The sequence below is a fragment of the Mesorhizobium sp. WSM3866 genome (assembly GCF_002294795.1).
Classification (GTDB): domain Bacteria; phylum Pseudomonadota; class Alphaproteobacteria; order Rhizobiales; family Rhizobiaceae; genus Mesorhizobium.
Genome location: NZ_NSGC01000020.1, coordinates 1 through 54,434, shown reverse-complemented (window position 1 = coordinate 54,434; position 54,434 = coordinate 1). Strand labels below are relative to the sequence as shown.

Sequence of the window (54,434 nt, the reverse complement as noted above, 5' to 3'; positions counted from 1 at the left end):
CATAGCCCAGCCGGTCCAGTTCCGCGAAGATGAACCGGTCGTTGAGCTCTTCCGAAGTCGGCTCATGGCGGGAGGGCACGCTTGCGATCTGGACATGGCCAATGATCGGCAGCAGCCGGCGCAACGCCATGACGACATCGCCGTGCAGGATCTGGCGGTGGTAGACATCGAACTGCAGCTTGAGATTGGGCAGGGCCAGTTCGCCGATGAGCTGCTCGGCAAAGTCGAAGTCATTGAGGAAATAGCCCGGCATGTCGCGGCCATTGATTGGTTCGATCACCAGGTCGATGCCGCGATCGGCAAGCTTGCCGGCGGTCCAGATGATCGCTTTGCGATAGGTATCCACGGCCGCCCTGTCCTCGCGAGCGGCGAGCCCCGACATCAAATGCAGACGCTTCACGCCCGTGGCCTCCGCGTAGGGAAGGGCAAATGCCACGGCGGCCTGGAGCTCGGCAAATCGATCGGGCAAGGCGGCCAATCCTCGCTCGCCGGCGGCCCAATCGCCAGGCGGCAAATTGAACAGAGCCTGGGTCAAACCGTATCTGCGAAGGCGCTCGCCGATCGCCTCGGGCGTGTGCTCGTAAGGAAACAGGAATTCGACCACACGGAAGCCGGCATCGGCGGCCGCCTGGAACCGATCCAGGAACGGCCACTCGCTGAACATCATTGTCAGGTTGGCGGCAAAGCGGGGCATGGGCGATCCAGTCTTCCTCAGGCCGATGTCAGGCCGATGTCAGGCCGGTTTGGCCAGGTTCGCGGGTGGCGGGCAGTTCGGTGCCGGTGATCTTTGCGTAGAGCCGGGCGACGGATGCGTCGTCGTCCCGGCCCATTCCAGCCGCCGAGGTCGCCAGGAACATCTGTAGCGCGGCCGCGGCCACCGGCACCGGGAATTTGGCGCTGCGGGCCATATCCTGAATGATGCCGAGGTCCTTGACGAAGATGTCGACCGCGCTGCGCGGTGTGTAGTCGCCGTCCAGCACGTGCGGCACCCGGTTCTCGAACATCCACGAATTGCCTGCGGAGGCAGTTATCACCTCGTAGACCTTGCGGATGTCCAGCCCTTGCCGGGCGGCAAATGCGATGGCTTCGCTGGCCGCCGCTATGTGCACGCCAGCAAGCAACTGGTTGATCATCTTGAAGGCTGCACCAACGCCCGGCTCGTCACCGAGTTCATAGACGTTGGTGGCTATTGCATCCAGTGCCGGCCGCGCTCTGGCGAAGGCGGCAGGGCTGCCGGAGGCCAGAATGGTGAGCGCACCCTCGGCGGCGCGCACCGACCCGCCGCTGATCGGCGCGTCGAGATAGAGCCGTCCCGTCGCTTCGAGCGGCGTGGCAAGGCGGCGCACCGCATCGGGATCGATCGTGGCCGAGGAGACGAAAACCGCGCCCTCGGCCATGGTTTCGGCGACGCCGTTCGTACCGAACAGGATGGCCTCCGTTTGCGCGGCGTTGACGACCACCGACACGACGACGTCGGCACCTTCAGCGGCCTCGGCGGGGCTTGCCGCGCCTCGGCCGCCCGCGTCGACGAGCCGGGCGATCGCCGCGGCGTCCACGTCGAAGCCAGCCACTTCAAACCCGGCCCGCCTGAGCGACATGGCCATGCCAAGTCCCATGGAACCGATGCCGATCAGGGCGGCCCGGTTCTTCCTTGCTCCGGCGGGGTTTTCCTTGCTTCGATCATAAACGGTCATCACGGAGATCCTTGTTCGAAACGCAATCCGGTTTAGCGATTGACCAGCTTGGGTGGCGTCGTCAGCACCAGGACCGCGCCGAGCACCAGGATTGCGGCGAGCGCATACATGCCGACCTGCGTTGCGCCGGTCAAATCCTTCAGGTAGCCGACGAGATACGGGCTAACAAAGCCGGCCAGGTTGCCGACCGAATTGATGAGCGCAATGCCTGCCGCGGCACCTGTCCCGGCGAGAAATGAGGTCGGCAGCGACCAGAACAGCGGCGCACAGGTGATCGCTCCGGCCGCTGCAACGGACAGGAAGGCGATGGCGATCGTCAGATTCGAGCTTGCGGCCGCGACGACGAAACCGACGGCGCCGAGCAGCGCCGGAACGACCAGGTGCCAACGGCGCTCGCGATGCCTGTCAGCGCTGCGGCCGAACAGATTCATGACCACGACGGCACAGATGAAGGGGATCGCGCTGATCAGTCCGATATTGAAGTTTCCGGTGATGCCGGTCGCCTTGACCAGGGTCGGCATCCAGAAGGTCAGCCCGTACTGGCCCATCACGAAGGTGAAGTAGATCAGGCACATCAGCCAAACTCGGCGATCGCGGAAGATACCGGCTACCGAATGCCCACTCTCCTTGTGACGCTCCTCGCGTGCGATCTCCTCTTCCAGGGCCTGCTTTTCCGTTTCGCTCAGCCACTTGGCCTGACGAATGCCGTTGTCGAGGAAGAACAAGACAGCGATGCCGAGAAGGACGGCTGGAACCGCCTCGATAAGAAACATCCATTGCCATCCGGCGAGGCCGTGGGCGCCATCGAACGAATCCATGATCCAGCCGGAAAGAGGATTGCCCAATATGCCTGAGACCGGGATCGCGGACATGAACACCGCGATGATCTTGGCCCGGCGATGCGAGGGATACCAGTAGGTGAGGAAAAGGATGATCCCCGGGTAGAACCCGGCTTCGGCGACGCCCAGCAGAAAGCGCAACAGGTAGAATGTCGGGGCGGACGTGACGAACATGAAGCCAGCTGAGATCAAACCCCAGGTGATCATGATGCGCGCGATCCACATGCGCGCGCCGACCTTGTGAAGAATGACGTTGCTTGGCACCTCGAACAGGAAATAGCCGATGAAGAAGATGCCGGCGCCGAGGCCGTAGACGGTCTCGCTGAAGCCGAGGTCGGCCGACATCTGCAGCTTGGCGAAGCCGATGTTGACGCGGTCGAGATAGGCAACGACGTAGCACAGCATCAGGAACGGCACGATGCGCCAGAAGACCTTGCTGTAGGCGGTTCTCCTCGTTTCGATTTCAGCTACGGCTTGCGCCGGTAGCGCAGGTGTAAGCACGGTCATTGGTTCCTCCCTTGACTGTGAATGGGGTGTCAGCGCGCCCTCCGATAGCGGCTTTGGCAGCGATTGCGTAACTGGGTAACATGGGTTGGCAGCGCTGCCAACGAAAAAGTGGCAGCGCTGCCAACAATCGTTTGAAAAGGTTGCCGCGACATGGCAAAAGAGGATGGACGGAGGCGAGGACGGTCCAGTGCGACGTCGCGCTCCATCAGGGAGATCGAAAGTGGCCGACGGCACGCCGACGGGGACGACGACGCTTACCGATGTCGCACGCGCGGCCGGCGTCGGCGAGAGCACCGCCTCGCGCGTGTTGCGCGGGCACGGTTCATTTTCGGCCAAGACACGCGAGAGCGTCCTCAATGCCGCGAGAAGCCTCGGCTATGTGCCGAACCGCATCGCCGGCACGCTGGCCTCGACCGGCTCCAAGCTGGTCGGGATCGTGATCCCGTCGCTCAGCAACATCGTCTTTCCGGACATGCTGCGCGGCGCCAACACGGTGCTGGTGGGCTCCGGATTCCAGCCTGTCGTCGCGGTGACGGACTACGAACAGGGCCGCGAGGAAACTCTCATCGAGTCGCTGCTTAGCTGGCGTCCGGCGGGTATGATGGTGGCCGGGCTCGAACACACCGAGCGTACCGTGGCCATGCTCAGGCACGCCCGCATCAGGGTCGCCGAACTGCTCGATTCCGATGGCGATGGCATCGACATCGTCGTCGGTTATTCCAACCGCGAGGCGGGAGGCGCGAGCGCGCGTCATCTGGTCTCGCGCGGCTATCGGCGCATCGGCTATGTGGGCCACGATCTCAGCCGCGATCTGCGCGCCGCCAAACGCTTGGCCGGATTTCGCTCGGCGCTCGCAGAGGCAGGCCTTGAAGTCGCCGCGGAAGAAATCATTCCCTCATCTTCGTCGATCGAGGCCGGGCGCGACGGTCTCGGCCGGCTGCTCGGGCGCGCCCCCGATCTCGATGCCGCCTATTTCTCTAACGACGACATGGCGATTGGCGGTTATTTCCATTGCCTTGCCCGCGGCATCGCCATTCCCGGCCGGTTGGCGATTTTCGGCTATAACGGCCTGGACGTCGCACGCGCGGCGCCGCAACCGCTTTCCACCATCCGGACGCCACGCGCCGCGGTCGGAGAGACCGGTGCTCGGCTGGTCTGCTCCGACGGGCCGCCGACGAAGATCGATCTCGGGTTCGAACTGATCGAGGGAGCCACAACATGAGCGAGGCCAAAGTTCGCGAAGAGATATGCCGCTTCGGCCGTTCCCTATTCGAGCGCGGGCTGACACCGGGATCATCGGGCAATATCAGTCTGCGGCTCGATGACGGCGGCTGGCTTGTGACGCCGACCAACGCATCGTTGGGCTTTCTCGATCCGGCTCGCCTTGCCAGGCTCGACGCGCAAGGGCAACTCGTCGCGGGCGATGCGCCGACCAAGGAAATCCCCCTGCATACCGCCCTCTACGAGACGCGGGCAGCAGCGCGTGCGATTGTGCACCTGCACTCCACCCATGCGGTGGCCGTCACCATGCTTCCCGAGATCGATCCCAAGTCGGTCCTGCCGCCAATGACGCCGTACTATCTCATGCGCGCCGGACAGACGGCTTTGGTGCCATATTTCCGTCCCGGAGACCCTGCGGTAGCTGATGCAATCAAAGGGCTCGCCGGACGCTACTCTTCGGTGCTGCTCGCCAACCATGGTCCCGTCGTCGCGGGCGAGACGCTCGAGGCAGCGGTATTCGCTACCGAAGAGCTGGAGGAAACGGCAAAGCTCTATCTGCTTCTGCGCGGCCTCAACCCCCGCTACCTGTCACCGGAGCAGGTCAGCGACCTGGTGCGGACTTTTGGGCTCTCGCTGCAGGAGCATGGTGCGCACGACCACTGAGACCCGATTTCGACCTTCGTGAGGCGCTCCTGGATTGCATAGGTTGGGGGGTATTACCTGAGCATGTTGCTAAGGGCGTGCGCTTGTTGAAGATGTCCTGACGGCCGGCAGCCTTACGAGATACAGGGCTGGCTGCTACCGAGTTGCGGTCGAGATTGCTTCTCTCTCGCGCTGTTCGGCACTAGACGTTCCGGCGGCGGGCGGACATTCGCCCCGGACCGTCGCTGTCTATCGGTCGCGTTGCGGTCAGGCCGGCTTCGATGGATCTGAGAAGCTCAAGCGCGGCATTGAGCTTGCGTGTGTCGCCGCCGGCGGCCTCGGATACGGCAGTTGCCCACTCCTTGCGCACCAGGGCGTAATTGTGGGCTCCCCGCCGGGTGCGATGGACGCTGACGCCCCGGCGATCTTGCGGGTCGACATGGCGCTCGATCAGCCCCTTGCCTTCCAGGTCGCGCAGCACGGTGGAAACATTGGTGCGCTGCAGCCCGGTCGCCGTCGCGATCTGGCTGGGCGTTGCGGAAGCGTGCGCAACCAGGTGGCGCATCACCATGCCCTCCGATTGCGACAGCGACAGCGCTTTCTCGTCCCTGTAACCGCGAAACTGAATCTCACGGGCAATGATGAGGATGAGGTCGGCCAGGTCCGCCCAGCGAACAGCCGGGGGAGCTTTGCGTGCGGACGAGTCCGGATCGGTTTCCATGGGGCGCAGTTTACAGACTTCCAGCGTCTATGTATATGAGCATAATCGTTATGATAACATAACTATGGCTTCATACGCATCTGGAGGTTCGGATGACCAACTCGACAATCGCCGCCGGGCAAGCTTGGCACACACCTCGTTCCATGGCCCGCGCCGGCGGGCTGCACGGGATTGGCGTGTACGTTCTGCTCGCCGGCGCCTTCCTGCCGATCGCCGACTTTTTCATCGTCAACGTGGCGCTGCCGACCATCGCCACCTCGCTGCAGGCGACGCCGGCCGCACTTGAGCTGGTGGTTTCAGTCTATGGTGTGGCTTACGCCGCCATGCTCGTTCTCGGCGGCAGGCTGGGCGATCGTTTTGGACGCCATAGCCTGTTCTTGGTCGGGCTCTCCGGGTTTATCCTCGCCTCTCTCGCCTGTGGTCTGGCACCCACCATCGATCTCCTTATCGCCGCGCGCCTGGTCCAGGGCGCAATGGCGGCGATGCTCGTGCCGCAGGTGCTTGCGACCTTCCAGGCCACCCTGGAAGGCGAACGCAAGACCCGGGCCATCGCGCTTTACGGCGCCACCTCGGGCATCGCCGCGGTTGTCGGCCAACTCGCCGGCGGACTGCTGGTCAGCGCCAATCTGTTCGGCACGTCCTGGCGGCCGATCTTCCTGATCAACATCCCGCTCGGCGTCATGGTGTTCTTCGCCTCGCGGGCGGTCGTGCCAGCCAACCGCTCGCCGCACCCCGCGGGCATCGACGTCGCCGGCACTATACTTTTCGCCGCCACGCTGACGGCTCTGCTGGTGCCGCTGACCGAAGGCCATTCGCTCGGCTGGCCGGCATGGACGTGGACAATGCTGGCTGCAGCCGTCTTACTTGCCGTCGCGACGGTCACCGTCGAAAGGGCCGCCGAAGCGCGCGGCGAGATGCCGTTGCTGCCGCCGTCGCTGCTCAAGCTGCCCTCGATGTCGCGCGGCCTGGCCATGATCACGCTGTTCAGCGTCGGCTTCGGCGCCTTCATGTTCGTCTTCGCGCTCACCGTCCAGAACGGACTCGGCGCCAACCCGCTCGAAAGCGGCCTCGCCATCCTGCCGATGGCGGCGATGTTCTTCATCGGTTCAGTGGTCAGCCCGCGCATCATCGGCCGCTTCGGCCGCGGGGCGCTCGCGGCCGGCGGTCTGCTGCAGGCGCTTGGACTGGTCACGTTGATCGCAATCACCGTGTCCAGTTGGCCAACGGTGAGCCTCATCGAATTTGCTGTGCCGCTGGTCGTGATCGGGGCCGGACAATCGATGTTGTTCTCGGGCTTGTTCCGGGCCGTGCTTGCCGATGTCCCCAAGCATCTGGCGGGCGTCGGCAGCGGCGTCCTCATCACCCTACAGCAGTCGGGTCTGGCGCTCGGGGTCGCAACCCTGGGCACGCTCTACCTGACACTGGAGCCGGCGAGCATTTCGCACGCCTTCGGCACGGTCATTGCATGTCAGTTCGTCATTGTCGTCATGCTGGTCCTGTGCACCGGGCTGCTGCCGCGGTTCAACAAGGATCAGGTCGACGCCCAGCCCGTGGAAATGTGATTTCTCAAACAGCGTGGGGACATCACGGCTCTGAGCCGCGAGGGCTGAAGGAAGAGGCCGATCGCGAGCTCTAAGTGGGTAATCATCATCAGTCGTTATTCAACCTGGTGATGATGCAGACGGCGAACTCTGAATTGGACGGCGTAGCCCATCTCGGGAACGCTATGCAAGCAAAACCGGCCTCGGCGCAAATGTTCTCCGCGACGAGAACGAGAGTACCGACGCCGGTCGTGGCCTCGACGAAAGCACATGGAGCTCTGGGATGACCGCCCCTCGCAAGATTCTCGATCACTTGTTCGACGCCACCGGAGGTGCGGAGCCCCGGCTGACCAGCGGCGACATCGTCAGTCCCAGCCGCCGCGCTTTTTTGGCCGCCGGCTGCTTTTGTCTGGCCTGCGGCCTGGCGACGCCGTTGTTCGCGGGCGCATCCATGGCCAAAAGCCAGGCACCTGGGTTCCATCGTTTGACGCTCGGCGATTTTGAGGTAACGGCGCTGTCCGATGGCAGCAATATGCTCGCCGCGACGAAGTTGCTGCAGGGCGACCCGGCGCGGATCGAGGAAGCACTCAAACGCAGCTATCTCGCCGATGTCGTCGAGACGTCGCACAATTCCTTTCTCGTCAATACCGGAGCCAGGCTGGTGCTGATCGATGCCGGTGCCGGCTCCCTGTTAGGCCCTGGCACCGGCCAGCTGCTGAGCAATCTCAGCGCATCAGGCTATCGGCCGGAGCAGATCGATGAGATCTACCTCACGCATCTGCATACAGACCACGTCGGCGGTCTCATGGTCGACGGCCAGAGAGCCTTCCCCAACGCGGTCGTGCGTGTCGAAAAGCGCGACACCGACTACTGGCTGAGCGAGGCAAACATGCACGCGGCTCCCGCTGAAGCGAAGCGGTTTTTTCAGGCCGCCATGGCATCGATCGGGCCATATCTGCAAGCCGGCAAGCTCGCCGTATTCGATGGCAACACCGATCTTGTGCCTGGCGTGCGCGCACAAACCGCCTATGGCCACACACCCGGACATACAATGTATGTGGTCGAGAGCAAGGGCGAGAAGATCGTCCTGTGGGGCGACGTCGTGCATGTCGCCGCGGTACAATTCAAGGACCCGTCCGTCACGATCCAATATGACGCCGACGCATCGGAAGCCGAGCGCGTGCACGAGCGCGCCTTCGCCGATGCGGCTGACAGCGGCTATATCGTTGGCGGCGCCCACATATCGTTTCCTGGGCTTGGCCGTGTCCGGCGCGACGCCGCGAACGTCTACTCATATGTGCCCCTGAACGGTTAGAACTGGTGCCCAAGGGGGGAAGCCAGGTCCATCTGCGCCCACGGCATCCCGGATGTCGCTTCCGCCGTAAGATCATGTCGTTCCCACGAGCGGCGCTTCTCCAACCAGTTGGCCATCGAAGGAGGAACCGCAGGCGTCTGTCACCAGGGCGCGAAACCATTGGTGGGCGGGGTGCTGCTGCAGTCGTTCGTGCCAGATCAGCTTGTAGAGCAGCTTCTCGGTTTCGAACGGCAACTCGCACACCACCAGGTCACGTCCATCCGCAATCGTTCGCCACGGTCCATTGAAGAAGCCTAGCGGCACGCAGGTGATGAGGTCGCTACGCGAGACAATCTTCAGCGCGTCGGCAAAGTGATTGACCACAACGGCGATCGTCCTTGTCCGTCCCGTCAGGCTGAGCCAGCCATCCACCAAGCCGCGTTCCAGACCGGACGGGGTCGCCAAGACGTGTGCCGCGGCCGTGAATCGATCGAGCGTCAGGCAATCGGCCAGGTCATGTCCGCCGCGCATGACGCAAACGTAGCGATCCGTCCACAGGCTCCGTACATGCATTTCTCTTGGCAGCGAGGCAAACATGCCCACGGCGCAGTCAAGGGTGCCGCGATCGATTCCTTCCAGCGAGCCTTCATGGGTATGCACCGCGAAGGAAACGCGGGCGCGCGGCGACGCGGCCTGCAATTTCAGCGTAATTTCGCTGACGCCTTCCATCGCGAGACTGTCGGTGACGGCAAGGCGAAAACTGGTCGCATCCGACGCGGGATCGAACTCGTCGGGCGCGAAAGAAGCGCGAATTGCCGTGAGCGAGCGATGAAGGTCGGGCCACATCGCGACCATGCGAGCGGTGGGCTGGACCCCCGTTGCCGTCTTGAGGAAAAGTTGATCTTTGGTGAGGCGGCGGGCTCGACGCAACGCATTGCTGACCGCCGGCTGGCTCATCGCCAGGCTCGAGGCCGCACGTGTCACATTCCTCTCCAGCATGATGGCCTCAAGGACCGCAATCAGGTTCAGATCAAGGCGCACGTTATTCACTCAGCAAATGATGCATTGGTCGATTCTAAATTGGACGCATTGATGGCGGCAAGCCATCCTGATGCCGCTGATCGGAGGATAAGGCATGAATGATATAGCTCTCGCAGATGTGCTGCCGAAGCTCACCGGCAAGATCAGTCGCGACCGCATTCGACTGATGCGGGTACCGCGCCCGCCGAAGGATCTGATCGACGGCTTCAAGCGGATCGGCGACGCCACCAGCGTCATCTCGGACATCATGGATGAGCTCGGTATCACCGGCGCGGTTGGCGCATCGGTTCTGAAGCCGACCTTGCCTTCGGTGTCGATCGTCGGTCCGGCGCTTACGGTGCGCAACATCCTGCAACGCGAGCATGTCTACGAAACGGCGAAAAACCACGTCAACCGGATGGCCGAGTTCGAGGCCCACAACCTGGCGCTGCCGGGCGACGTTGTGGTGATCGAGGGCGTTGCCGGCGTTTCGAACATGGGCGGAATTTCGGCCCAAACCGGAAAACGGCAGGGCGAGGCCGGAGCAATCGTGGACGGAGGCGTTCGCGACCTCGGGCATTCGCGGCGGGTCGGATATCCGCTTTGGGCCACCGAGATAACGCCTGTCACCGGCAAATGGCGCATCGAGACCGTGGAGATCAACGGCGAAATCCAAGTCGCCGGCGTGCGCGTTGCTCCAGGCGATATCGTCGTTGCGGACGAAACCGGCGTCTGCTTCATCCCGATTGCCCGGGCCGCCGAAGTTCTGGCAAAGGCGCTGAGGAAGTCGGCGCTTGAAGAGGCCAAGTGCGAAGCAATCGACGCCGGTACCTCCGTTGCGGATCTGCCGGGCAATGCATGAGGCGATAGGTCACCCCGTGAGAAAGCTTCGCGTCGCCATCATCAACGACTACCAGGACGTGGTCCGCACGCTGGACTGCTTCTCCAGGCTGGACGGCCACGACGTCACGATCTGGACCGATATCATCGAGGATGTCGACATTCTGGCAGGTCGCCTGGCGGAGGCGGACGTCCTGGTGCTGATGCGCGAGCGCACCAAGATCGACGAAGCTTTGCTGAGCCGCCTTCCCAAGCTGAAACTCATCAGCCAGAACGGCCACATTCCCCACATCGATCTGGCGGCCTGCGACAGGCACGGTGTCGTCGTTTCGTCCGCTCTGACGTCGCGTCCGTCCTATTCGACCGTCGAACTCACCTGGGGGCTGATTCTTGCGGCGATGCGAAACATTCCTTTCGAGAGCGCGTCGCTGCGGCAAGGCCGTTGGCAGACCACCATAGGCCTCGGCCTGCGCGGCCGCGTCCTCGGCATCTATGGTTTCGGCCGCTTAGGCTCGATGGTCGCGCGGATCGGCAAGGCCTTCGGCATGGAGGTGCTGATCTGGGGGCGCCAAGCCTCGTTGGATCGCGCTAAGGCCGAGGGTTTCAGCGTGGCACAGGACATGGCGTCCCTGTTCAGGCTGTCGGATGTTCTCAGCTTGCATCTGCGGCTGAATGCCGAGACCACCGGCGCGATTGGGCCTGACGACCTGGCCTTAATGAAGCCGACGGCTTTGCTTGTGAACACCAGCCGTGCCGAGTTGATCCAGCCGGGGGCTTTGGTGGCGGCGCTGAAGAGCGGTCGCCCCGGCAACGCGGCGGTCGACGTGTTCGAACGCGAGCCGCTCACCAATCCGGATGACGCCCTGCTCAGGCTTCCAAACGCCCTGTGCACGCCACATCTCGGCTATGTCGAGCGCGACAACTACGAGTTTGCGTACGGCAATGCGTTCGACCAGATCGTAGCCTTCGCGGGGGGAACCCCGATCAATATCCACACCGCTGGCGGCCAGAAACAGGATCACTGAAATGAACCTCGAGCTCGACGGGAAAATTGTCCTGATAACCGGGGGCAGCAAGGGAATAGGGCTGGCCTGCGCACGCGCCTTTGCCAGGGAAGGGGCCCGCGTGGTGATTGTGTCACGCAGCCAGGAGAACCTCGACAACGCCAAGAAAAAGCTGGCCGCCGAGGGGCTGTCGGCAACGAGTTTCGCCGCCGATCTGTCGGACGGGCTTGCGGCAAAGGAAATGGTCGCCGCGCTCGAGGAGCAGGTGGGGCCGATCGCGTCCCTGGTCAATTCGGCCGGCGGCGCCAGGAGAGTTGCCCCCGACGAACTGACGCCGGACAAATGGCGTGTCGCGATGGACGCGAAGTTCTTCACCTACATGAACGTCACCGACTACGTCCTGCCGCTGATGGTGGCGCGGGGCGCCGGCACGATCGTCAACATAGTCGGCACCGGCGGCAAGATCGCATCCCCCATGCATTTGCCGGGAGGCGCCGCCAACGCGGCGCTGATGCTCGCCTCGGCGGGGCTGGCAGCGGCGTGGGGGCATGCAGGCGTCAGGGTGAACGTGATCAACCCGGCCGCCACCATGACCGAGCGCTTGCAATTGTCGCTTGAAGTCGAATCCAGGGTGACTGGCAAGACGCCGGAAGAATTGCTGCGGCTGAACGAGCAGCGGATTCCGCTGCGGCGCTACGCAAATCCTGAAGAGGTGGCCGATGCCGCGCTTTTCCTCGCCAGCGCAAGATCCTCCTACGTGACGGGCGCTTCGCTGACCATGGATGGAGGACTTACGCCACTGGTTGTCTAGCCGGCGTCGCATCGAGAAAACGGGAGGAAAAGATGTTCACTTGGTACAGGGAGTTGACGACGCGCGAGCGGAACACCTTCTGGGGCTGTTTCGCCGGTTGGGCCGTCGATGCGATGGATGCGCAGCTCTTCAGCTTCGTGCTGCCGATCCTCATCGCGGCCTGGGGAATGACGACGGCGCAGGCCGGCTATCTGGCCACCGCGACGCTGCTCTCCGCGGCGATCGGAGGGTGGCTCTGCGGCTATCTCGCCGACCGTTTCGGCCGTGCCCGCATCATGCAGTTCACGATCCTTTGGTTCTGCGCCTTCACTTTCCTTGCCGGGTTCGCCCAGGACTTCCAGCAACTGATGGTCTTGCGCATCATGCAGGGGCTGGGCTTCGGCGGCGAGTGGGCGGCCGGTGCGGTCCTCATGGGCGAGATCATCCGCGCCGAACATCGCGGAAAGGCCGTAGGCACCGTCCAGAGCGGATTCGGCATCGGCTGGAGCGCCGCCGCGATACTGGCGGGCGTGGTCCTGGCGCATTTGCCACAGGATTACGGATGGCGCGTGCTGCTGATGATCGGTGTGCTCCCCGGCGTGCTGGTCCTCTATCTGCGCCGCAAGATCGAGGAGCCGGAGATCTTCGTCAAAACGCGCGAGCTCGTCGAGAAGAGCGGCGTTCGGCCCGGGCTGGGTGCGATATTTCAGCCTGACGCCCTGCGCGTGACGATCCTTTCTTCATTGCTGGCATTCGGCGTGATCGGAGTCGGCGGTGCGATCGTCAACTGGCTGCCGACCTTCATGAAGACGGTGCGCGAACTGTCGCCGAGCGCATCTGGATATTACCTGTTCGTGGTGACCGGCGGCTCGTTTTTCGGATTTCTGGCCAGCGCATACCTGGCCGATCGTCTCGGGCGGCGGCGGACGTTTCAGCTTTTTCTCGTATGTTCCTGGCTGATCACCATCGCCTATATGTTCTTGCCGCTCTCCGGCTGGTCGCTGATCATCCTGGGTGCGCCGTTCGGCTTCTTCACCATCGGAAACTATGCCGCGCTCGGCCCATTCTTCACCGAGCTTTTCCCCTCCGCCATCCGCGCCAGCGGTCAGAGCTTCGCCTACAATTTCGGCAAGGCGGCCGGTGCGGCCGCCGTGTCCAGCATCGGAATACTGGGGCAACATATCAGCCTGGCGGAGGCGATCGGCCTTGTCGCGCTGTTGGGCTACAGCATCGCTTTCGTCGCGACCCTGATGCTGCCCGAGACGCGGGGAATCCAGCTGACGTCCGGCTATGAACCTCCCGCGCCGCGTCCCGACACCGGCGTTTCCTCGCCACCCGCGCAAGCCTCGGTTTTGCGCGCGAGACGATAGGTCCCTCCAGCCGCACTCGCGCGCTGTCTCCACTCACTCAGACCAGCCGTTCACGAATTTCCCATGGAACAGATCGCGAAGGATCAGCAGAACCATGCGCAAGAGTATTTCGGTGAAAGGACTGAGCCACAGGCATCCAGTTCCCAATGCCTGCCGGATCGGCAACATGGTGTTCTCGGGGGCAATTCATGGCGTCAGCCCGACCACGCAGGAATTGCCGGCCGGAATGGCGGCTCAGTCGGCCAATGTGTTCGCCAACATGCGTGCCGTCATCGAGGCCGCCGGCGGCAGCGCGGAGGACATCATCAAGGTGGATATCTATCTGCGCGACAGCAGCGACAGGGGCCCCGTCAATGAAGAATGGCTGCGGATGTTTCCAGATTCCGAGTCGCGTCCGGCCAGGCACGTTAGGCCGTTGACACCGGACAGCGCTTCCCTGGTGCAATGCGAATTCGTCGCAGTTATCGAGATCTAGATCCGTCTGCTGTACCCAAACGTTTGCAATTCCTGCGTGAGGTCAGTTCAGGTCGATGCATGCCGGCGCCTGCGGTTGCGCGAGAGCGTGGGGCGCGCCGATATGCTGCAGGTCCGTGCGCCAGCCTTCCCAAGCAGATTGGTGATGTCCCCCCAGCCGGTGAAGTCGTCACCGATGACGCCGATCCGCACAGCTTTCAATCGTGCGTGCGCTGCTGCCAGAAGGTGACGGCAAGCTGCTCGAGATGCGTGCGCATGGCCTGCTCGGCGCGATCGGGATCACGGGCCGCGATGCCGTCATAGATTGCCTTGTGCGCCTCGAACGCCGTCTTTTCCTGCCCCTTTGCCGCAAGGGTCACCGTGCGCTGTTCCTTCAGCCACTCCGAGATCTGGTCGTGCAGCGCGATGAAGACTGGATTGCGCGCCATCTTCGCCAGTTCGAAGTGGAAGGCGATGTCGGTTGAGGTGAAGCGCTCGCGGTCGCCGATCGCTTTCCGGTTGGCTTCGAGCGCAGTCGCCAGCGCCTCGAGGTCCGTGGCCGTCGCGTGCCGGGCGGCCTCGCGCGCCAGCCCAACTTCGAAGAACAGGCGCGCGCCCTGGAAGTAGCGATGTCCCTCCTCGGTCGAAAGCATCTGGCGCACGGCCGGCGCCATGCCGGTGAAGATATGTGAAGCCGTCGCCATCAGCACCTTGGCCCGCGCGCCGTTGGTGAGTTCGACCAGCCCGGCCTTCTGCAGCGAGATCAGCGCCTCGCGGATGGCGGGCCGGCCGACGCCGAAGCGTGTCTGCAGGTCGCGCTCGGGCGGCAGCTGGTCTCCGGGCTTCAGCTTGCCGGACAGGATCTGCGCCTCGAGATGCGAGGCCACGTGCTCGAAGAGCTTCTTGCGTTCTATAACGAGAGGATCGACCATAGACCTTTCATACCATCATACTTGACAACCATGCAACTGCTTGCAAGGATGACCGCAACATAACCAGACAAGGCCGGATCGGCTAGCGGCTGCGCTCGCCGAAAGCGCGTTTCCACAAGATCCTGGAAGCGGCGCCCCCGGCTTTGCCGAAAACAACCCGTGGTGGGACAGGGAGCGAAAGACATGCGGATCGCCATTCTGGGCGGCGGCGGTGCCATGGGCGGCATTTTCGGCGGCTATCTTGCCCGAGCAGGCAACGACGTGACGCTGATCGACGTCTCGACGCCGGCCGTGCGAGCGATCAACGACAACGGCCTAACGATCGAGGAGAAGGACGGTTCCCAACCGGTTATCCGCGTTCCGGCAACAACGGAGCCGTCGAAGGTCGGACCGGTCGACCTGATCATCAATTTCGTCAAATGCTATCACACCGATGCGGCGGTCCGCGCGGCGGCGCCGATGATCTCGGGGGACACGGCGGTGCTCAGCCTGCAGAACGGCTGGGGCAACGCGCCGCGCATCGCCGGCATTGTGGGCGAAGACAAGGTCCTGGTCGGCCTGACTTACCACGGCGGCACGTTGCTCGGCCCCGGCAGGGTGAAGCATCCCGGCGTCGGGATGACCTATATCGGCGAACTGAGCGGCAAGGCGACACCCCGCTTGGACAAGGTGATCGAGACCTTCCGTGCCGCAGAGATCGAAACCACCAGGTCCGAGCGCATCCTAGACGAGGTATGGAAGAAGCTGGCGCTGAACGCCTGCACGCTGCCGGTCGCCGGCCTATTGCATTTCATGTCGCACGAACTGGTCGCCTTCGACGGCACGAAGTCGCTGATGGCGGCAATCCTGAAGGAAGTTGTGGCGGTTGCTAAAGCGCAGGGCATTTCGCTCGACTATGACGAGCGCTGGGCCGCCATAACGGGGTTGCTGGAGAAGGCCGTGGGCGGCAAGGCCTCCATGCTCCAGGACGTCGAGGCGCGGCGCCAGACGGAGATCGAGGTCATCAACGGCGCTATCGTCGACGCCGGCAAGCGCACCGGCGTGGCCACGCCGGTGAATGAAACCATGGTCTGGATGATCCAGGCCAAGCAAGCTCACTACCTTCAGGCGAAGGCATAGCCATGCCGGCCGCACTCGTCAGCGCTTGAGGTCGACATGGCGCCGCGCCTGCAGATCTCGCAGCTTTGCAAGACGTTCCCCGGCGTGCGGGCACTCGACGACGTGTCGATATCGGTTGAGCCCGGTGAAATCCGGGCACTGCTTGGCGAAAACGGTGCCGGCAAGTCCACGCTGGGAAAGATCGTTGCCGGCGTCTACAGCCGCACCAGCGGCGAGGTGCGGCTCGATGACGCCGTACTCGGCGACCTCGACGAGAAGGCCGCGGGCGAGCTGGGCATCGGCATCGTCCATCAGGAAGGCTCGCTGGTGCCGCAGCTGTCGGTCGCGGAAAACATTTTTGCCGGCCGTCAGCCGACAAAATGGTTCGGCCAGGTCGATATCCGGCTGATGCGCGAAAGAGCGCACGCTCTCATCGCCCAGCTCGGCGTCGCCATCGATCCGGCAATGAAAGTGGCATTCCTGTCACCAGCCCAGGCGCAGATCGTCGAGATCGCCAAGGCATTGTCGCGCGAACTGAGGCTGCTGATCCTCGACGAACCGACGGCGGCGCTGACGCTGACCGAAACCGAAAAGCTCTTCGAGATCGTGCGCCGGCTGGCCAGGGATGGCGTTTCGGTCATCTATGTCTCCCACCGCCTGGCCGAGATCTTCGCGCTCTGCGATTCCGTCACGGTGCTCAAGGACGGGCGGCTCGCGGGTACGCGCAAGGTCGCCGAGACGACGACGGACGAGTTGATACGGCTGATGGTCGGGCGCGAGGTTCATCTCACCCGCGCGGCTTCGGCACGGCAAGCGGGACCGGTCGTTTTTGAAGCCGACGGAGTCTCCGCGCCGCCGCTTGTGCGATCGGCTTCGATCACCGTGCGCGCCGGTGAGGTTGTCTGTCTTGCCGGATTGATCGGTTCCGGGCGGAGCGAATTCTGCGAGGCCATTTTTGGCGCCAGGCGCCGCACGGCCGGCGACATCCGGATCGGAGGCGCACCGGTCGACCCTCAGGGCCCGTGGGACGCCAAGCACGCCGGCATCGGCATGGTTCCGGAGGATCGCAAGACGTCGGGTCTCTTCCTCGGGATGGACCTCGTCAACAACATCGCCGCCACCGTGCTTTCGAAGGTCTCGTCCGGCGCCAACTTCTCCAACAGCAAGGCCGAACGGCTCGCAGGCGGTTTCGTCAAAGAGCTGCGCATCGCCACCCCCAGCGTGCGCAAGATCGTCGGCGAGCTTTCGGGCGGCAACCAGCAGAAAGTCCTGCTGGCGAAATGGCTGGCCATGGAGCCGCGCCTGCTCATCGTCGACGAGCCGACGCGCGGCGTCGATGTCGGCGCTCGTTCCGAAATTTACCGCCTGCTGCGCGGACTGGCGGAGAAGGGCGTGGCGCTTCTCGTCGTCTCGTCCGAGCTGCCCGAGGTGCTGGCGCTTGCGGACCGGATCGTCGTGATGGCCGAGGGCCGCACGGTCGGGGAATTGCCGGGCGAGGGGGCGACCGAAGAGCAGGTGCTGCGGCTGGCGACCCGGTTCACATCGTCGGTCGCGAACGTACGCGAGCAAGCGGTTGGAGCATGAGCGTGGCACAGATATCCCAGAACGAAGCGCAGGCCCCGGTCGAACAGCGCGAGGCCCTGCCGCTGCGCATTGTGCGCCGCCTGGCCAACTCGCGTGAGCTGACATTGTTCGTGCTGGTCGTGCTGCTCGCGCTGGCGATGACCATCGTCTATCCGCACAACTTCCCGACCGGGCCGAACATGCGCGCCGTGCTGCTCAATCTGGCACCCGTCGGCATTCTCGTCTGCGGCATGATGCTGCTGATGATCGCCGGCACTTTCGACCTGTCCGTCGGATCGACGCTCGCGCTTTCCGGGGTGTGGGCCGGTGTGGTTGCCGGGTGGTGGGGCTGGCCGGCGGAATCGGCTCTTCTCGTCGGCATTCTGGTTGGCGCGGTTGCCGGCTTGATCAACGGGCTGATCGTCACCCGCATCGGCATCAACGCGCTGATCGCGACGCTCGGCACGCTCACCATCTATCGCAGCCTGACCTATGTGACGGCCGGAACGGGCGTCACGCCGATCTCCGACAGCTTCGCCGAATATGGCCGCGCCGCCGATCCGATCCTGCGCATCCAGTCGCCGTTCTGGGCGATGCTGGTCCTCGTGCTGGTCGGCGGCTGGCTGGTCGCGCGCACCCGCTTCTTCCGCCAGTTCTATTTCGTCGGCGGCAACCCGCGCGCGGCCCAACTGTCCGGGATCCGCGTCGACAGGCTGATCCTCATCGGCTTCATCATAATGGGTGCGCTGGCGGGCATCGCCGGTGTGCTCGGGGCGGCGCGGCTCAACAGCGCTGTTGTCAATGCCGGCGTCGGCATCGAACTCAAGGTCATCACCGCAACGGTCCTTGGCGGCGCCAGCCTCAAGGGCGGCGAGGGCACCATTCTGGGCGGCATTCTCGGCGTGCTTTTTATCGCGCTGATCGAGAACGCCATGATCATCAACGCGGTTGGCGTTTTCTGGCAGGGACTGGTCGTGGGGCTTGTCCTGCTGTTCGCTGTTTCGCTCGACCGCTTCAAGACCGCGGGCCGCGGCTAGGCCCGCGGGAACCGAGGGGAATCCGGCAAGGCCGGTGGACTGCAAAAACTGGGAACAGAACCCAATCAGGGGGAAACGGGAATGCGCTTCATGCTGAAATCGACATTGGTCGCCTTGGGGATAACGACGCTCGCGGCAGCCGTGACGGCACCGGCGCGCGCGCAGGAATCGTCTTTCGGCCCGGCCGACGCGAAGGAAACCTATTACTGGATTTCCAACAAGGCCAACCTGCCGCTCTTCGTGCAATACGACTATGTCGGCATGAAGAAGATCGCCGAGGAGCTCGGCGTCAAGGTGGTTGTGGCCGGCCCGACTGATTTCGACCTGCCAGGCTTCATCGCCGCGGTCGATCAGGTCTGCGCCCAGAAGCCGAACGGCGTGTCCGTGGTGGGCGGCTGGGATCCGTCGCTGACGGAATCGGTCAAGAAGTGCCTGGAGCAGGGCGTCCCCACCGTCGTCGATGACGGCGACCTGCCGGACTCCGGTCGTCTCGCCTATATCGGCACGAACTGGACGCAGGTCGGTGTCGCTCAGGCCAAGAAGATGATGGAGAAGCTGCCCAATGGCGGCAAGCTCGCTATGATGTCGATCATCAACGCTGGTAACATGCGGGAGGCAGTCGCCGGCTTCAAGGCCTATATCGAGGCTAATGGCGGCGGCAAATACAACATCGTCTCCAACGAGGACGACGGCGGCGATGCGCAGAAGGCGGCGCAGGTGACGGCCGCGATCCTCGCTGCCCATCCCGACATCGCCGGCTTAGCGGGCTTCGATTCGGAGTCGGGCGCCGGCATCGTGACCGCGTTGCGCGAGGCCGGCAAGAATCCGGGCGACATCAAGGTAACGGCGATGGAGCAGACGCCGGACTTCTTCAAGACCGCCAAGGAAGGCTGGGTCGACGGCATAGTGGTGCAGAACCGCGAACTGTTCATCTACTACGCGGTCAAGATCCTGCACGACTACAACCACAACGGACTGAAGTCCGCCGGCCTCGGCGCCAGCGACGGTGGCCGCCCGGTTCCGGACACGCTCGACACCGGCGTGCTGCTCGTCACCAAGGACAATGTCGACAAGGTGACGGCCGCGCTCGGCGTCAAGTAATCGACCACCACGCTGAGGGTTCTGCCCTCTTGCCTCCGGCGTTTCATTCCTTGGCCGCCGGAGGCAACATCGAAGCCAGCCAACCCAGAAGTCGCGCCCATGGCCGCAATGGTGACAACGGACGAACCGAACATCCCGGACGAGGTGGACATCCACGATCCGGCGTTCGTTGCCGATCCATTCTCGGCTTTCGAGCATTTGCGCCGGGAGTGTCCGGTAGCACGCTCGAACAAATACGGGGGCTTTTGGTTGCTGAGCCACTACGACGATGTGCGGAGCGCCGCAATCAATTGGCGCGACTACACGTCCAGCGTTCCCGGCGTGACGGCCATTCCCGTGATCACGCCGCGGACCGAACCCCAACTGCCGATCGAAATCGATCCGCCCCGGCATTCGCGTTATCGCGCCCTGGTCAACCCGGTCTTCGCGCCGCAGCGAATTGCCGCGATCACACCTCGCGTAAAAATGCTGGCCCGGTCGCTCTTCGAAAAGATGATCGCTGCGAGAAAGGCCGAGGCCGTTGCCGAATTCTGCGTGCCGGTTGCGATCACGTCGCTCGCGGCCTTCACCGACGTGCCGCTGCAAGACTCGGACAAGTGGGTCGGCTGGATCACCAGCATGTTCAACGTGAAGGACCCGAGCGCTGGAGCGACGGCAAGCCGCGAACTCAACACCTATATCGAGACCCTCATTGCGGCGCGACGCGCCAAGCCGACGGGCGATTTCGTCAGCATGCTGTTAGCGGCCGAGATTGGCGGCGAAAGGCTCGACGACATTCAGATCCGCTCGTTCATGAGCGTCGTGTTCGGCGCGGGTTTCGAGACCACGGCGGACGCCCTTTCGGTCATGCTGCACTGGCTGGCCGGGCATCCGGAGGCGCTGGATCGGCTTGCAAGTGAACCGGAGCTTGTTCCGACCGCGGTGGAGGAGTTCCTGCGCTATTCCTCGCCGATCGAGATTTTCGGCCGCAATGCCTCGCATGATCTGTGCCTGCACGGTCGCGAAATAAGGCGGGGCGACATTGTGGCCCTTGGTTACGGCGGGGCGAACCGGGACCCGTCGGTATTCGATGTGCCGAACGAGATGCGCCTCGATCGCAGTCCCAACAAGCATCTCACCTTCGGAGCCGGCCCGCATCTGTGCGCCGGCGCGGGCGTGGCGCGCATGGAAATGGCGGTGACGCTCGAAACGCTGATCGAGACCGGCGCGAGGCTCGCACCGGGATCGGAGCAAGAGCTTCGCTGGAAGACACGCGGCGACCGGCGCGGGCTCGCTCGCCTGCCGCTCACAATCGACACGAGAAAGTCGAACTGAAGATGACGCTTCAACCCACCACCCGCATCCGCTTCCACGGCGTGGCCGCCTACGAGATCGTAACGAGCAACGGGCTGCGCATCCTTTGCGACCCGTTCCTCGACCAAAATCCTGGAGCCGCGACCAAATCCACCGACTTCGACCATGTCGATCTGGTGATCGTCAGCCATGCGGCGTTCGATCATCTCGGCGACACCGACAAGATCGCCGCGACCTACGGCTGTCCGGTTGTCTGCGGCGGCGAGGTGAAGGCCTGGCTGATGGATCGGGGAATCCCGGCCAGCCAGATCCGCGCGACGACCTGGGGCATCCGGGTCAAGGTGGCCGGCATTGAGATCCAGCCGCTGGAGTGCCATCACTGGTCGCAGATCAGGCTGAAGGACAACTCCTTCATCTCCGGCGTGCCGATGGCCTTCATCGTCTATGCCGACGGGCTGCGCTTCTATCACTATGGCGATACCGCCATTTTCTCCGACCTGAAACTGCAGGGCGAACTCTATAAACCCAATGTCGGCTGCATCGGCATCGCCAATCCGCAGGAGATCCTGCATCTCAATCCGATGCCGGGAGAAATGTTGACGGGCGAGATGAGTCCCTATGAAGGTGTGCTGGCGACCCAGTGGCTCGGACTCGAGACTGTCCTACCGTGCCACTACATCACGCTCGATGGCGACAAGGACGTCGCCGCCTACATGGAACATCACGGCGCGGCCAGGGCTCGCGGCGAGGCCATTGCCGATCCCTATCTGCTGCGGGCCGGCGACTGGATCGAATTCGATGCCGATGGCAGGGTCGTGCGCCCCGCGAAGGCGGCATGATGCGGGCCGCCATTTTCGACCAACCGCAGTCGATCCGCATCACCGATGCGCCGAAGCCCGTTCCTGGGCCGGGCGAAGTGCTGGTGCGCGTCAGGGCTGCGGGCCTTTGCGCCGGTGATCTCTATATCTATACCGGCAGGAACCCCTATGTGACTTATCCTCGGATCGGCTGTCACGAAATCGCCGGCAGGGTCGAGGCTTACGGGCCAGGAGCGGCCGGTCCGAAGGTCGGGACGCGTGTCGTCGTCGACCCCTTCATCGGTTGCGGCCATTGCTATCCCTGTCGGATCGGCAAACGCAATTGCTGCGCCAATCTCACCATCATCGGGGTGCATCGCGAAGGCGGCTTCGCTGAATTCGTCACCGCGCCCGCGGGCAATCTGAACGTCGTGCCGGAGGGGCTCTCCGACTTCGAGGCGGCATTCGCCGAGCCCGTCGCGATCGGCGTGCAGGGCTGCCGGCGCGGCATGGTCACGGGCGAGGACGCGGTTCTCGTCCTTGGCGCGGGTCCAATCGGGCTGGCGATCGTCGAGGTCGCGCGGGCCCATGGCGCAAAGGTCTATGCCGCGGATCTGTCGGCGGAGCGGCTGTCCACCGCCGCCGATCTGGGCGCAATCCCTGTGGCCGGCGGTGAAGGGCTGCTTGAACGGGTCAAGGAGATCACGAACGGCGAAGGCATGCCCGTGGTGCTGGAGGCTACGGGGGCGGCGCCGGCGATGGAGCAGACCATCGATCTCGTTGCCGCCGGCGGCCGCGTCGTCATTCTCGGTCTCGTCAAGAAAGGACAAGGCGTCACGCTGCCCGGGCTGGATTTCACCCGCAAGGAGGTCACCATCCTCGGTTCGCGCGCCTCCGTCGATTGCTTTCCCGAGGCGATCGACCTGCTTGCGTCGGGCAAGATTCATTATCCCAAAATCGCCAGCAGCTTTGCGCTGTCTGAGGCGCCCACCGTCTTCAAAACACTCGCTGACAATCCGATGGCTCTGCACAAGGCCGTCTTCATCCCGGAGGCCGCATGAAATTCGTCGCTTTCTCTCACAAGCAGGCCGGACATCGCCAGCACGCCGGCATTCTGGACGGCGAGCAGATCGCCTGCCTGACCGAAGCCGGACTGGCAGCGTCGGTGCTCGAGGTCGTGCAAGGCGGCGAGGCGGCGCTGGAGAAAGTCCGCGCGGGACTTGCCAAGGCGCCGCGCTATGCGCTTGCCGATACTATCCTCGAAGCGCCTATTCGTCCCGGCAAAGTGCTCTGCTCCGGGATCAACTACAAAGGTCATGCCGAGGAAAACCCGAATGCCAAGATGCCGACCGAGCCATTCTTCTTCGCCAAGCTGCCGTCATCGGTGGTCGGGCCCGATGTGCGGGTCGAAAAGCCGGTCCGGACGGAGCAGATGGATTATGAGGTCGAATTCACGGCCGTGATCGGCAAACCTCTGCACAAGGCTTCCGAAGCCGACGTGATGCCGGCGATCTTCGGCTATACGCTGCTCAACGACATCTCGGCCCGCGACGTCCAATTCAAGGACAACCAGATCACCATCGGCAAGAATTTCGCGGGCTTCGCACCGATCGGCCCATGCATCGTCACCACTGATGAACTGACCAGGCCGGACGACGTGGCGCTCAAGACAAGGCTGAACGGCAAGCTTTTGCAGAACGGCAGCACCTCGGACTGGCTGTTCTCGCTGCCGCGGCTGATATCCTTCCTTTCGCACTACGTGCCGCTGGAACCAGGCGACCTCGTCTCGACCGGAACGCCGGCGGGCGTCGGCGCCTTCCAGAAGCCGCAGATATTCATGAAGGCTGGCGACGTCGTGGAAATCGAGGCCGCCGGCATCGGTGTGCTTAGAAGCCCCATCGTGGCCGGATAGAGGGCATGGACCGGTCCCTGCGCATCGGCGTGATCGGCTGCGGCTTCTTCGCGCAGAACCATTTGCATTCCTGGAGCGACCTCGCCGAAAAGGGCGCCCAGCTTGCCGCCGTCTGCGACGTGGATGCCGCCAAGGCGCGCGCGGCCGGCGAGACATTCCGTGTGCCGTATTATTTGGACGCCGCAAAGATGCTCGAGGCCGAGCGCCTCGACGTGGCCGATATCGTGACACGCCACGACACGCATCGGCCGTTGGCGGAAATGGCGCTCGCGCGCGGCCTGGCCACAATCGTGCAGAAGCCCTTCGCATCGACATGGGAAGATTGCATCGCGATCGTCGAAGCTGCGCAGAAGGCAAATGCGTGGCTTGCCGTGCATGAGAACTTTCGGTTTCAGGCGCCGATGCGCGCCGTCCGCAAGGTAATCGACAGCGGCGCGATCGGAACACCGAGCTGGGCAAGGATACGCTTCAGGACCGGCTTCGACGTCTACAAGGCCCAGCCCTATTTCTATGACGAGGAGCAGCTCGCGATTGCCGATGTCGGTATCCACATGCTGGACCTGTCCCGCTTCTTCCTCGGCGAGGTCGAGCACATCTCCTGCGAAACACAGAAGCGCAATCCACGCATCCGCGCCGAGGACACGGCGACCATGCTGCTCAGGCATCAAAGCGGCGCGGTGTCGGTCGTGGAATGCACCTACGAGTCGCGCCGATTGCCGGATCATTTCCCTGAAACGCTGCTCGTCATCGAAGGTCCGAGGGGGGCCATTTCGCTCGAAGCCGGTTGCAGCATGACGGTGACCAGCGATGGCGCGACGTGGACCGAAGACGCAAGCTCGCCGCTCCTGTCCTGGACCGCTTATCCCTGGCATGTCGCCCAGCAAGGCGTGATCGGTGCATGCGGCCATTTCCTCGACAGCCTGCAGCGCGGCGTTCCGCCCGAAACCAGCGGTGAGGACAATCTCAAGACATACGCGTTGGTCGATGCCGCCTATCGCGCCGCCGGCGAACGGCGCGCGCTCGAACCTAAGCGTTGGAACCATGGCTTAGCCAATGGCGGAGAGCGACCATGAGCATTTCGCCTGCCGAAGCGGCCTTTGCCCTCACCGTCGTCTTCGATCTTGTCGAAGGGACCTTTCCCGAATTCTACCGGCTCGTTTCGGAGAACGCGTCTCTGTCGGTGGAACTCGAGCCGGGATGTCTGCGCTTCGATGTGCTGACCCCGTTAGGCACGCAAGAGCCGTCCCAGATATTCCTGTACGAGATCTATCGCGATCGGGCTGCCTTCGACCTGCACCTCGCTTCGGCTCACTATCTGAGCTTCGATGCCAGCACGCGTGACATGGTGAGCCGCAAGACTGTCGTCACCTACAGGGTGGACGAGAATTCCAAGCAGGCGGTGGCATGACCGCCAATGCCGATCTCCTTGCGCTTTACGGCACCGACGAGCCGCTTCCGCAACGGAGGCTTCTTGCCGCCGGACCGCTGACCGCCGTTCTCGAGGGCGGCAATCTGCGGACGATCTGTTTTGCCGGCGTGGAGGTGGTTCGGGCGATCAACTATCTTGCGCGCGATGCGTCCTGGGGGACTTACAAGGCCGAGCTTTCCAACATGCGAATTTCCCAGGACGGCACGTCGTTCGAGCTTCGCTATGACGGACTCTGCGCCGGCACGCAGGGACGTTTCGCCTATCGCATGAAGATTCGTGGCGACGCGTCGGGCGAGCTGACCTTGCAAGCGGATGGCGTGGCGCTCACCGATTTTCCCACCAACCGCACCGGTTTCGTGGTGCTTCATCCTTCAGAGGCGGCGGGCAAAAGGCTGACCATCCGGCATAGCGACGGAAGCATCGAGGAGACGACATTTCCCAAATTGATCAGCCCGGACCAGCCTGCCTTCGACATTTCAGCGCTGACGCACGAGCCAGCACCCGGCTTGGTCTGCGCCGTCGCCATGGAAGGCGATGCCTTCGAGATGGAGGACCAGCGCAACTGGACGGACGCCTCGTTCAAGACTTATGTGCGGCCGCTCTCAAAGCCCCGACCTTATGTCATCGGCAAAGGTGTGAAGGACATACAGCGCGTCACGGTTTCCGTGCACGCCGAAACATCGGCGCCTGGACCGGCTATCAGCAATACAGCAACCCTGACCCTTGGCGGACCTGCCGGGCGGATCCCGTCGATAGCGCTGTTCGTCGATCCCGACCAACTGCCGGCAGCCATCGCCGGCGCGGCTTCGCTTGGCCCGGTGCCGGAGATCATACTGCGCTTCGACAGCGCGCGCGGGCATGATCAACGCGTGCTGGAAAAGGCAGCCGAGCTTGCGAGCGCGCTTGGCGCCCGGCTGGCGGTCGAGGCGATCTTTGATGCGATCCACCCCGGGGCCGAGGCCCAGGCCCTTGTAGCTATGGTTCGCTTGGCGGGCGTCGAACCGAGCGCCATTCTGGTTTCACCACGGCGCGAATTCAAGACACGCCCCTCACACCATTTGCCCAACGGTGAGCGACCGATTGACGAGATCGTGCAGGCATTGCGGGCTGTCGGTCTCGCTTGCCCGATTGGGGCTGGTACGCCCTCCCTATTCACCGAATTCAACCGCAACCCGCCGACCGGCAATGCGGATTTCGTCTTCTTCGGCAACAGCGCCATCGTGCATGCCGCCGATGAGCAGTCGGTCATGAAAACCCTGACCGTTTATCCTGCAGTCATGGAGACAGCACGGCAATTGTGTCCCGGAAAGCCGATCTGGCTTGGGCCTTGCACGATCGGCTTGCGGCACAATCCCTATGGGGAGGCGGTCGCAGCCAATCCCGGAAATAACCGGGTGCCCGCCGCCGGCACCGACCCGCGTCAGCGGGCATTGTTCGGTGCCGCCTTTGCCGTCGGCGTCGCGGCCCGGGCCGCTGAGACAGCCGCTGCGCGGTTGATATTGGCAGCACCGACTGGCCCCTTCGGTCTCTTGAACGAGGACGGCTCCCGACGACCTTTGCAAGCCGTCCATGCCCAAATCGCTGAGGCCGCCGGCGTCGAACGCTATCGGATTTCGAGTGATTGGCCAGGCGTGGCAGCAAATGCCTTTCGTCGCGGCAACACGATCCGCGTGCTGGCGGCCAACCTGACCCCCGTGCCGATCGACATAGCGCTATCCTCGGATGCTAAACTGCTTTGCGTTGCAGGTGAGGACACGAAGCCGGCGAAGTCCCCGCTGACCACCCATACATTGGGGCCGTACAACTCTGTCGCTCTTCAGTTTGTCCAAACACCAAGTCGACCAGACGGCAGGCCCAGGAAAAGCTGAACGTCAAGATACGCAATCCAAAGCGGGATGTCTCGTCTCCCAGCTATTTGCGCGGGCGGGATGATGGCGCCCGGCAGGAGCATGGAGTGCGCGGACAGGCCTCAAGATCAGCAGCTTCTGCAGGCGAGCGGCGCCTCTGAAGCGCTGAACCTTCGATTGTTGAGTCGGCGTCGAACCGCCAAAGACGTGTGCGGTCAACCGCCTCCGTACATGAGCTTCGGCAGCCAAATGACGATCGAGGGGAACACGATGCACAACCCAACTCCGATTGCCTGCAGGAATAAGAAGGGAACGGCGGATCGGAAGATCGTCGCCATCGATATCTCCGGTGGCGCGACACTCTTCAAGTAAAACAGTGAATAGCCGAACGGTGGGCTCAGGAACGCCATCTGCATGTTGACCATGAAAATGACGCCATACCACAGCGGCACGTCTTCAGGAGCCACACCGGCTAAGCCGAACGTACCGCCGAATTCGAGGGACTTAAGGATGGGCAGAAATATCGGTACGGTGAGAAGGAGAATGCCCACCCAGTCCAGAAACATGCCCAGGACGAACAGGATGATCATCATCAGAACAAGAATGCCGTAAGGCGCGAATCCAGTTCCGAGAATGGATTCGGCGACGAAGTTCTGCCCGCCCTTCAGGATGAAGAAGCCGACGAACATGGTGGCTCCGAAGAATATCCACATCACCATCGCAGTCGCCTTGAGGGTTGCCACGCCGGCTTCCCGGATCGTGTCCCAAGTCAGGCGGCGATGGGCGGCGCAGACGATGAAAGCACCGAATGTGCCGATGCCGGCGGCTTCAACAGGCGTTGCTATGCCAAGGAAGATGACTCCGAGCACAAGCAGGATGAGCAGAATGGGCATGAACGTGCGGCGCAGAAGCCTCAGCTTCTCCCCAAAGCCGATGCGCTCGCTCGGCGGCAAAGCCGGGCCGAGCTTGGGGTTGATGTAGCAGCGCGCCGTGACATAGACGACATACATCCCAGACAGCAGCAGCCCTGGGAATACCGACCCGATCAAAAGCTCGCCTAACGACTGTTGCGCGACGACGGCGTAGACGATTGCCATCACCGAAGGCGGTATGAGGATGCCAAGCGTTCCTCCGGCGAGCAGCGAGCCGCAGGCGAGCTGTGCGTCGTAGTTGCGGCGGAGCATCGCTGGCAGAGCGATCATGCCCATTGTCACTTCCGTCGCACCGACGACCCCAACCATTGCTGCGAGCAGGGTGCACGAGATTATGGTGGCCGAGGCAAGTCCGCCTTTCAGCCCACCCAGCCATTTATAGACGACGTCAAACAGCTCCTCGATGATGCCCGCTTTCTGAAGGATCGCGGCCATGAAGATAAAAAGCGGCACCGCCGAGAGCTGATAATCCGTCATGAAGGGAAAAATCCGCGACGGCAGCATGTTCAGCATGGCCGCATTACCGAATAAGAAGAGGAAGAGAACGGCGAGGCTGCCCGTGCAGAAGGCCATTGGCAGCCCGAGCAATAAAAGAACGCCCAGTCCGCCGAACATGAGGATGCTCAGCCACAGGATTGGAAGCTCGAGACCCATGGCTTAGCGGAGCCTTCTTGTTGCGGTCGCGATGTCACGCATCAGGCGAGACACGCCTTGAAGCAGCAGCAGCGCGGCGCCAACAGGAATCGCCAGCTTCACCGGCCAATATTGAATACCCCACTCGGTGAAAGAACTCTCGCCCACCGCCATCGCGTCGCTGGCAAAACGCCAGCCGGCAACGAGCATTGTACCCACGAACAGGAAAAAGAATGCCGAGGTGATGATATCGCAGATCGCCCGGCCACGTTCGGAGAGGTGGCTGTACACGATGTCGACCCTGACATGGGTCTCATCGCGATAGGCATAGGCCCCAGCCAGCATGTATTGCATACCGAACATCAGAAACATGCTCTCGTGCACCCAGTTGGTCGGGGAGTTGAAAACGAAGCGGGCGACCACCTCGTAATAGTACGCCATGACCGCGAGGACCGACCAATAGGCGACGAACTCGCCTGTCACTCTTACAAGCCAGTCGACCGGCCTAAATGGCGCAAGAGGCTGTTTGACGGGCGTCGCGGGCACATCGACGACGATCTCATGGTGGGTTGCGGCGCGCCCAGTCTCACGGGCGCGGGCGCGCCGCACAAGACCGGGTATGAGAAGGGCGTCGCCGACAATAATGAGACCGAGCAGAAGTCCCGCAATCCGGCTGATGCTGCTGTCCCACTCGAGCCCGTGAACGGCCGCCGTCAGATTGTTGCGCGCCGCCGCGGCCTCAGCCTCAGCTTTTGCAAGTCGATCGGCAGCCCCCTGCTTGTTGGCTGCCGTCTCTGCCTTGGCACGCGGCAACAGTCTCTCGGCGTGCTCGCTCTGGGATCGCGCGAGTGAAACTGCCTCGCGTCCATCGCGCACCTGGGTGCTTGTCCAAAGTACCGCGATGAAGAACGGGATAAAAAAGAATCCCCACCTGCTCTTCAGATAGAAGCGGTGCATGCCGAGGAAGCCGGCTGTGACCAGGAACAGATAGGCAAGAAACAGGTTTGGACGGCCGGGATCACGCTGTGCCCGTTCTCGATGGACAAAATGAACGGCGGCCAGCGGAAAGACCGCGAGGGTTAACCAGTAGAGCCAGTGCGGCAGCACAAATGTTAGGGAAGGCATCGGCGAACGCCTGCTGCAGGAGCGAGCGCCCGTCCGGCTCAGGACGGGCGAGAAGAGGGTTCACAGGTTGATGGTCAGCCCCTGGTACATGTCCGGAGTGACGTAACCGACTGTCGGGTTCTCCATGACCTCGAGCTGCAACTTAAAGATGCGCGCTGCGTCCTTGTCCTTGTTGGCCCACTCGAACCATATGGGCACCGCGATTTCCTGGAACTTCTGGAGGTCCTCCGGTCCAAGCCGATTGATTTCAATGCCGGCATCCAGGAATTTTTGCCAAGCCTCCATGTCGGCCTTCTGGATCGAGCCGAAATGGGCATTGGAATAGACTTGGATCTCGTCTTCCACGAACTTCTTGAGGTTGTCCGGGAGTTGGTTCCAGACATTCATGTTGACGGCAAAGTCCATCAGGTCGACGGGCTGGTATACGGACATCAGACCGGCTGGACCCATGGAGATGTACTTGGTCACCTGCTGGAAACCGAGAGCCCAGTTTACGGCCGGACCGGTGTAGTCGGCGGCATCGATCGTGCCCTTTTCCAGCGCGGAGAACACCTCGCCGCCCGGCAGCAACGTAGTCTTGGCACCGGCTTTCGCGAAGGTTTCGGCGATCATGCCGCCCGGTACGCGCAGTTTCAGATCCCTAAAATCCTCGATTGAGCGGATCGGTGTCTTTGAGTGGATGATGTTCGGGCCGTGATGAATGCGGTTGACGTAGTAAAGGCCTTGTTTCGCATAAAGGTCGCGCGCGGCCTGCAGACCACCTTTTGAATAGAAAAAGATATCCCATTCGTGCGGATAGCGTAGCCCCAACGTGTAAGAGGACAGGAACGCCGTAGCGGGAAGCTTGCCGGCCCAATAAAGTGAAAACGAGTTCATCGCTTCCAGAACGCCGTTCTTCACCCCGTCGAGGAGTTCGAAGTCACCAACGATATCCTTTGCCTTGAACGGCTGAAATTCGAGTTGGCCTCCGGTTTTTTCCTTGATGGTGCCACACCAGTTTTGGAAGGTTTCAAGTCCGACACCCGCCGGCCACGAGGTTTGGATTTTCCAGGTGATTGCGTCTGCGGCTCCGGCCCTTCGAACCCAGGGCGCGGTGACCGCCGTCGCCGTTAGCCCAGCGACAAGTCCACTCGTCTTCAGAAACTTTCGCCTTGATTGGGAACGCGATTCTCCGTCCATTGCTTTCCTCCCTGTTCGGCAAGCGGGCAAATGATGGGCCCGTCGCCGGTCTCAAATCGCAAAATCAATGACGCAAAGGATGTCCCGTTCTTGTGGGACCAGAGCTGCCTCCTTTTTCGCAGTCGTTTCCAGCCGGATGCCAACGCCACAAACGATAGCGACAGGGACAGCGCAGCCTGTAAATAACATAACGCGGCGCAATCATTTTCAACCACTGCGCGCCCGATCCATAGTATGCCTGTGCGGCTGTAATAAATCCATTGGTGAGTCACGCCCAATGACGCGCTCGGGGCGTCGATCTGATGCTTCAGAATTGGGATTGGGGTAAGAGCCATCGGCTCGTACTGAGCGAGTCCTTGCAGGCCCGCGAGGTCAGTCAGATGTAGGACGCGCGAGTTGCTGGTGATGAGCTGTTCGACACGCAATGCTGAATTGCGCGATTGAGATGGGGCACACTCAGTCCGAGCGCGTCCGCCATGACTTCCCCATGCGGTATAAACCAGCTCTGGCAAATGGCGTTCGGGCGTCTCCCAGTATTTGCGCAGGCGGGATGATGGCGGCGCCCGGCGGGAGCATGGAGTGCGTGATAGGCCTCAAGATCAGCAGCTTCTGCTGGCGTCCGGTGGATACGGATCGGTCAGTCGACCGTCGCTTGACCCGTTGCCTCCTTAATCTTGTCCAAGACCGCTTCAGGCGCCACGTCGCGCTTCAGCTCCTTCAACTCATTGTCTGCTTCCGTCGGAACATCCAGGCGCTTCGCGATCTCCTCGACCAGTTTGATGAGCTTGGTCGTCTCATGCTCGTTGAGCAGGCTCACCTGCAGATCGAGGTCTGCCCGCGCATCATCCTGGGCGGCCATGCGGTTCTGGTTGATCAGTACGAACGTTGAGAGAAAGATCGCCTCGACCGAGGCGAACATGGCCAGAATAACCAGAGAAGGATCCCAGGGTTTGATAAAGGTCACGATCCCGAAATTTAGGCCGATCCAGGCGCCAAAGAAGACGAGGTGGATGTAGACGAACATCATGCTGCCGGCAAACCTGCTGATTGCCGCCGCCGCGCGCTGCTCCAGCGATGCTGCCTTGGCATCGCGCTTCCGCCTCTCGACCAGTGCCTCGATGTTCCGCGCCAGGGCAGGGGCGAGCCCTTCCGCTGCCGGCGTGGTCGGAGTGGCGTAGCCCTGGTCCTCTGGAGCGGCTTTGGGATTCATTGTTGTCTCTCCCGTCTAGGCAGCCTAACTCGCTATTTGGCAATTCGCTCCATTTCACCGCTGTCCAGAGTCCCGAACGAGCGTCTTGTCCGGCGATCCTGCCCGATGCAACAGCGGTTGCTGCAGACCGGTGCAGGCTCGCTTCGCGTTGAGTTCGCAGGGCAGGACTCCTACTTAAGGGGATGCCCGCGAGCAGAAAAATCGATTCGACTGCACGGCTGGTTGCAGAGTGGCCGCTATCACCGGCGGCGACGCTTGGATCGTCGGTGCGGGCGAGGGGCATTTTTCTTGAAATGCGCGCTCGCCTTCCGACGAACTTGAGAAGCCTGCTCCACAGCGAGCCCCGGGTTCTTACCTTGCGTCTGCCGGAGGGCTCCCATGCCAATGTTGAGGCCGCATCGGCGATCGTGTCCAAAGCCATGCAGGACATCGAAGACCTGCCCGTCATGCCTCGCGAGGTCGAGGACATTCTGACGATCTCGGCGGGCGAGCGTCATCGCTGGCTCAAGGCCGGCCGCTTGCAGAGCGCCGGGACGCGGACGGTGAAACTGCGTGGGCGCGCGAGGAAAATCACCTTCCACGTTTTTGATCCGCGCCTGATCGAGGATGTGCTCGACCGTGACCTAGTTGCTGTCTGGCGCGAGGAAGACGCTGCGAGAGCCGCCGAGAACCGACGCCGAGCCGCTGCAAAGGCGGCGCTCAAGCGCTCGCAAAAGAGCCGCGGCGCGGCCGCAACCGACGACAGCCAAAGCGAGGCAGTCCACTCCAACCTGCGCGGCTGGGAAGACTTCGAGCGCAACGGGCTCCTCCGCTGAGGTAGGGAGCGCCGTGTCATCGTTTGGGCGGACCGCAGCGCCCTTTGAGGACAGCGATGTCGGCCTCGCGGTCCCCACCGGGCGGCGAGAGACCGGCGCGCCGACGAGAAACGCGCCAAGCGCGTCACCCGGCGACATATTCACGATACTCTTCGGTGGTGACACTTGGAGCCACGATTCTGTCAGCCGCGCGTCTCGAAGGCTGGCAAAGATAGTTGGCGGCAGTGTGGGAAAGAGCGTGACCATAGAGACATGACAAAGCAGAGAATTCTTTTCGATACCGATCCTGGCGTAGACGATGCCCTTGCGCTGCTTTACCTGCACCGTCATCCGAACATCGAACTGCTCGGCATCACGACCGTCTTCGGCAACGCATCGATATCGGTTACAACGCGCAATGCCAGGTTCCTCGCCGAGGCTTGGGGAATCAAAGCGCCCGTTCACGCCGGTGCTCCCGTTCCGCTAAACTGGTCCGGCGCGCCGCACCCCTATCCTGTCCATGTTCATGGCGCGAACGGGCTGGGGGATTATCCTATTGCCCAGGACGCGCGGGAGGAGAAGGACACTGCCGCGCGATTCATCGTCGATACCGTCCGGCAGAATCCGCGTCAGGTGCGGTTGCTTGCTGTCGGAGGCCTGACCAACTTGGCGCGGGCACTGGAGGCCGATCCGGCGATAGCAGATCTGGTGCAGGACGTCGTCGTCATGGGTGGCGCGTTCGAAGTCCCTGGCAATGTGTCGCCCGTTGCCGAGGCCAATATCTACGCAGATCCGAAGGCAGCCGATCGAGTGTTTGCAGCCTCGTGGAAAGTGACCGCGGTTCCGCTCAATCTCACAAATCGAACGGTGATGACGCGACAGGATCTCGCCGCGGCCTCGGAAGGTGCCGATGCCGCCATGCAAATGGTAGCCGCACTGTCGCAAGGCTACATCGACTTCTACCTGCAATGGGGCGAAGCGGGTATGCTTGTGCACGACTGCAGCGCCGCGGTCTACCTGACCGACCCGCACTTATTCGCCACCCGATCCGGTTCGATCATCGTGCTGGAGGACGGCCCGGCGGCAGGTATGACCGTGCAGAGACTGGGCGCCGCCAGTTACTCACCGAACGAATGGGATCAGCGTCCAGTCCAGTCGGTGTGCGTTGGTGGCGATGCTGCAGGAATCTTGGCGAGGATTTACGCTGTCTGCAGGGGAAGTTTGGAGCCATCCCCACAAAGCTAAAAAGGCTCGCTCCGGCGAGAGAGCCGCGATAGCGCGCCCGAGCCTGTGGCGCGGCTTCTACCCACAGCCATCCAACGGGTCGGGCTCGAATGGTTCACCAGACTTGCCCGACCCGAAATGGTCCTCGAACGCGATTGCAAACCGATCCGGTCTGTTCTGATCAGGACTTGTTCGTTGTCGACGGTTCGGTATCGGACAGCCTCCGGTGCACCGCCTCATCGGCTTTGTCGGCGGCGGACTTGACGACATCGCTGACCTTGTCAGCGAGCGTACCTTCGCTCGACGCCTGCCGTCCTGCTTCGTCGCTGGCCGCCTGGTAGGCTTCGGCTGCAACCTGCTTCACTTGGTCGACGCCCTTCTCGAGCGCGTCCTCGGCCCTCTCGCGAAGCTGTTCGCGATAGCCGCCGAGCCGCTCGTCTTCGAGTTGCGTGTGGGGCAGCATCGCGCCGATCGCTGCTCCGATCGCGAGACCGACAGCAGCAACTGCCAGAGGCTGATCCTCCATCAACTGCTGCGCGGAACGAGTGGCCCTCGTCGCCATGTCGGCCGTGGCTGTCGCCGAGTTCGTCAGCGTCTCCGCCGCGCCGCTTGCCATGCCAGATACGCTGCCGGCTGCGCTGCTGGCCATGTCAGACATGGTGCCGGCCGCACTGCTGGCCATTCCCGAGACAGTGCCGGCCGCACCGCTGGCCATGTCGCCGACAGAGGCATAGGTGTCCGAAGTCATGGTTCCGGTTCCAGCCGTAGATGTGCCGTCATGGCGGTCGGAACCGCGACGGGTCGCGTAGCCGGTCGTGGCGGTTGCGGCGGAAGCGCCGCTGCCCAGCATCAGCCAGGCCAGACCGGCGCCGATTACAGTCAGTGGCAGAGGATTGTCTCGCACCTGAGCCTTCAGGTTGTGGAGCATGTCGGAGCCTGCACCGCCGTTGAAAATACCGGTGAACTCATCGAAGAGCTGGCCGGGCGTCATCTTGCCTCGAATGGACTCGGCGGTCGCTACCACCCTTGCTCGCGTGGCCTCGGCTTCGCGTTCGAGTTCGGCTGCGGATTTGTCGCTCATCTCGCTTGTTCCTTGATTAAGTTCGCGTCACGCTTCAGTTGCTCCTGCGTACGGTCCGGCGCGAGCTCGGAGGGCGACATGCTCGCCATGCCGGTCCGCAGGAGGATGACACCCAGCACGGCAACGACCACTCCGACGAGCAAGGCGGACCAGCCGGCGCCCAGGCCGAGGCGGGTCAGGGCAATGACGAGCGCTTGCAGCAGCACTATCAGCGCGGCGAGAAGACATACCGCGCCGCCCAGAACCCCGACGGCGCCGGCCTCCGCTTTAGTCACGCTCTCGGATAGCTCCGCCCGCAGGAGTCTGGCCTCCGTTTGCACCAGCGTGCTCACCTGCTGTGCCAGGTCGGCGACCAGAGTGCCGAGGCTTTGATTGTCTTGAGTGTTCATTTCTTTAGCTCCGCTGCATTCCTGGGAGCGCCGCCGTCGACGCCCCAATTGGTCGTCGCGTCATCCCATGGCTCGCTCGCCTGCGCACCAGTCTGCCTGCTCGTTTCCCTACCAGTCTTCCCAGTCTTCCGTGGCGTCGCTGCGCTCTGCCCCGCGCGGCGTGTTTCCGGGGGAGAAGCCTTTATGAACCGTCCGAGCGCCAGTCCTGCCAGCACCGAACCAGCGATCAGAGTGCCGGGATTTTGGCGGCCGAAGTTCTGAATTTCCTCAAGCACCTCGCCGAAGGGCTTCTCCTTCAACGAGGAGGACAGCCTTTCCAGTCCGCCTGCCGCATCCCGCATGAAATTCGACGCCGAGCTCTGGTCGCTGTTGGCCAGATGGTCGCTTGCGGCACGCAGAGCGCCGCCGAATGCCGCCAGGCTCGATCCGATGTCGCGCTGCGTTTCCTCGGCCCTTTCCGACAGGGCCTCCTGTGCTTCCGACGCATAGTCGACTGCCCTGCGAGCAACCTCGTCGCGGGCATCGTGGAGCGCTTCGCCGGCGCTTTGGGTTTCTTTCTTAACTCGATCGGAAACTTCGTTCTTCGCCTTGGCGAAGTCGGCCGGCTCGCGGCCCTGATTATTTTCGCGCTGCATGACGCCTCCTAATGAAAGCCGAGAAAGGAGAGTATCGCGAGCACAACCACGATGAGACCGATAAGATAGATGACACTGTTCATGGCGCAGGCTCCTCCTTGCCTGTTCCAACTTCGCGCCCGCCGCGATGTTCCCTTCCGTGACCAGGATTTTTTGTAAGTAGCTACTTACCCCGATCGGCGCCTCCGAAGCCGGCAAGCTCGTCATCCGAACAGAGCAGCCGCGGCTGCGCCGGATCGGAGATATCGAGCTTGTCCCAAGGTATGCGGTAGAGGCCCTCGCGGCGCCGCAGCGCGAAAAAGTCGAGCAATGCGGTGCCGATGGCCGAGGCCGACAGGCGTTCAAAAGCTGCGAAGATGCCGACATGAAATTCGGTGACAACGAGGTCGTCGCCGTCCTGCTCGGCGATGACCTCCTCGATATGGCCGATGCTCCTGCCGCCCTGCGTGAGAACGCGCCGGCCAGCCAGATGCTCGAGATTCACATTTGGCATCCTCAGGCTCCCGGGATTCGGCCGACGATGCGATCGCGCAGCCAGCTCTGCCAGGCCAAGATCTTGGTCATGCGCACGTCGATATCGAATTCGATGTCGACGCCGATGTCGCGCACCTTGGTCCAGGCGATGCGATGCGGCCGTGCCTGCTGCTTCCCGCTCAGCCTTGCGGCCAGCCGCGCCGTTAATCGCCCAGGCCGAGCGCCAAGCCGTCGGGCCAGCGCTATCACGCCAAGCTCGACCGCAACGACCCTCGGCGGCTTGCCCTGCCTCAGCTCGGCGACCAGTCCATCCACCTTGCCGATCTTCACTTGCTCGCGGTCGACGACCTGCTTGTCCAGGATATCGCGCAGCAGCTGCATCAGGTGCCTCCGAATATCTGCAGGGGAATAGTCACCACCGCCAGCACGAAGCCGAGCGCGATGACGAAGATCACGGCGGCATTAGAGATGACGCCGTTGCGGTGCTGGCCGACATAGCGCTCGTCATTCAGCAGGAAGAGGAACGGCACGACCGTCAGCGGCAGACTGGCGGCGGTCAACGCCATTGAGAAGATGGTGAGCCTCAGCGGGTCGAGACCAAGCGCTATCGGAACGGCTGCAAGAAAAAGCGTGAGCGTGTAGACGAGGCTGAAGCCGGGATCGTCGCGCGGCTTGAGATCCTCGCCCCAGGTCCAGCCGAACCCTTGCGCGACGAGATAGGCCTGCTGCAGCGCCACTTCCAGAGCGGCTCCGAAACAGGCGATGCCGAGCGATGCGACGAAAAGGACGAAGCCCCAGAAGCCGAACACCGAGATCAGCATCAGCGGGAGCTGGTTGTAGTCGTCCACCTGGTTCACGCCGTGGGCGCCAAGCACAAGCGCGGCCACGATCAGCACGGCCACGGAGATCGTTCCTCCGAAGCTCATGCCGAGACCGGCAATCGCCCGGTTGGTGCCGAGATAGCTCTTGTCCCATTGATCCTCGACCGCGCCCGAGGAATAGAACATGAAAAGGTAGGGCGAGATGGAAGCGCCGAGGATGCTGACGGCCATGAACCAGTAGTTCGCCGTATCGTGTTGCGGCAGGCTGGGCACGGCACCGGCAGCCACCTGTTTCCATTCGGGCTTTAGCATCACCGATGCGACGACGAAGCAGAGCGTGATCAGGCCAAGCATCGACACGCCTTTCTCGATGAGGCCGAACGTGCCTTTCCACAGCAGCAGCCATGCGAGGAAAGCCGCTGGCAATGCCCACCATTGAAAGCCGATCCCGGTGGCAAGCTCGGCAGCAATGGCAACCCCGCCTATTTCTGCCGAGAGGACCAGGAAATTGACCAGCAGGACTGCAAGCAGCGGCCAAAGGAAAGCATTGAAGCCGAAGCGTTCGCGGATGCCGTCGGCGATGGTGTGATGGCTCACGGCGGCGAAGCGACCGGCCATCTCGACCAGGAAGATGATGCAGATGGTGCCGAGCACGATCGCCCAGATGAGTTGGAAGCCGAACAGGGCGCCTGCCTGCGCCGCTGTCGCCATCGAACCGACCTCCAGGAAGCCACCAACGCTGGTCACGACGCCAAGCGAAATTTCCAGCAGCTTCTTCATCGTTGCGGCGCGAAATAGCCGCGATAGGCCGTGGCGAGATCCGCCTGCGCGGCGCGAAGCTCGTTGCGTGCCCGGCTGGCCTGCGCCTGCTGTCCGGCCTCGACCGCGCTGTCGGCCCCGCTTGCCGCGGTGGACAGCCGGCTGATCGCCGCCTTCAGCGTGTCTCGCGTCGCAGGATCGGACGGCGAGGCCGATTCCACTTGCCGGCCGGCATCGGCGAGTGTCTCGGCGAAGGATTGTAGGGCAGAGGACGCGTAGTGGGACGGCGCGGCGCCGGAGAGCCAGGCATCGGTGACCAGCACCGCCGCCTGCGCGGTCGAGGCGGCACGCTTCGATTGCTGTTCGACGGTTTCAGACGAGGAGCAGGAAGCAAGTGTCAGTGCAAGCACCTGCAGTAAAGGCAGTTTTCGCCGAGCAATGCTGCGCAATGCTTCCTCTCACTGCTGCTGCTTCGAACATGGAGATAAAGCGGCGTGGATCGGAAGGTTCCCCGCCGTAGGCCGGTTGCACGGCACTGCTGCTTATCGGTCGCTCCGCTGCGCGTCCTCGGTGGTCGAAAGGGCAGCGATCTTGTCGATCATGGCGAGCACCGCCTGCGGGGCTGTCAGGTGCACCATATGCCCGGCATCGGGGACGATATCGACTACCGAGTTTGCGAGATCCGCGTGCAGCCGAAACGCCTCGGCCGGCGCGTCGAAAAGCTGATCGCCGGCGCCGGCGATTATCCCAACAGGAACGAAAATGTCGTTGTGCCGAGGCGTCACAAACGCCGCTGCGATCCACATCAGGAAGGACTCCGCCGCGATCGACCGCAGTTGCGAGGGGCGGCTCGCCAACTCCCTCGTCGTTGCGGTGAATGCCGCCGAGATCGCCGCCGGGGCAAATATCTTTCGCATTGACCAAGCCCAGCCAAGCCTGACCAGCGGCGGCAGCAAGGTGTGGCGGAAGGCCGTTCCGATCAAAGGCAAGGTCGGCAACCCCGACAAGGCGAGTTCGAACCTTGGCGATGGATAGTGGTAGCCGGAGACAAGCACGACCCCGGCAACGCGCCCAGGGCGCCGTCGCGCCATCTCGAGCGCAACCGCGGCACCCCAAGAGTGGCCAACAACAATATAGCGTCCAATTCCGAGTTTCGCGGCCGCGGCATCGATCAGATCGGCCTGCGCGGCGGCCGACCAGATCCTGCCGATCGGGCGCGAGCTCCTGCCGAAGCCTGGTCTGTCGAAAGCCAGAACACGATAGTCTGCGGCCGCTTTGTCGACGATGCCGCTTGTCGTGAAATCCTCGGCCGAAGAGCCGTTGCCATGCAGCAACAACAGCGGCATGCCCTGGCCATCCTCGATCAGGTGCAGCCGCGCTCCGTCGACTTCGACGAAGCGTCCAAAACGTCGGCCGCGTAACGCCCGCCGCGCTCGCAGGCCATTGTAGAGGGCAAGCCCGGCCGCTGCCGCGGCAAGGAGGAGGACCACGTCGTTGAACGTGGCGATGTCAGGCATGATCCCGTGCTGCTACGGAGCCATGGCACAAGCCGCTGTTGAGAGAAGCGGCGGATGTACCCAGGCGCTGGCTTCCAAAGAAGGAGCTTTCAGGCCGAGCCCTTCTGAGGCAGCTTCGTCTCCTCATCGACCTGTTCCTGGAGAGCCCTGCGTTCGCGCTCTCTTCCCTCAGCGTCGACCGGTCGATCTTGCCGTTCAAGCTCGCGTTCCACCGTGTCACGCGCGCCCTCGACAGGATCTTCCTGCGGCAGACGCTTATCTGTTCGCTTTGTGCCTTGCTCGCTCGCCCGGTCACTGTCCGATCCCAGTTTGGACGGATCGTCCTTTGCAGAATGCTTCGTCATTGGCTTACTTACCTATCTGGCCTGCCACGTCGGCGGATCACGTGCCGATCTGTTCACAAGCAGCCCAACAGGCGAGCTGTTTCTTTGTTCCGGCTATCCCGTGCGGCAGTTGGTCAGTCCCGATCCTCATGGTCTTCCGCCTGTGCCGGTTCCGACTCCTCGAGAGCTTCAATGACCGGGGCAAGCGAGGTCTCTTTCCGATGATTTGATTCTGTCGGGTCCTCCTGCTCGGCCGTCATGTCGAGCGCCCGTTCGATTGCATCTTCGATATTGCCGATTTCCTCCTCGCGAACCTCGTGCCCGTAGCCCGCGGCGTCGGCGTCCTGCTCGAACTGTCGCACAAGCACCGGAACGCTGACTTGTGTGTCGGCAGGCAAGTTCCCGACGTTCTCCTCGAGCCAGCTTCGAAAGAACTCCTTGGTTGCACTCATGAGCCGCCTCCTTCGAGCTGAGAACGGCCGCCGTCTGCCAATGTTCCTCTAGCGGGGCTTGCGTTGCCGCGTCTTTCGTCTGAGCGGTTACAACGAGGATCAGACGGGTTGCTCTTGCGCATGTTCGGAACGATCGAGTCCAACTGCCGTTACCGACGAAAGAACAGGAGGAACCGATGAGCGGACGCAGAACCCATGACCAGCAAGTGCGCATCCTGGAAGAACGTGAGAACACGAAGAACGCGCCCAAGGAATTCGACGCCAAGGCGGAGCTGAAGCAGCCGGCCGCGGAGCGCGAAGCGCGGCGGAAAGGTTCGGACCTCAGGAGCGACACGCCCGACCTCGTCGACCCCGATGATCGCAACATCCTTCGCGGCAAGAATCAGGAAAGCGGCCACAACAAGCATCGTGGCGACTAAAGCCTGTCACGCACGTCTTGGTCCCGAAGCCGGTTTCGACTTTCGATGGATATGTTTTAGGCAGGGCGGCTTTCGACGTGAGATGCGATCGTCCCCTTGCTGGCGGTCTTGGTTTGGGCACACCTGGTTATGAATTCTTGGGCCTCCGCTTCCGTGAGATGCTCGATGCCGATGAAGTCGTTTTTTGCGCGGCCTGAGCGAATGAGCTCATCGAGCTTCGCCTGAATGGCCACGCCGTCGCGATTCTGGGTATTTTGAATCAGGAAAACCATCAGGAAAGTAACGATCGTCGTCGCGGTGTTGATGATCAGCTGCCAAGTCTCGGAATAATGAAAGGCCGGGCCGGCAATGGCCCAGAGGACCACCGAAACCACGCACAAGACGAAGGCCCATGCACGACCCGCGGCATGGGCGACATTCTCCGCGAGCCGATTGAATGCTTTTTCCAATGTTGAACTCCGGACTTTCACCCTGACGAAATTTCCCGCCAAGCCAGCCTGAGGATAGTGTGCCGGATGAACTGCACCGAAATGCAGCCGTTTATCCTGTCCTTGGCGCTGGGCACCGGCAAGAAATCAACTGAAGGCGGGCGCGACGCCAAGAAGGCGACCGCTCCGCTGAAAAAACTTGCAGCGTTTCGCGAGGAGGCGGGCCCGTAATCGCGGCCCCGGTCAAAGAGACCGGGGCCGCGTCGCCAAGTCGACTTTTGGCATGCGAATAAGCGTTTATCGGGCGCCTTACGCGGCCGCCTGCATGGCCCGCTTGTTCGCACCGCTTTCGCCGAGCTTGCTAAGTGTCTCGTCGGTAGCGGATTCTTCCTTGAGGGTGTCGCGCAGCAAGGGGAGGGCGTCTTTCAGGCCCAGTTGCTCCGCCCAGGCAATCAGCGTGCCGTAGCGCGCTATTTCATAATGCTCGACCGCCTGGGCGGCAGCCACAAGGCCCGCGTCGAGCGCCGGCTCGTCCTTGTATTCCTCGAGGATCTCCGAACCCTCTTCAATGATGCCATCGATCGCGGGACACGTCTTGCCGCGCGCCGGCTTGCCCAGCATTTCGAAAACCTGCTCGAGCCGGTCGACCTGAGCTTCAGTCTCGGTGCGATGCTTTTCGAAGGCCGCGCCCACTTCCTGTGACTGCGCCGCCTTGGCCATCTTAGGCAGCGTCTTCAGGATCTTTTTCTCTGCATAATAAAGGTCTTTCAGGCCATCCACGAACAGGCTTTCCAAGCCGTTCGCCGCGCCGGACGAACTTTTCTTTGCCATCGACGTCTCCTTCGTTCGACTTTCTTGACCAAACAAAACCGGTGGGATCGACCGATGTTCCCGCGAAATATTTTTTGAAGCCGGGACGACGAGCCGAGGTGCGCGAGCGTTACTTCGGCGTGCCCTTGCCGTTGCGGGACGAAAGTTGGTCGAGCATGCTGAGCGCTGCACTGGGACCCGCATGCTCCAGCAGACCCTGCTCGGCGGCCGCCTTCTTGAAGGCGGCAAAGGCGATTGCCGGCCGGCAAATCCCGTTGGTCGCGTCTTCCACCAGCCGAACCGCCTTGCGATAGGCTGGTGAGTCCTTGCTCTTCCATTTCCGGCCAAGCGCCTTCTTGGCGTCAGCGATCGACGACACCATCATCGTGCCGCCGTTGACGAAGTGGATGGTGAGGGGCAGGAATCTGCTCAAGGCTCTTTCACCGTCCTAGCCATTCGCACACAGGCCGGGCGGGCTCGACGAAGAGGTCCGCGGTCGGCGCCGCCGCCAAGGGATTACCGGTCCGAAAGGATTTCATGGTGCTACCGCCTGTTTGAGATCGCATAAAACGAAGCTGCTGCCGGGTAGTTGCATTCAGCCGGCCCGTGGCGGTCAAAAAACGTGCTCCTTACTGATCGCCGTCCGGGTGAGCAGCGCCGGAGGTGGTGGCGGCCGTGGTTGAGGTCCCGACGGATGTCGCGACCGATGTCCGGATTGAGAGCCGGCAGCTTCGGAGCGAGGCCAACCTTTTCTGTTCGCGTGCGTTGTCCCTCGAAAGCGAAGGAGACACCGATGCCGACGAAATCCGCCAGGATGACCGACTCCGCCACACCGATGAAATCGGCCCCGCGTACCAAATCCACCTCCGAGCAGGCGGCCAGCAAGCAGCGGAGCGTGCAACGCAAGGTCGACGCGACCGATCGCGCCAAGTCGAATGGCAAATCCAAATCACAAGGCGCCATGCAGGCCGGCGCACGGGAATACCCAGTGCCGCCTTTCCCGAAGCAGCATCATCCGAAACCCGGCGAGGAATGGGCGATCGAGCCCGCGCCGCTCTACGACGCGCCGTTCTGGCAGGGGTCGAACAAATTGGGAGGCAAGGTGGCGCTGATCACCGGCGGCGATTCCGGCATCGGCCGCGCAGTTGCCGTGTTGTTCGCCCGGGAAGGGGCGGATATCGCCATCGCCTATCTCAGCGAGGATCGCGACGCGAAGGCGACAAAGCAGGCAGTCGAGGCCGAAGGCAGGCGCTGCATCATCATGCGCGGCGACGTGGCCAGGCGGACCTTCTGCCACAAGGCGGTGGAGCGGACGCTGAAGGCCTTCGGCAGGCTCGACGTGCTCGTCAACAACGCTGCCTTCCAGGTGCATTCGACCGATTTCGCCGACCTCACCGAGCAACACTTCGACACCACGCTGAAGACAAATCTCTACGGCTACTTCCACATGGCCCAGGAAGCCGTTCCGCATATGAAGCCGGGTTCGGCCATCATCAACACCGGGTCGGTCACCGGCATCGAAGGCTCGAAGGAACTCATCGATTATTCGATGACCAAGGGCGGCATTCACGCCTTCACCCGGGCGCTCTCTGGTAACCTGATCAGCAAGGGCATTCGCGTCAATGCCGTGGCGCCGGGGCCGGTTTGGACGCCGCTGAACCCGTCGGAGAAGGAAGCGGAGAAGGTCTCGCAGTTTGGCGCAAAGACCCCGATGAAACGGCCAGCCCAGCCGGAAGAGATCGCGCCTGCCTATGTATTTCTCGCTTCGCCGCAATGCTCCAGCTATATCACCGGCGAGATCCTGCCGATCATTGGGGGCTATTGACCGCGGCCGCCTATATGAAGGTCTTGATGAAAAAGGCGGTTCTCGATCCGCCGGCCGTCTTGGTAATCCGGCCTGACGGGCCGCCCAGATAATCTGGTTGGCCAAACGGCCGGCAAGGCAGTCGCAGACGCTGGGAAGAGTCCGAAGGAATTCAGATTTTCGGCACAAGCCTGAACCTGTCGGCCTTTCGGCAGTTTTCAAGGCTAGGAGGTTTCGATGAACGAGCACACCGACAAAGGCGACTCGCATGACGGTGCCGTTGAGATCCTGGCCGGCCGATTGACCAGGGAGGCAGACATTTCCGAAGAGCAAGCCCGCGAACTGATCGAGTTGATCGGGACCGATTGGAATTCCCTGCTTCGAGAGGCTCATTTTCTGAAGGCGCGGCATCGCCTATGAGCGAACGCGGGGCCGAATTCTTTGGCGAATGGATTACCAACAACGTGATGCGCGGCAGCGTCGGCGCTGACATCATTTCCGTCGCGGAATTGACGACCAAGCTCTTTGCAGATGCGAAGGCCGCAGGTGTTTCCGAGCATGAGATTGAAGAGGAGATCGGGAGCGCTTACGATGCCATACTGGCTGCAATCGTCGGACTTGAGGACTCGGGCAAGTCCGATTGAAAGCCAAGGCAGCCTGCAATTAACCCGGATAGGGGCGCGTTCAGCCCGCCTTGCGCGGAACGATGTAGCCCGTCCCTTTCGCGCCGCGGGATCGGCCGACGGACCGATGCTGCCTATGGGCTGCAGGCTCGATCGCCGGCGCTGTTTCCATCTGCGATCGCTCAGCGTCATCCGACATGACAAAGGAGAGCGCGATCAGATCGTCGGCGTCGATGCCGCCGCGACCATTGTCCATATGGTCGGCGACCCTTTGAAATGCCTGCATGTCATCCATGCTCACGTTGGCCGCCCGCAGCCTTTCTTGGAGACCCGTCAACTTGGTGGCCAAGGCGTTGGAAATTTCGATCATAATTGCCTCCGTGGTTCCAATCTTAGTGCCAGACCGAGGATAAGAGCCTCGAACAGTGCGGGGGCCGATGAACAGACTGATTTGCCATTACCTGCTATCGCCCAGCCGCTCGGCCTGCCTGGCAACCTTTGCGAACTCTCCGTCTGTTGAGATGACCTCGAGGGTGGCAGGGGCTCATCCTCGCCAGTCGCGACCCAATGAAATTTCTCGCAAGATGTTTCCTGCCCCCGACCTTTGAGTTGGCCCGTACGACATTTGTCCCGCATTCGCTGGGACCGGTGGCCGAGGTCCAGAATTTTAGGGAACGGTCGCTGTCGGATTTTGTTGATTGGATGCCTGCTGCGCACGTTGCCAGGTTTGCGCACTCAGGTACCAACCTCCAGAATACTCAGCCCGCAGGCTCCGGTCTGCGGGCTTTTTCGATGCCATGGAATGCGGCGCTCGCGCTGCCGCTGCCCGTCCGCATCTGGGACGGCGGCGTCGGCTGCGAGACTTGGCTCTCACTCACTAGCTTCGGAAACAAAAGGCCGGCCGGATCGTTCGCTCTATGCCAGACCACCGGGTGCCGCGCCATGCCGTCCACCTCGATCAAGAAAACAAAATACGATCCGGCCAAAGGGACTCTTTCCGTATGGTTTGTGACCAGCGGGAAACGCTACGAGTTCGAGGGGGTGCCGCCGGAGACGTTCGCGGCATTCCGATCAGCCTTTGCCAAGGGCCGCTTTTTCAACGCGCACATCCGCAATCGCTTCCGATATCGTCGCGTAACAAGCGATGACGATGATTGACCGGCTATTCAGCGTCCAGTTCAAGCGGCTCGTGCTGCGCTGCTCATGATTTTGGCGTGGATCCCGGCGATCGCCGCTGCGTTGGAGCTCTTGGTCATCCGCGAAGCTTTTCGGCCTCGCGTTCCAAGGTCTTCCGGTCGTTGCCGTGCTGTTTGATGAGATCGCGAACCTGTTGCGCCGTCAGCCCGACCTTGTTGGCGAAATGCCGGACTTCGTAGTCATCGTCCGCTGATACCCGGTTGCGGTCACTGCCACCACGCTTGCTCTTGTCGTCTGCCATCGCTTGTTCCTCCGGCAGGGAATAACAGCGGCCGCGCAGGAATGTTCCAGGCGCGGCAAGTGGCAATTTTAGGCGGGACTAACAAAAGTTATCGAAAACGGACTGCTCGCTCGTGCAGGATTAACGTCACTCCGCCCGCCACGGCGGAGGATGGGAGGACCGGCCTCAACAAAGCCGAAGGCCGGGTTACTTGGCCCGTTGCGCGGATCCCTTGGGCGCTGCGACGGGCCAAGGTCGCTTGCGTCAGTCTTTCCTCCAGCGGCGCCTTTCTCGCCAAGCCAGCAGTGTACCATTAACATTTGTTACTGCGGACCTGCTAATGAACTGCGTAGATGACTGGGCGGGCGTTGCCCTGGGCTTTGGAGTTGGGTTCGGTTTGCGGCGACAGTGTCACCGACTTGAGAAGCGAACCGATAGCTAGGCCCGTTGTCTAACCTTGGCGGGTCACGGCAACGGGTCTAGCGTTCCTCCGCTTGGGAATGGGATTTCCGGCCGAAGATGAATGTGCCGTCTCTGACGGCGTTCACACTGGCCCCGATACGAGCCCGAAACACCTTCGCGGCATCAGGAGACAGCCCGCCAGCGCTCACAAGGAACTTTAGCGGCATCTAAAAGTTCTCCTCGGGCAATCCCGCACTCCTTGGGTCGAACGATGGCCGAGCTGGCATCAACTTTCGCATATTCATCAGGGCTGACCGGCGATGATATGCTAAGCGCAGTCGTGTCGTTACTGGCCGGCCTGCTGCTCTATAATGTCATGCGCGAACCAAGCCGATAGGGCTCCTGCCGAGACGAAATTCACAGACCGCGCAGTGACGCCGGACAAAAGTTCGGTGGGCGGCCGTTGCTCGGTAGCGCAGCATGGAGGCAATCGGCTATTTGCCCGGGACCTCAGTCCGATCCAATTGACTCGTAGCTGACTTTTTTTGGGTGTATCCTTTCCCCGTTGTGGCGTATCGGGGTGAGGTAAACGATGCGTGGAAGCGATCGCAATGCTGTCCCGCCCAAAAGTGCGGGATGCGGTATAGTTGAACCTGCAGAGGTCAACATTCTGGCCAAGGCGGTGAGTGACTACTGCTCCAGTCACAAAATCGAACGCAAGGACGAGCGCGAAAACGTCGCGGTCAAAGTCATGAGCCTTTTTGGACGCGGTGTAACTGACGCTGACCAGCTGTTGGAAGAACTCGAGAAGGTTCGCTAAAGCGAGCCTGGTGCCCTCGGCTGGAACAAGTCCACTAAGGCCGAAGTTCGCGTAGACGGGTTCTGAGCAAAATGAGCGCGTTCGGAAGAGCTTGTGTGAAATGATCCTCAGGCGATGCAGCACTGGGAGAGCGCTCTAGCCGAGAGACGCAACAGATGCCCGTCATTCCAGGAATGGCGGGCATCTATTTCACTGCTGCCGACGAAGAAGGTGACGCATTTCCTCGCCGGTCCTACCAAATGATGCATCGGGCAAGTTGTTTCTAGCATAACGACCAATGCGCCGGCCTGTCTAACCTCAGTAGAGCGGAAAGAGGTCGTTCCTCGACGGCACTAGTTGGGATCGCCGGACCTCGAGCCCCCATGGGCTCCGCCGCCATAGCTGTCCCCCCGCGACCTTCCGTTGCCGGATCTAAGAAACTTTGGCTTGGGACCGACGTGACCGTGGTTCTTGTCACCCCATCCATTGCCCGGACGTGTTCCTCCCGATTTGGCAATCGCCTTGGAGTTCAAGCTTGTGCCGAGCAGCAATGTAATGGCCGGAGGCGTCACCGCAGCAAAGCGTCCAGCCTGCTTGAGAAAATCGCGGCGCGCGTTGGCCTCTGAAACAAGCTTTTCGGAATTCTTTTCAATAAGCCTTTTGCTCTCATTCGGCATTTTAGCACTCCTTTCCTGCAAGATACTTTAATTGCTGTCTGCAAAGAAAGTAGTTCTCCAAAAGGCGTACACCGCGCCGGTGTCCGGAGCGGCCCGGCTCTCTGGCCGAAAAAGGCCAGAATTGAGCCGGGCCTGACCGGCGGGGGCTCGGAATCGCAACACGGCGCCGGCTGACCAATGAGCATATCCCCTGATTGGATAGCCGGAACGCATTCATAAGGATAAAGCCGAGCCGGATCAGTGCAGCCAATATTACGGCTTCAAGCTGGCGCTAATATTCGAGCAGGCTGATGGAACCCGAACGGTGCGGTCGGGTTGGTAACATGCGACCACACTCGTTTTCTCCCATTCAGGGTGCGGCCGCTCTACTCCGTAAGCAACAGAAGCCCGTCGCGCTTGCGCCATTGCGCGACGGGCTTTCTGGTCCACTGAACTTGTTGGTCAATACCCGCCACGTGCGAAGCAGCACCGCGAAGGCGGCTTGACGGCTGAAAACCCAAACAGGTACCCGCCACCCGGGGGAGTGTATGGCGGGTACCTGACCTCTCTCCGCCGACGACTGAAGGATTCCGCCGGCTCTACCAAATGTCGGAACGGGCTTAATGTTTCAGTACTGGGACCAATGCGTTTGGATGTCCGACTTCCGTCCGGAGCGACAATGCTTTCAAATCATTGGTTCAACCAACCCGCACTAGACCTGGGAAGTGCTCGGACTGGTCTATGTTTTCATCAGCGCAATTCGATAGGCGCCTTTGTTCGCCACGCCATCCCAGATGAAGAACGCGGCAAGGGCGGCGACGATCAGCAGGATCGGTCGCATGGCTGGAACTCCTTCAAAGCTCCTCGTACGCGCGTGGCCTGATTATCCGCCTGTTCATCTATGTCTACAAGCAGTTGCTAATGTATTGAGAACTCGCCGGGCTCGCCGCCCCATAGCCCAGCCCCAAGCCCGACGAGTGCCGACCCGGGAGGGTACCGGCATCATGCTATTTGCAAGGCTGATGCCAGCATATTCCGTCCTGAAATGAAACAGAGGGTGTGTCAGCGTGCGCAGGCTTGAACGATGGCAAAGCCTATGCCGATGACAACCGGTACGGAAACACTCCTCCTGCCCGAGACAAACGGATCACCAAGAAAATGTTCCGCCATCGCGGAACACCTCGCATTCGAAGAGGTTTGGGGCGCGGCGGCGCAATTCCCTCCCGATCTGTGCACAGCCGCCGGGCGGAGCCTCCCATTCTCCGCAGGCCCGCTCCCTGGCTCCCATCAGGGGCGGGCCTTTCTTTTAGATCTCGCGCTAAGGGAACGCTCACGGGAGTTCCATATTGAATCAAATTCGAGTTTCCCCATTGGGGTTCGCATGCGCAAGCCTGCCGGCAGAGCCAGGCCCGAATAGGAGTTCACCGCCATGGCGATCCGCCAAAGAGCACTGGAAGCGGAAATTTTCGATCCGGAAGAGCTGGAATTTCTGGCCCGCGTCTTCGACCGGTTGAAATATGATGGCCAAACTACGGAGCAGCGTGAGGCGCTGGCCTCTCGCATCATCGCCAACTTCATGGCGGGTATTGTGGACGAGAATGAACTGGTTTCGCTATCCAGGCTACCTTTAGGTAGGTAACGGTCTGAACGGACTGGACTGCCTGCCGCCCGCCCCTTGTGAATATTCGTCATTGTTGCCGCTGGGCTACAGCCCTTTGGGGGCGACTGTATTAGGAAACGCTTGTGCGGGGTTCCCGGAATCGGGCGGACCATCTGGGAAAGGGGCGCACAGTTTTGAGGGAAGATGGCCCGTCGGCTTTGGTCGGCGGGCTTTTCTTTTCTATTGCCTTGACTGTATGGCCTTGTCGTCGAGCAGCGCCGCTTTCCTCGTGCTTCGGCCCTTTCGTCGCTACTTCCGGACCTACATCTTTTTTAAATGACGGTCGGGTGCTGCCTCAGCCAGATCGGCGAGCCAACTTCAGCAAGGGGGATTCGCCATGAAGCGCACTTATGAAAAGCCCGTCCTGGTCAAGCGTGACCGCCTGTCCGCCGTTACGGCCGTGATTGTCGTCTCGCTCGTGAACGGCGCAGCGTCCCGATAAGGACGATGCCCGTCACTCCAGGCAGGAAATGGCGGGCATCTCTCTAGCTGCTACCGACCAGGAAGGTGACGCACTTCCTCACCGGCTCTCTCAAATGATGCAGCGAGGCTTAAGTTTCAGCATGGGGACCAAAGCGTCAGCCTCTCGGACTTCTGTCGCATCGGCGGAAGGGAACATTCTGCCAATCGTCCCGGTTGGGTCGCGCGGCGTGTGCCTCAGCTGAGGTTCACCTCGCCGCGAAAGGCGTTTCCTCAACGCCCATTCGACCTCCCCAGGCGGGCGGGCTCTTTGCTTGTCTTGGAACAATTCGGTGCCGCTGCAGTTCGCATTCTGGGTGCAGCTCCCGGCAAACAGAGACGGTCGAGCGCGCCTTGGTCGGGTTGCCCCCGACGCAAAGAGCCCGCCCGCGGAGGAGGTGCGGCGGGCTCTTCTGCTGATCCGGCTAATTCAGCCTGGCCGGCGGCTCGCCGGGATAGCAGTAGTGATTACTATCCGCAGGCCGACCGGGGTATAATCTCCAATGGCCGTTCGGATAGCGGTTGTCCTGGCGCTTCTCGCCGCCTTCGCCTACGGGTTCGCAAAACTCGTAGAGCGGTATGGCGGTGCGGGCAATGATCCCGCATCACCCTGCGGAAAGGTGCCAAGCGTCGATTGCCCGGACCCGAATGCGCCGCCTCCCTTTCCCAGGCCCGACCGGACGGAGCCTCAAAGGCAGTCCGGTGCGTCAAGCCTGAAGGCATATTTGTAAATTGCGCGGTTTTCCTTCATCGGTCACCCGCACCCAGAAATGTTCATCCCGTCTCGCCAGGACGTCTTTGCCGGTGACTTTCTGAGCAGCCTCCCAAGGGGCACGGGCATTGGCAACGTGATAAGCCACCACCTGGTCGCCAGCCATCTCTTCAACTCGGTATGTCTTCATGATCGCTCCAAGCAGCGACCCGAACTTGGAGCGAGGAGGGTTGTTCCGGGTCTTCCATTTTCGCTCGCCCATAGCGAGCGATTGCAGGGCAGCCTTGGGCGCCTCTAGGCGGGGCAGGTGGCCCGGTAGCCTTGGGTGGCTATGGGGGTGGCCACCGGGCCTTGGCCGGCAGGGGCTTAGGGAACACGATGCCGGCGAACGAGTATATGCGCATCTACTAATAAATCAAAATTCAGCCAAAAGGCCGAGCTGGCCCTTGAAACGCAAACATGACGGCTGGACGCTCCAAGAGCTGATCGATACGGGCATGTCTGCCACGGCCGGCTGCCTCGACTGAAGTCGTCATGCTCGATTACCGGCGGTCCGCGACCGCTTCGGCCCAGAACATCAATCTGGCCCCAATCAGCCCAGTTTGGAGAGCCGGTTGAAATTTGTTCGGACCCGGCGGCCGGCAGGTTTGAGTGCTGCGACCATGGACTCCTTCAGAGCACCGCCGCTTAGAAAAGACGGGCGCCGGCCGGATAGAACTTCAGGCCAAAACCTTAAAGCCGATCGTAAGATCACCAATTGTGCAGCCGCCATGCCTTCGGCGAAGGCGAGCGCCTTCTCGTTGACCGCAAGCATCGCCTCAATCCCTTTCGGGGCACGGCTGCTTGCATCCAAAGCAATCAGCGGAAGGCGCATGGCGACGACAGCGGGTGCCAACATCAGGTCTCCACAAAGCGAGAATGCATTTTGGGTGTGGCGCTTCTTGCGAGTTGACATTGTGCCCCCATCTGGACCCGGCTGTTCAGCCAATACGCACCAATCCGGGGTTTGTTCCTGGAGGATGGCGGCCTTCATGAGTCCGTCATAAGGTGCGAATACATTAGCGAGGCCGGATGTCCCATCATCGGCTCCTACAAAGTCTCCTGCCCGGTTTCGGCCGGGCATTCTTTTAGCCTTCAACGAGCGCCAGCTTCGACCTGATCGCGCAGTCGCGTTCACGACGGCATCGGCAGCGTGAAGGCCCAGCGCGATGTCCAAAAGACCCCGCAAGCGAATAGATCGGAACCTCCCGCCCGCGGCGTCATTGACCTCTGCGGGCCGCGTCAGCCGGACCTAGTGGCAAAGAGAACAGGGTGGTTTTTCCGGCTTCACATCCTGGCCAACGAAAAGGCAGTCGAGCTCTTGTCCCACCCGGCCCGCTTCAGTTCGGTGTCGAGCGCATGGCAAAGGACGGGAAATCAAGGACCGGCTGGCTTCAGGAGGCCTGGCTTCTGCTGAAAGAAAGCGTCAGCGGTTATATGGATGACAACGCGCTGAGCCATGGGGCGGCGATTGCCTTCTATGCCACTACCTCTCTTGCGCCGATCCTTCTGATCGTTGTGGCGGTCGCAGGTCTCGTCGTCGGCAACGACGCCGCCCAGCTCGCGCTCTCGGCCCAGATATCGGGCGTGATGGGTCCGCAGAGCGCCGACCTCTTGAAGGCGACGATCGAGACCGCTTCGCGTCCCTGGTCCGGCGCGCTTGCCACCATTATCGGGCTGGTGACGCTCCTGATCACAGCTTCCGGCGTCTTTGGCGAGATGCAGCAGTCGCTGAATGAGATCTGGAAGGTCGAGCCAAGGGCCATGTCGCTCTCGCGTTTGGTGCGGGCGAGGGCGGCGAGCCTTGGTCTCGTCGCCGCGCTCGGGTTCATGCTCCTCGTGTCGCTCGCCGCGAGCACGGCCATCTCGGTCTTGGCCGATGTCATCAACCAACACCTGCCGTTCGGCGAACTGATCGTGAGTTCGATCAACACGATCGTATCGTTCGCGTTGATCGCGCTGCTCTTCGCGGCGATTTACAAGGTCCTGCCGGACCGCAGTCTCAAATGGCGCGATGTCGCTGTCGGTGCGCTGGTCACCGCGCTTCTCTTCACCATCGGCAAGTCGCTGATCGGCTGGTACATCGGCAGCAGTTCGATCGCCACTTCCTATGGCGCCGCCGGCGCGCTGATGGTGGTGCTGCTATGGGTCTATTACTCGGCTCAAATCTTTCTGTTCGGCGCCGAAATCACGCGCGCCTATTCGGTGAGCAGCGGAAGCCGGGCCGACCTCAGGCGGGTTATGAAGCCGGAGGTCGGAAAGACGGAGAGGTGACGGTCAAGCAACGCCGGAGAACGCAACACTACGCGCGACCCTCTGCCTAAAGAGATCAGGCGTTGGGCCAGACAGCGTTGGCTTAGGCTGACAACCTGAGAGGGATCGTCGCCACCTGTCGGTCCATCAGGACGTGATCAGGTTGCGAAGCCGCGATGAGGCCGCCGCAACCCAGTCACGCCCAGCGGGCGTCAACCCGATCAAACAGACCCCGATGTCGTCGTTGTCATCAATGGGCGGTCTGCGAATGAACACCGCCCGGCGCCGAAATGCCGCTCAAAGCCTCTCCAGCCTCCCGTGTTTCACCCTTTCTTGCGAGGTCTCCGAGGGAGATGATCCCAACGAGCCGTTTGTCTCGGTTCAGAACCGGGAGCCGGCGCACCTGCAAGTCTCCCATGTTAGCAAGAACATGATCGACGTCTTCGTCATCGAAGCAATATCTTACCTCTTGGCTCATGACATCGCGCACCTTGGTATCGGGACCTTTGCCCAGCGCTATACCGCGGATGACCATGTCCCGGTCGGTGATCATCCCCACCAGCCGGTCATTTTCACCGACAGGCACGACGCCGGCGTCGAGCTTGCCCATCATCAGTGCCACCTCGCGGATCGACTGTTCGGGATTCGCGACGGCAACGTCCTTTGTCATGCAACTGCCGACCTTCATGGCTATCTCCCTTTGGCGGAGCCCACCCGCCGAACCTGAACTGAGAAAACAAATGCTCGGCGCTATTGGTTCCTTCAAATCTGGCGGGGGCGAGCGGCATGGAAAGTTCCGCTGGGCTCGATTGACAGCCGGGCAGGCGACCGGTCCTTGCGCAGGCCTGAGGGAAGCAAGGCCGGCAGCCCATCGCCCCATGTTCGGCCGAGACCCGTTCGTGCTGTTGCGGTCCCGGTGATCGTTGCTTTGGTTGCGTGCGCCGCTCATGGAACAGAGTCCTGCCTTCGGCCATTGTGTTATGGGCCGGGGGCGACCTGATAGGGGAGCCATGGCCGACTTTCGAAACCGGATCTCACCTGCCCGCGAGGCCGAGACAAGCTCGCGGCAAGCTAAGGCGCGCAACCGCTCCATCATCGTCATCGGGGCGTCCGCTGGCGGGGTTGAGCCCCTGAAAGCGATCGTGAGCGACCTGCCTGCCGATCTACCGGCGGCCGTGTTCGTCGTGGTCCATGTCGGCCAGGTCAGCTATCTGCCGGAAATCCTCGACCGTGCGGGAGCGCTGAAAGCCTCCGGCGCCAAGAACGGCGAGTCCTTCAAGATGGGAAACATCTATGTCGCGCCGCCCGGCTTCCATCTTCTTCTGCATGACGATCACATGATGCTGCGCCGCGGCCCGCGCGAAAACCTCGCGCGGCCGGCGATAGACCCGCTGTTCCGCTCGGCGGCGCTGAGCTTCGGCGCAAGCGTCGTCGGCGTGCTGCTGTCGGGCGCGCTTTCC

At 62.1% G+C, this 54,434-nt stretch carries 61 protein-coding genes (1 of these 61 running past the window's edge); 32 read left to right on the top strand and 29 right to left on the bottom strand.

Annotation, left to right across the window (positions count from 1 at the left end; genetic code table 11):
• The 3 genes in view from otnI to CK222_RS28695 are tightly spaced (at most 32 nt apart) and all read right to left on the bottom strand, a layout consistent with a single transcriptional unit that may run on beyond the window.
• A protein-coding gene (gene otnI, locus CK222_RS28705; protein ID WP_095802645.1) for a 2-oxo-tetronate isomerase crosses the window boundary here: on the bottom strand, positions 1 to 694 show its 5' portion. 116 nt of this gene lie to the left of the window's left edge; 694 of the gene's 810 nt are visible here — the first part of the coding sequence; it begins with the start codon at positions 692 to 694; the stop codon falls past the left edge of the window.
• A 28-nt stretch (positions 695 to 722) separates the two neighbouring features.
• Positions 723 to 1,694, bottom strand: coding sequence for an L-threonate dehydrogenase (ltnD, locus tag CK222_RS28700; RefSeq protein WP_095802644.1), 972 nt, complete (start codon positions 1,692 to 1,694; stop codon positions 723 to 725).
• Positions 1,695 to 1,726: 32 nt separating this feature from the next.
• Entirely contained in the window at positions 1,727 to 3,040 is a 1,314-nt protein-coding gene (locus CK222_RS28695; protein ID WP_067320488.1) for an MFS transporter, read from the bottom strand.
• 220 nt (positions 3,041 to 3,260) lie between these two features.
• Between CK222_RS28695 and CK222_RS28690 the strand changes: the two genes are divergently transcribed.
• Both CK222_RS28690 and CK222_RS28685 read left to right on the top strand, forming a co-directional pair.
• The gene (locus tag CK222_RS28690; protein ID WP_245433343.1) at positions 3,261 to 4,262 is read left to right on the top strand and encodes a LacI family DNA-binding transcriptional regulator; all 1,002 of its coding nucleotides are present in this window, start codon (positions 3,261 to 3,263) and stop codon (positions 4,260 to 4,262) included.
• Positions 4,259 to 4,924, top strand: a complete 666-nt coding sequence (locus tag CK222_RS28685; RefSeq protein WP_095802642.1) for an aldolase — start codon at positions 4,259 to 4,261, stop codon at positions 4,922 to 4,924. Before CK222_RS28690 ends, CK222_RS28685 begins: the two co-directional genes overlap by 4 nt.
• Before the next feature lie 181 nt (positions 4,925 to 5,105).
• On the opposite strand, the gene CK222_RS28680 is transcribed toward CK222_RS28685, so the two are convergent.
• A complete protein-coding gene (locus tag CK222_RS28680; protein ID WP_067320497.1) occupies positions 5,106 to 5,624 on the bottom strand; it encodes a MarR family transcriptional regulator in 519 nt (172 codons plus the stop codon).
• A gap of 92 nt (positions 5,625 to 5,716) precedes the next feature.
• Here CK222_RS28680 and CK222_RS28675 point away from each other — a divergent pair, with 92 nt between their 5' ends.
• Positions 5,717 to 7,186: an MFS transporter gene (locus tag CK222_RS28675; protein ID WP_245433341.1), complete on the top strand. Its 1,470-nt coding sequence runs from the start codon at positions 5,717 to 5,719 to the stop codon at positions 7,184 to 7,186.
• Positions 7,187 to 7,478: 292 nt separating this feature from the next.
• Entirely contained in the window at positions 7,479 to 8,480 is a 1,002-nt protein-coding gene (locus tag CK222_RS28670) for an MBL fold metallo-hydrolase (protein WP_245433340.1), read from the top strand.
• 72 nt (positions 8,481 to 8,552) lie between these two features.
• On the opposite strand, the gene CK222_RS28665 is transcribed toward CK222_RS28670, so the two are convergent.
• Complete coding sequence (locus tag CK222_RS28665; protein ID WP_245433338.1) at positions 8,553 to 9,500, bottom strand: LysR family transcriptional regulator; 948 nt, start codon at positions 9,498 to 9,500, stop codon at positions 8,553 to 8,555.
• A gap of 94 nt (positions 9,501 to 9,594) precedes the next feature.
• On the opposite strand from CK222_RS28665, the gene CK222_RS28660 reads away from it, so the two are divergent.
• The 5 genes from CK222_RS28660 to CK222_RS28640 all read left to right on the top strand — a co-directional run bounded on the left by CK222_RS28660 (position 9,595) and on the right by CK222_RS28640 (position 13,958).
• On the top strand, positions 9,595 to 10,341 hold the full coding sequence (locus CK222_RS28660; RefSeq protein ID WP_095802639.1) for an RraA family protein: 747 nt from the start codon (positions 9,595 to 9,597) through the stop codon (positions 10,339 to 10,341).
• Between the two features lie 58 nt (positions 10,342 to 10,399).
• Positions 10,400 to 11,344, top strand: coding sequence for a D-2-hydroxyacid dehydrogenase family protein (locus tag CK222_RS28655; protein WP_347404274.1), 945 nt, complete (start codon positions 10,400 to 10,402; stop codon positions 11,342 to 11,344).
• 1 nt (position 11,345) lies between these two features.
• A complete protein-coding gene (locus tag CK222_RS28650; protein WP_066994728.1) occupies positions 11,346 to 12,134 on the top strand; it encodes an SDR family oxidoreductase in 789 nt (262 codons plus the stop codon).
• A gap of 32 nt (positions 12,135 to 12,166) precedes the next feature.
• Positions 12,167 to 13,483, top strand: coding sequence for an MFS transporter (locus CK222_RS28645; RefSeq protein WP_095802637.1), 1,317 nt, complete (start codon positions 12,167 to 12,169; stop codon positions 13,481 to 13,483).
• Positions 13,484 to 13,577: 94 nt separating this feature from the next.
• On the top strand, positions 13,578 to 13,958 hold the full coding sequence (locus CK222_RS28640; RefSeq protein ID WP_095802636.1) for a RidA family protein: 381 nt from the start codon (positions 13,578 to 13,580) through the stop codon (positions 13,956 to 13,958).
• A gap of 196 nt (positions 13,959 to 14,154) precedes the next feature.
• Here CK222_RS28640 and CK222_RS28635 read toward each other — a convergent pair whose 3' ends face one another.
• Positions 14,155 to 14,868: an FCD domain-containing protein gene (locus CK222_RS28635; RefSeq protein ID WP_095802635.1), complete on the bottom strand. Its 714-nt coding sequence runs from the start codon at positions 14,866 to 14,868 to the stop codon at positions 14,155 to 14,157.
• 183 nt (positions 14,869 to 15,051) lie between these two features.
• Between CK222_RS28635 and CK222_RS28630 the strand changes: the two genes are divergently transcribed.
• The 11 genes from CK222_RS28630 (at position 15,052) to CK222_RS28580 (ending at position 26,966) form a co-directional block, all read left to right on the top strand.
• Positions 15,052 to 15,987, top strand: a complete 936-nt coding sequence (locus CK222_RS28630) for a 2-dehydropantoate 2-reductase (protein WP_095802654.1) — start codon at positions 15,052 to 15,054, stop codon at positions 15,985 to 15,987.
• Positions 15,988 to 16,023: 36 nt separating this feature from the next.
• Positions 16,024 to 17,550, top strand: coding sequence for a sugar ABC transporter ATP-binding protein (locus tag CK222_RS28625; protein ID WP_095802634.1), 1,527 nt, complete (start codon positions 16,024 to 16,026; stop codon positions 17,548 to 17,550).
• Between the two features lie 2 nt (positions 17,551 to 17,552).
• Positions 17,553 to 18,566 carry an ABC transporter permease gene (locus CK222_RS28620; protein WP_245433337.1) on the top strand — a complete coding sequence of 338 codons (1,014 nt, stop codon included), beginning with the start codon at positions 17,553 to 17,555 and terminating at the stop codon, positions 18,564 to 18,566.
• 81 nt (positions 18,567 to 18,647) lie between these two features.
• Positions 18,648 to 19,667: a substrate-binding domain-containing protein gene (locus CK222_RS28615; protein WP_095802632.1), complete on the top strand. Its 1,020-nt coding sequence runs from the start codon at positions 18,648 to 18,650 to the stop codon at positions 19,665 to 19,667.
• A 99-nt stretch (positions 19,668 to 19,766) separates the two neighbouring features.
• The gene (locus tag CK222_RS28610; protein WP_095802631.1) at positions 19,767 to 20,981 is read left to right on the top strand and encodes a cytochrome P450; all 1,215 of its coding nucleotides are present in this window, start codon (positions 19,767 to 19,769) and stop codon (positions 20,979 to 20,981) included.
• A 2-nt stretch (positions 20,982 to 20,983) separates the two neighbouring features.
• Positions 20,984 to 21,799 (top strand): MBL fold metallo-hydrolase, encoded by an 816-nt coding sequence (locus CK222_RS28605; RefSeq protein ID WP_095802630.1) that lies wholly within the window; start codon positions 20,984 to 20,986, stop codon positions 21,797 to 21,799.
• Positions 21,796 to 22,818 (top strand): zinc-binding alcohol dehydrogenase family protein, encoded by a 1,023-nt coding sequence (locus CK222_RS28600; RefSeq protein WP_245433335.1) that lies wholly within the window; start codon positions 21,796 to 21,798, stop codon positions 22,816 to 22,818. The genes CK222_RS28605 and CK222_RS28600 overlap by 4 nt, the downstream gene beginning before the upstream one ends.
• Positions 22,815 to 23,669: a fumarylacetoacetate hydrolase family protein gene (locus CK222_RS28595; protein WP_095802629.1), complete on the top strand. Its 855-nt coding sequence runs from the start codon at positions 22,815 to 22,817 to the stop codon at positions 23,667 to 23,669. The genes CK222_RS28600 and CK222_RS28595 overlap by 4 nt, the downstream gene beginning before the upstream one ends.
• Before the next feature lie 5 nt (positions 23,670 to 23,674).
• On the top strand, positions 23,675 to 24,742 hold the full coding sequence (locus tag CK222_RS28590) for a Gfo/Idh/MocA family oxidoreductase (protein WP_095802628.1): 1,068 nt from the start codon (positions 23,675 to 23,677) through the stop codon (positions 24,740 to 24,742).
• Entirely contained in the window at positions 24,739 to 25,077 is a 339-nt protein-coding gene (locus CK222_RS28585) for an antibiotic biosynthesis monooxygenase (protein ID WP_095802627.1), read from the top strand. The genes CK222_RS28590 and CK222_RS28585 overlap by 4 nt, the downstream gene beginning before the upstream one ends.
• A complete protein-coding gene (locus CK222_RS28580; protein WP_095802626.1) occupies positions 25,074 to 26,966 on the top strand; it encodes a hypothetical protein in 1,893 nt (630 codons plus the stop codon). Before CK222_RS28585 ends, CK222_RS28580 begins: the two co-directional genes overlap by 4 nt.
• Positions 26,967 to 27,160: 194 nt before the next feature.
• On the opposite strand, the gene CK222_RS28575 is transcribed toward CK222_RS28580, so the two are convergent.
• From CK222_RS28575 to CK222_RS28560, 5 genes are all read right to left on the bottom strand, one after another.
• Entirely contained in the window at positions 27,161 to 28,531 is a 1,371-nt protein-coding gene (locus tag CK222_RS28575) for a TRAP transporter large permease subunit (protein WP_095802625.1), read from the bottom strand.
• Positions 28,532 to 28,534: 3 nt separating this feature from the next.
• On the bottom strand, positions 28,535 to 29,635 hold the full coding sequence (locus CK222_RS28570; RefSeq protein ID WP_095802624.1) for a TRAP transporter small permease subunit: 1,101 nt from the start codon (positions 29,633 to 29,635) through the stop codon (positions 28,535 to 28,537).
• Between the two features lie 60 nt (positions 29,636 to 29,695).
• A complete protein-coding gene (gene dctP, locus CK222_RS28565) occupies positions 29,696 to 30,814 on the bottom strand; it encodes a TRAP transporter substrate-binding protein DctP (protein ID WP_067320507.1) in 1,119 nt (372 codons plus the stop codon).
• Positions 30,772 to 31,239, bottom strand: a complete 468-nt coding sequence (locus CK222_RS32015; protein ID WP_141247149.1) for a hypothetical protein — start codon at positions 31,237 to 31,239, stop codon at positions 30,772 to 30,774. Before CK222_RS32015 ends, dctP begins: the two co-directional genes overlap by 43 nt.
• Positions 31,240 to 31,451: 212 nt before the next feature.
• Complete coding sequence (locus CK222_RS28560) at positions 31,452 to 32,024, bottom strand: DUF1003 domain-containing protein (RefSeq protein ID WP_095802623.1); 573 nt, start codon at positions 32,022 to 32,024, stop codon at positions 31,452 to 31,454.
• A 182-nt stretch (positions 32,025 to 32,206) separates the two neighbouring features.
• Here CK222_RS28560 and CK222_RS28555 point away from each other — a divergent pair, with 182 nt between their 5' ends.
• Positions 32,207 to 32,839: a hypothetical protein gene (locus CK222_RS28555; RefSeq protein ID WP_095802622.1), complete on the top strand. Its 633-nt coding sequence runs from the start codon at positions 32,207 to 32,209 to the stop codon at positions 32,837 to 32,839.
• A gap of 252 nt (positions 32,840 to 33,091) precedes the next feature.
• Complete coding sequence (locus CK222_RS28550; RefSeq protein ID WP_095802621.1) at positions 33,092 to 34,063, top strand: nucleoside hydrolase; 972 nt, start codon at positions 33,092 to 33,094, stop codon at positions 34,061 to 34,063.
• 160 nt (positions 34,064 to 34,223) lie between these two features.
• Here CK222_RS28550 and CK222_RS28545 read toward each other — a convergent pair whose 3' ends face one another.
• The 9 genes from CK222_RS28545 to CK222_RS28500 all read right to left on the bottom strand — a co-directional run bounded on the left by CK222_RS28545 (position 34,224) and on the right by CK222_RS28500 (position 40,493).
• Positions 34,224 to 35,033: a hypothetical protein gene (locus tag CK222_RS28545; RefSeq protein ID WP_245433334.1), complete on the bottom strand. Its 810-nt coding sequence runs from the start codon at positions 35,031 to 35,033 to the stop codon at positions 34,224 to 34,226.
• A gap of 86 nt (positions 35,034 to 35,119) precedes the next feature.
• On the bottom strand, positions 35,120 to 35,512 hold the full coding sequence (locus CK222_RS28540) for a phage holin family protein (protein ID WP_067320528.1): 393 nt from the start codon (positions 35,510 to 35,512) through the stop codon (positions 35,120 to 35,122).
• Complete coding sequence (locus CK222_RS28535; protein ID WP_245433333.1) at positions 35,509 to 36,345, bottom strand: hypothetical protein; 837 nt, start codon at positions 36,343 to 36,345, stop codon at positions 35,509 to 35,511. Before CK222_RS28535 ends, CK222_RS28540 begins: the two co-directional genes overlap by 4 nt.
• Positions 36,311 to 36,640 (bottom strand): hypothetical protein, encoded by a 330-nt coding sequence (locus CK222_RS28530; protein WP_067320531.1) that lies wholly within the window; start codon positions 36,638 to 36,640, stop codon positions 36,311 to 36,313. The genes CK222_RS28535 and CK222_RS28530 overlap by 35 nt, the downstream gene beginning before the upstream one ends.
• A 2-nt stretch (positions 36,641 to 36,642) precedes the next feature.
• Entirely contained in the window at positions 36,643 to 37,002 is a 360-nt protein-coding gene (locus CK222_RS28525; protein ID WP_095802618.1) for a hypothetical protein, read from the bottom strand.
• Entirely contained in the window at positions 37,002 to 38,222 is a 1,221-nt protein-coding gene (locus CK222_RS28520) for a divalent metal cation transporter (protein ID WP_095802617.1), read from the bottom strand. Before CK222_RS28520 ends, CK222_RS28525 begins: the two co-directional genes overlap by 1 nt.
• A complete protein-coding gene (locus CK222_RS28515) occupies positions 38,219 to 38,650 on the bottom strand; it encodes a hypothetical protein (RefSeq protein WP_127239686.1) in 432 nt (143 codons plus the stop codon). Before CK222_RS28515 ends, CK222_RS28520 begins: the two co-directional genes overlap by 4 nt.
• A 93-nt stretch (positions 38,651 to 38,743) precedes the next feature.
• The gene (locus tag CK222_RS28510) at positions 38,744 to 39,718 is read right to left on the bottom strand and encodes an alpha/beta hydrolase (protein ID WP_095802616.1); all 975 of its coding nucleotides are present in this window, start codon (positions 39,716 to 39,718) and stop codon (positions 38,744 to 38,746) included.
• A gap of 457 nt (positions 39,719 to 40,175) precedes the next feature.
• On the bottom strand, positions 40,176 to 40,493 hold the full coding sequence (locus CK222_RS28500) for a hypothetical protein (RefSeq protein ID WP_095802615.1): 318 nt from the start codon (positions 40,491 to 40,493) through the stop codon (positions 40,176 to 40,178).
• A gap of 176 nt (positions 40,494 to 40,669) precedes the next feature.
• Here CK222_RS28500 and CK222_RS28495 point away from each other — a divergent pair, with 176 nt between their 5' ends.
• Entirely contained in the window at positions 40,670 to 40,912 is a 243-nt protein-coding gene (locus tag CK222_RS28495) for a hypothetical protein (RefSeq protein ID WP_095802614.1), read from the top strand.
• Positions 40,913 to 40,968: 56 nt separating this feature from the next.
• On the opposite strand, the gene CK222_RS28490 is transcribed toward CK222_RS28495, so the two are convergent.
• Entirely contained in the window at positions 40,969 to 41,361 is a 393-nt protein-coding gene (locus CK222_RS28490) for a low affinity iron permease family protein (RefSeq protein ID WP_095802613.1), read from the bottom strand.
• Between the two features lie 66 nt (positions 41,362 to 41,427).
• Here CK222_RS28490 and CK222_RS32570 point away from each other — a divergent pair, with 66 nt between their 5' ends.
• Positions 41,428 to 41,571, top strand: coding sequence for a hypothetical protein (locus CK222_RS32570; protein WP_176477763.1), 144 nt, complete (start codon positions 41,428 to 41,430; stop codon positions 41,569 to 41,571).
• A 78-nt stretch (positions 41,572 to 41,649) separates the two neighbouring features.
• Here the strand turns inward: CK222_RS32570 and CK222_RS28485 are convergent, their stop codons facing one another.
• Positions 41,650 to 42,171: a ferritin-like domain-containing protein gene (locus CK222_RS28485; protein ID WP_066994822.1), complete on the bottom strand. Its 522-nt coding sequence runs from the start codon at positions 42,169 to 42,171 to the stop codon at positions 41,650 to 41,652.
• Between the two features lie 109 nt (positions 42,172 to 42,280).
• Positions 42,281 to 42,583: a DUF982 domain-containing protein gene (locus tag CK222_RS28480; RefSeq protein ID WP_066994825.1), complete on the bottom strand. Its 303-nt coding sequence runs from the start codon at positions 42,581 to 42,583 to the stop codon at positions 42,281 to 42,283.
• A gap of 402 nt (positions 42,584 to 42,985) precedes the next feature.
• Between CK222_RS28480 and CK222_RS28475 the strand changes: the two genes are divergently transcribed.
• From CK222_RS28475 to CK222_RS28465, 3 genes are all read left to right on the top strand, one after another.
• Positions 42,986 to 43,975, top strand: a complete 990-nt coding sequence (locus CK222_RS28475) for an SDR family oxidoreductase (RefSeq protein WP_095802652.1) — start codon at positions 42,986 to 42,988, stop codon at positions 43,973 to 43,975.
• 216 nt (positions 43,976 to 44,191) lie between these two features.
• Positions 44,192 to 44,374 (top strand): hypothetical protein, encoded by a 183-nt coding sequence (locus CK222_RS28470; RefSeq protein WP_095802612.1) that lies wholly within the window; start codon positions 44,192 to 44,194, stop codon positions 44,372 to 44,374.
• Complete coding sequence (locus CK222_RS28465) at positions 44,371 to 44,598, top strand: DUF768 domain-containing protein (RefSeq protein WP_095779498.1); 228 nt, start codon at positions 44,371 to 44,373, stop codon at positions 44,596 to 44,598. The genes CK222_RS28470 and CK222_RS28465 overlap by 4 nt, the downstream gene beginning before the upstream one ends.
• 40 nt (positions 44,599 to 44,638) lie before the next feature.
• On the opposite strand, the gene CK222_RS32010 is transcribed toward CK222_RS28465, so the two are convergent.
• Positions 44,639 to 44,947 carry a hypothetical protein gene (locus CK222_RS32010; protein WP_127239691.1) on the bottom strand — a complete coding sequence of 103 codons (309 nt, stop codon included), beginning with the start codon at positions 44,945 to 44,947 and terminating at the stop codon, positions 44,639 to 44,641.
• A 197-nt stretch (positions 44,948 to 45,144) separates the two neighbouring features.
• Here CK222_RS32010 and CK222_RS33195 point away from each other — a divergent pair, with 197 nt between their 5' ends.
• Complete coding sequence (locus CK222_RS33195) at positions 45,145 to 45,735, top strand: KTSC domain-containing protein (RefSeq protein ID WP_245307390.1); 591 nt, start codon at positions 45,145 to 45,147, stop codon at positions 45,733 to 45,735.
• Positions 45,736 to 45,829: 94 nt separating this feature from the next.
• Here CK222_RS33195 and CK222_RS28450 read toward each other — a convergent pair whose 3' ends face one another.
• Positions 45,830 to 46,015: a DUF3606 domain-containing protein gene (locus tag CK222_RS28450; RefSeq protein WP_066994850.1), complete on the bottom strand. Its 186-nt coding sequence runs from the start codon at positions 46,013 to 46,015 to the stop codon at positions 45,830 to 45,832.
• A gap of 973 nt (positions 46,016 to 46,988) precedes the next feature.
• Between CK222_RS28450 and CK222_RS28445 the strand changes: the two genes are divergently transcribed.
• A complete protein-coding gene (locus CK222_RS28445) occupies positions 46,989 to 47,216 on the top strand; it encodes a hypothetical protein (RefSeq protein ID WP_066994854.1) in 228 nt (75 codons plus the stop codon).
• Between the two features lie 332 nt (positions 47,217 to 47,548).
• Here CK222_RS28445 and CK222_RS28440 read toward each other — a convergent pair whose 3' ends face one another.
• Positions 47,549 to 47,872: a hypothetical protein gene (locus CK222_RS28440; protein ID WP_082953717.1), complete on the bottom strand. Its 324-nt coding sequence runs from the start codon at positions 47,870 to 47,872 to the stop codon at positions 47,549 to 47,551.
• A gap of 1,408 nt (positions 47,873 to 49,280) precedes the next feature.
• Here CK222_RS28440 and CK222_RS28435 point away from each other — a divergent pair.
• Positions 49,281 to 49,490 carry a hypothetical protein gene (locus tag CK222_RS28435; protein ID WP_066994857.1) on the top strand — a complete coding sequence of 70 codons (210 nt, stop codon included), beginning with the start codon at positions 49,281 to 49,283 and terminating at the stop codon, positions 49,488 to 49,490.
• Positions 49,491 to 50,677: 1,187 nt separating this feature from the next.
• On the opposite strand, the gene CK222_RS32005 is transcribed toward CK222_RS28435, so the two are convergent.
• Together CK222_RS32005 and CK222_RS28425 are read right to left on the bottom strand one after the other, a co-directional pair.
• Positions 50,678 to 50,872, bottom strand: coding sequence for a hypothetical protein (locus CK222_RS32005; protein WP_141247148.1), 195 nt, complete (start codon positions 50,870 to 50,872; stop codon positions 50,678 to 50,680).
• A gap of 402 nt (positions 50,873 to 51,274) precedes the next feature.
• On the bottom strand, positions 51,275 to 51,715 hold the full coding sequence (locus CK222_RS28425) for a hypothetical protein (RefSeq protein ID WP_245433331.1): 441 nt from the start codon (positions 51,713 to 51,715) through the stop codon (positions 51,275 to 51,277).
• 365 nt (positions 51,716 to 52,080) lie between these two features.
• Here CK222_RS28425 and CK222_RS28420 point away from each other — a divergent pair, with 365 nt between their 5' ends.
• Complete coding sequence (locus tag CK222_RS28420) at positions 52,081 to 52,995, top strand: YihY/virulence factor BrkB family protein (protein WP_095802610.1); 915 nt, start codon at positions 52,081 to 52,083, stop codon at positions 52,993 to 52,995.
• Positions 52,996 to 53,224: 229 nt separating this feature from the next.
• Here CK222_RS28420 and CK222_RS28415 read toward each other — a convergent pair whose 3' ends face one another.
• The gene (locus CK222_RS28415) at positions 53,225 to 53,662 is read right to left on the bottom strand and encodes a CBS domain-containing protein (RefSeq protein WP_095779493.1); all 438 of its coding nucleotides are present in this window, start codon (positions 53,660 to 53,662) and stop codon (positions 53,225 to 53,227) included.
• A gap of 322 nt (positions 53,663 to 53,984) precedes the next feature.
• Between CK222_RS28415 and CK222_RS28410 the strand changes: the two genes are divergently transcribed.
• Positions 53,985 to 54,434, top strand: a 450-nt coding sequence (locus CK222_RS28410) for a chemotaxis protein CheB (RefSeq protein WP_141247147.1), incomplete at its 3' end; no start/stop codon positions are given.

Bases quoted from the DNA above. Each gene is read 5' to 3' on its own strand.
- CK222_RS28510 (WP_095802616.1), bottom strand. From the start codon at position 39,718: ATGCCTGACATCGCCACGTTCAACGACGTGGTCCTCCTCCTTGCCGCG.
- CK222_RS28600 (WP_245433335.1), top strand. From the start codon at position 21,796: ATGATGCGGGCCGCCATTTTCGACCAACCGCAGTCGATCCGCATCACC.
- CK222_RS28560 (WP_095802623.1), bottom strand. From the start codon at position 32,024: ATGAATCCCAAAGCCGCTCCAGAGGACCAGGGCTACGCCACTCCGACC.
- CK222_RS28640 (WP_095802636.1), top strand. From the start codon at position 13,578: ATGCGCAAGAGTATTTCGGTGAAAGGACTGAGCCACAGGCATCCAGTT.
- CK222_RS28470 (WP_095802612.1), top strand. From the start codon at position 44,192: ATGAACGAGCACACCGACAAAGGCGACTCGCATGACGGTGCCGTTGAG.
- CK222_RS28695 (WP_067320488.1), bottom strand. From the start codon at position 3,040: ATGACCGTGCTTACACCTGCGCTACCGGCGCAAGCCGTAGCTGAAATC.
- CK222_RS28635 (WP_095802635.1), bottom strand. From the start codon at position 14,868: ATGGTCGATCCTCTCGTTATAGAACGCAAGAAGCTCTTCGAGCACGTG.
- CK222_RS28530 (WP_067320531.1), bottom strand. From the start codon at position 36,640: ATGCCAAATGTGAATCTCGAGCATCTGGCTGGCCGGCGCGTTCTCACG.
- CK222_RS28475 (WP_095802652.1), top strand. From the start codon at position 42,986: ATGAAATCGGCCCCGCGTACCAAATCCACCTCCGAGCAGGCGGCCAGC.
- CK222_RS28575 (WP_095802625.1), bottom strand. From the start codon at position 28,531: ATGGGTCTCGAGCTTCCAATCCTGTGGCTGAGCATCCTCATGTTCGGC.
- CK222_RS28425 (WP_245433331.1), bottom strand. From the start codon at position 51,715: ATGAAGGCCGCCATCCTCCAGGAACAAACCCCGGATTGGTGCGTATTG.
- dctP (WP_067320507.1), bottom strand. From the start codon at position 30,814: ATGGACGGAGAATCGCGTTCCCAATCAAGGCGAAAGTTTCTGAAGACG.
- CK222_RS28550 (WP_095802621.1), top strand. From the start codon at position 33,092: ATGACAAAGCAGAGAATTCTTTTCGATACCGATCCTGGCGTAGACGAT.
- CK222_RS28435 (WP_066994857.1), top strand. From the start codon at position 49,281: ATGGCGATCCGCCAAAGAGCACTGGAAGCGGAAATTTTCGATCCGGAA.
- CK222_RS32570 (WP_176477763.1), top strand. From the start codon at position 41,428: ATGAACTGCACCGAAATGCAGCCGTTTATCCTGTCCTTGGCGCTGGGC.
- CK222_RS28680 (WP_067320497.1), bottom strand. From the start codon at position 5,624: ATGGAAACCGATCCGGACTCGTCCGCACGCAAAGCTCCCCCGGCTGTT.
- CK222_RS28605 (WP_095802630.1), top strand. From the start codon at position 20,984: ATGACGCTTCAACCCACCACCCGCATCCGCTTCCACGGCGTGGCCGCC.
- CK222_RS28495 (WP_095802614.1), top strand. From the start codon at position 40,670: ATGAGCGGACGCAGAACCCATGACCAGCAAGTGCGCATCCTGGAAGAA.
- CK222_RS28465 (WP_095779498.1), top strand. From the start codon at position 44,371: ATGAGCGAACGCGGGGCCGAATTCTTTGGCGAATGGATTACCAACAAC.
- CK222_RS28610 (WP_095802631.1), top strand. From the start codon at position 19,767: ATGGCCGCAATGGTGACAACGGACGAACCGAACATCCCGGACGAGGTG.
- CK222_RS28585 (WP_095802627.1), top strand. From the start codon at position 24,739: ATGAGCATTTCGCCTGCCGAAGCGGCCTTTGCCCTCACCGTCGTCTTC.
- CK222_RS28450 (WP_066994850.1), bottom strand. From the start codon at position 46,015: ATGGCAGACGACAAGAGCAAGCGTGGTGGCAGTGACCGCAACCGGGTA.
- CK222_RS28500 (WP_095802615.1), bottom strand. From the start codon at position 40,493: ATGAGTGCAACCAAGGAGTTCTTTCGAAGCTGGCTCGAGGAGAACGTC.
- CK222_RS28570 (WP_095802624.1), bottom strand. From the start codon at position 29,635: ATGCCTTCCCTAACATTTGTGCTGCCGCACTGGCTCTACTGGTTAACC.
- CK222_RS28685 (WP_095802642.1), top strand. From the start codon at position 4,259: ATGAGCGAGGCCAAAGTTCGCGAAGAGATATGCCGCTTCGGCCGTTCC.
- CK222_RS28645 (WP_095802637.1), top strand. From the start codon at position 12,167: ATGTTCACTTGGTACAGGGAGTTGACGACGCGCGAGCGGAACACCTTC.
- CK222_RS28660 (WP_095802639.1), top strand. From the start codon at position 9,595: ATGAATGATATAGCTCTCGCAGATGTGCTGCCGAAGCTCACCGGCAAG.
- ltnD (WP_095802644.1), bottom strand. From the start codon at position 1,694: ATGACCGTTTATGATCGAAGCAAGGAAAACCCCGCCGGAGCAAGGAAG.
- CK222_RS28650 (WP_066994728.1), top strand. From the start codon at position 11,346: ATGAACCTCGAGCTCGACGGGAAAATTGTCCTGATAACCGGGGGCAGC.
- CK222_RS33195 (WP_245307390.1), top strand. From the start codon at position 45,145: ATGAAATTTCTCGCAAGATGTTTCCTGCCCCCGACCTTTGAGTTGGCC.
- CK222_RS28555 (WP_095802622.1), top strand. From the start codon at position 32,207: ATGCCCGCGAGCAGAAAAATCGATTCGACTGCACGGCTGGTTGCAGAG.
- CK222_RS28595 (WP_095802629.1), top strand. From the start codon at position 22,815: ATGAAATTCGTCGCTTTCTCTCACAAGCAGGCCGGACATCGCCAGCAC.
- CK222_RS28540 (WP_067320528.1), bottom strand. From the start codon at position 35,512: ATGAACACTCAAGACAATCAAAGCCTCGGCACTCTGGTCGCCGACCTG.
- CK222_RS28420 (WP_095802610.1), top strand. From the start codon at position 52,081: ATGGCAAAGGACGGGAAATCAAGGACCGGCTGGCTTCAGGAGGCCTGG.
- CK222_RS28415 (WP_095779493.1), bottom strand. From the start codon at position 53,662: ATGAAGGTCGGCAGTTGCATGACAAAGGACGTTGCCGTCGCGAATCCC.
- CK222_RS28525 (WP_095802618.1), bottom strand. From the start codon at position 37,002: ATGCAGCTGCTGCGCGATATCCTGGACAAGCAGGTCGTCGACCGCGAG.
- CK222_RS28675 (WP_245433341.1), top strand. From the start codon at position 5,717: ATGACCAACTCGACAATCGCCGCCGGGCAAGCTTGGCACACACCTCGT.
- CK222_RS28580 (WP_095802626.1), top strand. From the start codon at position 25,074: ATGACCGCCAATGCCGATCTCCTTGCGCTTTACGGCACCGACGAGCCG.
- CK222_RS28520 (WP_095802617.1), bottom strand. From the start codon at position 38,222: ATGAAGAAGCTGCTGGAAATTTCGCTTGGCGTCGTGACCAGCGTTGGT.
- CK222_RS28615 (WP_095802632.1), top strand. From the start codon at position 18,648: ATGCGCTTCATGCTGAAATCGACATTGGTCGCCTTGGGGATAACGACG.
- CK222_RS28445 (WP_066994854.1), top strand. From the start codon at position 46,989: ATGCGTGGAAGCGATCGCAATGCTGTCCCGCCCAAAAGTGCGGGATGC.
- CK222_RS32005 (WP_141247148.1), bottom strand. From the start codon at position 50,872: ATGAAGACATACCGAGTTGAAGAGATGGCTGGCGACCAGGTGGTGGCT.
- CK222_RS28545 (WP_245433334.1), bottom strand. From the start codon at position 35,033: ATGACGCCCGGCCAGCTCTTCGATGAGTTCACCGGTATTTTCAACGGC.
- CK222_RS32010 (WP_127239691.1), bottom strand. From the start codon at position 44,947: ATGATCGAAATTTCCAACGCCTTGGCCACCAAGTTGACGGGTCTCCAA.
- CK222_RS28630 (WP_095802654.1), top strand. From the start codon at position 15,052: ATGCGGATCGCCATTCTGGGCGGCGGCGGTGCCATGGGCGGCATTTTC.
- CK222_RS28440 (WP_082953717.1), bottom strand. From the start codon at position 47,872: ATGCCGAATGAGAGCAAAAGGCTTATTGAAAAGAATTCCGAAAAGCTT.
- CK222_RS28590 (WP_095802628.1), top strand. From the start codon at position 23,675: ATGGACCGGTCCCTGCGCATCGGCGTGATCGGCTGCGGCTTCTTCGCG.
- CK222_RS28625 (WP_095802634.1), top strand. From the start codon at position 16,024: ATGGCGCCGCGCCTGCAGATCTCGCAGCTTTGCAAGACGTTCCCCGGC.
- CK222_RS28485 (WP_066994822.1), bottom strand. From the start codon at position 42,171: ATGGCAAAGAAAAGTTCGTCCGGCGCGGCGAACGGCTTGGAAAGCCTG.